This is a genomic window from Priestia sp. YIM B13552 (assembly GCF_042787775.1).
Taxonomy (GTDB): Bacteria; Bacillota; Bacilli; order Bacillales; family Bacillaceae_H; genus Priestia; species Priestia megaterium_E.
Genome location: NZ_JBHZOU010000008.1, coordinates 1 through 57,671 on the forward strand (window position 1 = coordinate 1; position 57,671 = coordinate 57,671).

57 protein-coding genes and 3 pseudogenes (1 of these 60 running past the window's edge) are annotated in these 57,671 nt (G+C 32.5%); 33 read left to right on the plus strand and 27 right to left on the minus strand.

Annotation, left to right across the window (positions count from 1 at the left end; translation table 11 throughout):
• Positions 1–999: TrkH family potassium uptake protein (locus tag ACFX40_RS23490; protein WP_377256490.1), on the plus strand; the 999-nt coding region annotated here is incomplete at its 5' end.
• A 373-nt stretch (positions 1,000–1,372) separates the two neighbouring features.
• Here ACFX40_RS23490 and ACFX40_RS23495 read toward each other — a convergent pair.
• From ACFX40_RS23495 to ACFX40_RS23505, 3 genes and pseudogenes are all read right to left on the minus strand, one after another.
• Complete coding sequence (locus ACFX40_RS23495; RefSeq protein WP_377256493.1) at positions 1,373–1,807, minus strand: hypothetical protein; 435 nt, start codon at positions 1,805–1,807, stop codon at positions 1,373–1,375.
• Positions 1,808–2,159: 352 nt separating this feature from the next.
• A complete protein-coding gene (locus ACFX40_RS23500) occupies positions 2,160–2,612 on the minus strand; it encodes a CBO0543 family protein (RefSeq protein ID WP_377256496.1) in 453 nt (150 codons plus the stop codon).
• A 541-nt stretch (positions 2,613–3,153) separates the two neighbouring features.
• Positions 3,154–3,587, minus strand: a pseudogene (locus ACFX40_RS23505) (GNAT family N-acetyltransferase).
• Between the two features lie 269 nt (positions 3,588–3,856).
• On the opposite strand from ACFX40_RS23505, the gene ACFX40_RS23510 reads away from it, so the two are divergent.
• The 5 genes from ACFX40_RS23510 (at position 3,857) to ACFX40_RS23530 (ending at position 7,775) form a co-directional block, all read left to right on the plus strand.
• Positions 3,857–4,294, plus strand: a complete 438-nt coding sequence (locus tag ACFX40_RS23510) for a MarR family winged helix-turn-helix transcriptional regulator (protein ID WP_098525936.1) — start codon at positions 3,857–3,859, stop codon at positions 4,292–4,294.
• Positions 4,295–4,343: 49 nt separating this feature from the next.
• Entirely contained in the window at positions 4,344–4,991 is a 648-nt protein-coding gene (locus tag ACFX40_RS23515) for an SDR family NAD(P)-dependent oxidoreductase (protein WP_377256499.1), read from the plus strand.
• 48 nt (positions 4,992–5,039) lie between these two features.
• The gene (locus ACFX40_RS23520) at positions 5,040–5,567 is read left to right on the plus strand and encodes an NAD(P)H-dependent oxidoreductase (protein WP_377256502.1); all 528 of its coding nucleotides are present in this window, start codon (positions 5,040–5,042) and stop codon (positions 5,565–5,567) included.
• Between the two features lie 252 nt (positions 5,568–5,819).
• Positions 5,820–6,530, plus strand: coding sequence for an SDR family NAD(P)-dependent oxidoreductase (locus ACFX40_RS23525; protein ID WP_377256505.1), 711 nt, complete (start codon positions 5,820–5,822; stop codon positions 6,528–6,530).
• Positions 6,531–6,770: 240 nt separating this feature from the next.
• A complete protein-coding gene (locus ACFX40_RS23530; protein ID WP_377256508.1) occupies positions 6,771–7,775 on the plus strand; it encodes a DUF3231 family protein in 1,005 nt (334 codons plus the stop codon).
• Between the two features lie 197 nt (positions 7,776–7,972).
• Here the strand turns inward: ACFX40_RS23530 and ACFX40_RS23535 are convergent, their stop codons facing one another.
• Positions 7,973–8,107, minus strand: a complete 135-nt coding sequence (locus ACFX40_RS23535; protein WP_141425901.1) for an anti-repressor SinI family protein — start codon at positions 8,105–8,107, stop codon at positions 7,973–7,975.
• Between the two features lie 99 nt (positions 8,108–8,206).
• Here ACFX40_RS23535 and ACFX40_RS23540 point away from each other — a divergent pair, with 99 nt between their 5' ends.
• The 3 genes from ACFX40_RS23540 to ACFX40_RS23550 all read left to right on the plus strand — a co-directional run bounded on the left by ACFX40_RS23540 (position 8,207) and on the right by ACFX40_RS23550 (position 9,366).
• Positions 8,207–8,368 carry a hypothetical protein gene (locus tag ACFX40_RS23540; protein ID WP_263034728.1) on the plus strand — a complete coding sequence of 54 codons (162 nt, stop codon included), beginning with the start codon at positions 8,207–8,209 and terminating at the stop codon, positions 8,366–8,368.
• 126 nt (positions 8,369–8,494) lie between these two features.
• On the plus strand, positions 8,495–8,827 hold the full coding sequence (locus tag ACFX40_RS23545) for a hypothetical protein (RefSeq protein ID WP_144636270.1): 333 nt from the start codon (positions 8,495–8,497) through the stop codon (positions 8,825–8,827).
• Between the two features lie 134 nt (positions 8,828–8,961).
• The gene (locus tag ACFX40_RS23550) at positions 8,962–9,366 is read left to right on the plus strand and encodes an NUDIX hydrolase (RefSeq protein ID WP_377256511.1); all 405 of its coding nucleotides are present in this window, start codon (positions 8,962–8,964) and stop codon (positions 9,364–9,366) included.
• A 732-nt stretch (positions 9,367–10,098) separates the two neighbouring features.
• Here ACFX40_RS23550 and ACFX40_RS23555 read toward each other — a convergent pair.
• Both ACFX40_RS23555 and ACFX40_RS23560 read right to left on the minus strand, forming a co-directional pair.
• Positions 10,099–10,239 carry a hypothetical protein gene (locus tag ACFX40_RS23555; RefSeq protein WP_180231596.1) on the minus strand — a complete coding sequence of 47 codons (141 nt, stop codon included), beginning with the start codon at positions 10,237–10,239 and terminating at the stop codon, positions 10,099–10,101.
• An 852-nt stretch (positions 10,240–11,091) separates the two neighbouring features.
• On the minus strand, positions 11,092–11,667 hold the full coding sequence (locus ACFX40_RS23560) for an LOG family protein (RefSeq protein ID WP_098804887.1): 576 nt from the start codon (positions 11,665–11,667) through the stop codon (positions 11,092–11,094).
• Positions 11,668–12,157: 490 nt separating this feature from the next.
• On the opposite strand from ACFX40_RS23560, the gene ACFX40_RS23565 reads away from it, so the two are divergent.
• The gene (locus ACFX40_RS23565) at positions 12,158–12,961 is read left to right on the plus strand and encodes a ParB N-terminal domain-containing protein (protein ID WP_377256515.1); all 804 of its coding nucleotides are present in this window, start codon (positions 12,158–12,160) and stop codon (positions 12,959–12,961) included.
• Between the two features lie 80 nt (positions 12,962–13,041).
• On the opposite strand, the gene ACFX40_RS23570 is transcribed toward ACFX40_RS23565, so the two are convergent.
• Entirely contained in the window at positions 13,042–13,899 is an 858-nt protein-coding gene (locus ACFX40_RS23570; protein ID WP_098804885.1) for an FAD synthetase family protein, read from the minus strand.
• Positions 13,900–13,942: 43 nt separating this feature from the next.
• Complete coding sequence (locus ACFX40_RS23575; protein ID WP_098804884.1) at positions 13,943–14,386, minus strand: DMT family transporter; 444 nt, start codon at positions 14,384–14,386, stop codon at positions 13,943–13,945.
• Positions 14,387–14,873: 487 nt separating this feature from the next.
• Here ACFX40_RS23575 and ACFX40_RS23580 point away from each other — a divergent pair, with 487 nt between their 5' ends.
• From ACFX40_RS23580 to pyrE, 5 genes are read left to right on the plus strand one after another with little or no spacing between them, the layout of a single operon-like run.
• Positions 14,874–16,328, plus strand: a complete 1,455-nt coding sequence (locus ACFX40_RS23580; protein ID WP_098804883.1) for a 4-hydroxyphenylacetate 3-hydroxylase family protein — start codon at positions 14,874–14,876, stop codon at positions 16,326–16,328.
• The gene (locus ACFX40_RS23585) at positions 16,285–16,662 is read left to right on the plus strand and encodes an NUDIX hydrolase (protein WP_377256519.1); all 378 of its coding nucleotides are present in this window, start codon (positions 16,285–16,287) and stop codon (positions 16,660–16,662) included. Before ACFX40_RS23580 ends, ACFX40_RS23585 begins: the two co-directional genes overlap by 44 nt.
• Before the next feature lie 11 nt (positions 16,663–16,673).
• Positions 16,674–17,870, plus strand: a complete 1,197-nt coding sequence (locus tag ACFX40_RS23590; protein WP_377256522.1) for a M24 family metallopeptidase — start codon at positions 16,674–16,676, stop codon at positions 17,868–17,870.
• 7 nt (positions 17,871–17,877) lie between these two features.
• Positions 17,878–18,900, plus strand: a complete 1,023-nt coding sequence (locus ACFX40_RS23595) for a PLP-dependent cysteine synthase family protein (RefSeq protein WP_098804880.1) — start codon at positions 17,878–17,880, stop codon at positions 18,898–18,900.
• A 37-nt stretch (positions 18,901–18,937) separates the two neighbouring features.
• A complete protein-coding gene (pyrE, locus tag ACFX40_RS23600; RefSeq protein ID WP_098804879.1) occupies positions 18,938–19,606 on the plus strand; it encodes an orotate phosphoribosyltransferase in 669 nt (222 codons plus the stop codon).
• A 35-nt stretch (positions 19,607–19,641) separates the two neighbouring features.
• On the opposite strand, the gene ACFX40_RS23605 is transcribed toward pyrE, so the two are convergent.
• Positions 19,642–20,733, minus strand: coding sequence for a quinone-dependent dihydroorotate dehydrogenase (locus ACFX40_RS23605; RefSeq protein WP_377256525.1), 1,092 nt, complete (start codon positions 20,731–20,733; stop codon positions 19,642–19,644).
• Between the two features lie 610 nt (positions 20,734–21,343).
• Positions 21,344–21,892 carry a 2'-5' RNA ligase family protein gene (locus ACFX40_RS23610; RefSeq protein WP_377256528.1) on the minus strand — a complete coding sequence of 183 codons (549 nt, stop codon included), beginning with the start codon at positions 21,890–21,892 and terminating at the stop codon, positions 21,344–21,346.
• 506 nt (positions 21,893–22,398) lie between these two features.
• On the opposite strand from ACFX40_RS23610, the gene ACFX40_RS23615 reads away from it, so the two are divergent.
• Positions 22,399–22,581, plus strand: a complete 183-nt coding sequence (locus tag ACFX40_RS23615; RefSeq protein ID WP_028410102.1) for a hypothetical protein — start codon at positions 22,399–22,401, stop codon at positions 22,579–22,581.
• 633 nt (positions 22,582–23,214) lie between these two features.
• Here ACFX40_RS23615 and ACFX40_RS23620 read toward each other — a convergent pair.
• The 5 genes and pseudogenes from ACFX40_RS23620 to ACFX40_RS23640 all read right to left on the minus strand — a co-directional run bounded on the left by ACFX40_RS23620 (position 23,215) and on the right by ACFX40_RS23640 (position 29,817).
• Positions 23,215–24,315, minus strand: a complete 1,101-nt coding sequence (locus tag ACFX40_RS23620) for a GerAB/ArcD/ProY family transporter (protein WP_377256532.1) — start codon at positions 24,313–24,315, stop codon at positions 23,215–23,217.
• A gap of 212 nt (positions 24,316–24,527) precedes the next feature.
• Positions 24,528–25,640 carry a GerAB/ArcD/ProY family transporter gene (locus ACFX40_RS23625; protein ID WP_221841418.1) on the minus strand — a complete coding sequence of 371 codons (1,113 nt, stop codon included), beginning with the start codon at positions 25,638–25,640 and terminating at the stop codon, positions 24,528–24,530.
• Between the two features lie 208 nt (positions 25,641–25,848).
• Positions 25,849–26,957, minus strand: a pseudogene (locus ACFX40_RS23630) (GerAB/ArcD/ProY family transporter).
• Positions 26,958–26,978: 21 nt separating this feature from the next.
• A complete protein-coding gene (locus ACFX40_RS23635; protein ID WP_377256536.1) occupies positions 26,979–28,205 on the minus strand; it encodes a Ger(x)C family spore germination protein in 1,227 nt (408 codons plus the stop codon).
• Positions 28,195–29,817: a spore germination protein gene (locus ACFX40_RS23640; RefSeq protein ID WP_377256539.1), complete on the minus strand. Its 1,623-nt coding sequence runs from the start codon at positions 29,815–29,817 to the stop codon at positions 28,195–28,197. Before ACFX40_RS23640 ends, ACFX40_RS23635 begins: the two co-directional genes overlap by 11 nt.
• A gap of 132 nt (positions 29,818–29,949) precedes the next feature.
• Here ACFX40_RS23640 and ACFX40_RS23645 point away from each other — a divergent pair, with 132 nt between their 5' ends.
• Entirely contained in the window at positions 29,950–30,174 is a 225-nt protein-coding gene (locus ACFX40_RS23645; RefSeq protein WP_377256542.1) for a YczF family membrane protein, read from the plus strand.
• Positions 30,175–30,261: 87 nt separating this feature from the next.
• Here the strand turns inward: ACFX40_RS23645 and ACFX40_RS23650 are convergent, their stop codons facing one another.
• Entirely contained in the window at positions 30,262–31,038 is a 777-nt protein-coding gene (locus tag ACFX40_RS23650; protein WP_322551905.1) for a DUF4046 domain-containing protein, read from the minus strand.
• A gap of 839 nt (positions 31,039–31,877) precedes the next feature.
• Between ACFX40_RS23650 and ACFX40_RS23655 the strand changes: the two genes are divergently transcribed.
• Positions 31,878–32,090 (plus strand): hypothetical protein, encoded by a 213-nt coding sequence (locus tag ACFX40_RS23655; protein WP_377239074.1) that lies wholly within the window; start codon positions 31,878–31,880, stop codon positions 32,088–32,090.
• A gap of 105 nt (positions 32,091–32,195) precedes the next feature.
• Positions 32,196–32,480: an AbrB/MazE/SpoVT family DNA-binding domain-containing protein gene (locus ACFX40_RS23660; RefSeq protein WP_221816161.1), complete on the plus strand. Its 285-nt coding sequence runs from the start codon at positions 32,196–32,198 to the stop codon at positions 32,478–32,480.
• Positions 32,481–32,503: 23 nt separating this feature from the next.
• Here ACFX40_RS23660 and ACFX40_RS23665 read toward each other — a convergent pair whose 3' ends face one another.
• From ACFX40_RS23665 to ACFX40_RS23690, 6 genes are all read right to left on the minus strand, one after another.
• Entirely contained in the window at positions 32,504–33,148 is a 645-nt protein-coding gene (locus ACFX40_RS23665; protein WP_377256545.1) for a hypothetical protein, read from the minus strand.
• A 468-nt stretch (positions 33,149–33,616) separates the two neighbouring features.
• Entirely contained in the window at positions 33,617–34,519 is a 903-nt protein-coding gene (locus tag ACFX40_RS23670) for an Rpn family recombination-promoting nuclease/putative transposase (protein ID WP_377239072.1), read from the minus strand.
• 325 nt (positions 34,520–34,844) lie between these two features.
• Positions 34,845–35,219, minus strand: coding sequence for a hypothetical protein (locus ACFX40_RS23675; protein WP_025751496.1), 375 nt, complete (start codon positions 35,217–35,219; stop codon positions 34,845–34,847).
• Positions 35,220–35,236: 17 nt separating this feature from the next.
• Positions 35,237–36,418, minus strand: a complete 1,182-nt coding sequence (locus tag ACFX40_RS23680; RefSeq protein WP_377256548.1) for an Alp7A family actin-like protein — start codon at positions 36,416–36,418, stop codon at positions 35,237–35,239.
• Positions 36,419–36,804: 386 nt separating this feature from the next.
• Positions 36,805–37,737 carry an alpha/beta hydrolase gene (locus ACFX40_RS23685; RefSeq protein WP_377239070.1) on the minus strand — a complete coding sequence of 311 codons (933 nt, stop codon included), beginning with the start codon at positions 37,735–37,737 and terminating at the stop codon, positions 36,805–36,807.
• Between the two features lie 362 nt (positions 37,738–38,099).
• Positions 38,100–38,315: a hypothetical protein gene (locus ACFX40_RS23690; protein WP_377239068.1), complete on the minus strand. Its 216-nt coding sequence runs from the start codon at positions 38,313–38,315 to the stop codon at positions 38,100–38,102.
• Positions 38,316–38,508: 193 nt separating this feature from the next.
• Here ACFX40_RS23690 and ACFX40_RS23695 point away from each other — a divergent pair, with 193 nt between their 5' ends.
• Positions 38,509–39,060 (plus strand): YhcN/YlaJ family sporulation lipoprotein, encoded by a 552-nt coding sequence (locus tag ACFX40_RS23695; RefSeq protein WP_377239067.1) that lies wholly within the window; start codon positions 38,509–38,511, stop codon positions 39,058–39,060.
• Between the two features lie 225 nt (positions 39,061–39,285).
• A complete protein-coding gene (locus ACFX40_RS23700) occupies positions 39,286–39,831 on the plus strand; it encodes an undecaprenyl-diphosphatase (protein WP_377256551.1) in 546 nt (181 codons plus the stop codon).
• Between the two features lie 224 nt (positions 39,832–40,055).
• On the opposite strand, the gene ACFX40_RS23705 is transcribed toward ACFX40_RS23700, so the two are convergent.
• Entirely contained in the window at positions 40,056–40,862 is an 807-nt protein-coding gene (locus ACFX40_RS23705) for an alpha/beta fold hydrolase (RefSeq protein ID WP_377239065.1), read from the minus strand.
• Between the two features lie 474 nt (positions 40,863–41,336).
• On the opposite strand from ACFX40_RS23705, the pseudogene ACFX40_RS23710 reads away from it, so the two are divergent.
• From ACFX40_RS23710 to ACFX40_RS23725, 4 genes and pseudogenes are all read left to right on the plus strand, one after another.
• Positions 41,337–41,904, plus strand: a pseudogene (locus tag ACFX40_RS23710) (YitT family protein).
• Between the two features lie 284 nt (positions 41,905–42,188).
• Positions 42,189–42,482, plus strand: a complete 294-nt coding sequence (locus tag ACFX40_RS23715; protein WP_377239063.1) for a hypothetical protein — start codon at positions 42,189–42,191, stop codon at positions 42,480–42,482.
• A gap of 807 nt (positions 42,483–43,289) precedes the next feature.
• Positions 43,290–43,811, plus strand: coding sequence for a PadR family transcriptional regulator (locus ACFX40_RS23720; protein ID WP_377239061.1), 522 nt, complete (start codon positions 43,290–43,292; stop codon positions 43,809–43,811).
• Between the two features lie 3 nt (positions 43,812–43,814).
• Entirely contained in the window at positions 43,815–45,524 is a 1,710-nt protein-coding gene (locus ACFX40_RS23725; protein ID WP_377256751.1) for an MFS transporter, read from the plus strand.
• 196 nt (positions 45,525–45,720) lie between these two features.
• Here ACFX40_RS23725 and ACFX40_RS23730 read toward each other — a convergent pair whose 3' ends face one another.
• The gene (locus ACFX40_RS23730) at positions 45,721–46,566 is read right to left on the minus strand and encodes an isocitrate lyase/PEP mutase family protein (RefSeq protein WP_377256554.1); all 846 of its coding nucleotides are present in this window, start codon (positions 46,564–46,566) and stop codon (positions 45,721–45,723) included.
• 95 nt (positions 46,567–46,661) lie between these two features.
• Complete coding sequence (locus ACFX40_RS23735) at positions 46,662–47,138, minus strand: DinB family protein (protein ID WP_377256557.1); 477 nt, start codon at positions 47,136–47,138, stop codon at positions 46,662–46,664.
• A gap of 160 nt (positions 47,139–47,298) precedes the next feature.
• Between ACFX40_RS23735 and ACFX40_RS23740 the strand changes: the two genes are divergently transcribed.
• From ACFX40_RS23740 to ACFX40_RS23750, 3 genes are all read left to right on the plus strand, one after another.
• A complete protein-coding gene (locus ACFX40_RS23740) occupies positions 47,299–48,210 on the plus strand; it encodes a DNA-3-methyladenine glycosylase family protein (protein ID WP_377256560.1) in 912 nt (303 codons plus the stop codon).
• Between the two features lie 332 nt (positions 48,211–48,542).
• Positions 48,543–49,649, plus strand: coding sequence for a HesA/MoeB/ThiF family protein (locus ACFX40_RS23745; protein WP_377256563.1), 1,107 nt, complete (start codon positions 48,543–48,545; stop codon positions 49,647–49,649).
• A 20-nt stretch (positions 49,650–49,669) separates the two neighbouring features.
• On the plus strand, positions 49,670–50,905 hold the full coding sequence (locus ACFX40_RS23750; protein ID WP_377256566.1) for an MFS transporter: 1,236 nt from the start codon (positions 49,670–49,672) through the stop codon (positions 50,903–50,905).
• Positions 50,906–51,371: 466 nt separating this feature from the next.
• Here the strand turns inward: ACFX40_RS23750 and ACFX40_RS23755 are convergent, their stop codons facing one another.
• Positions 51,372–51,860, minus strand: coding sequence for a DinB family protein (locus tag ACFX40_RS23755; protein WP_377239084.1), 489 nt, complete (start codon positions 51,858–51,860; stop codon positions 51,372–51,374).
• Between the two features lie 192 nt (positions 51,861–52,052).
• Between ACFX40_RS23755 and ACFX40_RS23760 the strand changes: the two genes are divergently transcribed.
• The 5 genes from ACFX40_RS23760 to ACFX40_RS23780 all read left to right on the plus strand — a co-directional run bounded on the left by ACFX40_RS23760 (position 52,053) and on the right by ACFX40_RS23780 (position 56,509).
• Complete coding sequence (locus tag ACFX40_RS23760; RefSeq protein WP_377239055.1) at positions 52,053–52,331, plus strand: hypothetical protein; 279 nt, start codon at positions 52,053–52,055, stop codon at positions 52,329–52,331.
• A gap of 142 nt (positions 52,332–52,473) precedes the next feature.
• Positions 52,474–52,848, plus strand: coding sequence for a DUF5412 family protein (locus tag ACFX40_RS23765; protein WP_377256569.1), 375 nt, complete (start codon positions 52,474–52,476; stop codon positions 52,846–52,848).
• 281 nt (positions 52,849–53,129) lie between these two features.
• A complete protein-coding gene (locus ACFX40_RS23770; RefSeq protein ID WP_377239125.1) occupies positions 53,130–53,543 on the plus strand; it encodes a lactococcin 972 family bacteriocin in 414 nt (137 codons plus the stop codon).
• A gap of 109 nt (positions 53,544–53,652) precedes the next feature.
• Complete coding sequence (locus ACFX40_RS23775) at positions 53,653–55,860, plus strand: DUF1430 domain-containing protein (protein WP_377256572.1); 2,208 nt, start codon at positions 53,653–53,655, stop codon at positions 55,858–55,860.
• Positions 55,861–55,867: 7 nt separating this feature from the next.
• Positions 55,868–56,509 (plus strand): putative bacteriocin export ABC transporter, encoded by a 642-nt coding sequence (locus ACFX40_RS23780; RefSeq protein WP_377239121.1) that lies wholly within the window; start codon positions 55,868–55,870, stop codon positions 56,507–56,509.
• A 499-nt stretch (positions 56,510–57,008) separates the two neighbouring features.
• On the opposite strand, the gene ACFX40_RS23785 is transcribed toward ACFX40_RS23780, so the two are convergent.
• Positions 57,009–57,671, minus strand: the 3' portion of a protein-coding gene (locus ACFX40_RS23785) for a hypothetical protein (protein ID WP_377256575.1). It continues 462 nt past the right edge of the window; only the last 663 of its 1,125 coding nucleotides appear in the window; its start codon lies beyond the right edge, outside the window; the stop codon is at positions 57,009–57,011.

Consider the following 57,671-nt stretch of genomic DNA (forward strand, 5'->3'; position numbering starts at 1 on the left):
TCTCTAAATGCTTTTTCGCTACAAGGCGTTATTGCATTAGTCCAACGTGTTGTGCTAATTACATTGGCTGTGGAAGGCATTGGAGCCCTTATCTTAGCTATTCGTTGGTCTCAAGAAATGAGCTGGGGAAAGGCTATTTATTATGGAATATTTCATTCTATATCTGCTTTTAACAATGCAGGATTTGGTTTGGAACCAGATAATTTAAGTAAGTGGGTAGGAGATCCAACCGTAAATATTATGATTACGTTACTTTTCATAATAGGAGGAACTGGATTTTTTGTCATTGCAGATATTCTTCAGAAGCGAAACATAAGGAAGTTTTCTCTTCACACTAAAATTGTATTAGTTTCAACGATTGCACTAAATGTGGTGAGCACACTCATTATTTTCGCCTTAGAATATCATAACCCTCATACTTTGGGTGAATTAAGCATGAGTGATAAATGGTGGGCAGCTTACTTTCAGGGTGTAGTTCCTCGTACTGCTGGTTTTAATACCTTGGATATTGGGGCGCTCACATTACCTTCAAAAGTGTATATGATGGGTCTTATGTTTATTGGAGCAGCCCCAGGTTCAACAGGGGGTGGAATTAAAATAACTACGTTCGTCTTAATATTGTTTGCTTTATGGTCAGTATTGACAAATAAAGAAGAGATTAATGTTTTTAGACGTCGCATTCCTAAATCGCTTGTTTATAGAGCTTTTTCTATTGCTACTTCTGGGATTATTTTTGTTTCTATTATTTTCTTTCTACTCACAATCACAGAAAAAGGTGTAGATATGTCTACCCTTTTGTTTGAAACGTTCTCAGCTTCTGGAACAGTGGGATTAAGTGCTAACTTTACAGGCGATTTAAGTCCTGTCGGACGAATTCTCATTACGATTATGATGTTTATTGGCAGAGTGGGTCCTCTTACGATTGGTTTTGTGCTTGCGATTCGTTCAAATAAACAATCTAAAATTCGATATGCAGAAGAAAAGATTCTAATTGGTTAAAAAATCAACATATTCACGGTTATAGGCACAAGTAGTCTAAAACATGAATATCTTCTTCCATTATAAACAAATTACTCAAGAAGGATCAGATGAAGATCCTCCATTACTTACAGCAATAGAGCGTAGAAAAAGCTACTGATTAGGTCACAGTAGCTTTTTCGCTTTTTAATGAGCATGAATGAGTTTTTCTTTAGTTGAACATTCTATTTAAGAAACTCTTCAATACTTACTCTAATATATAAAGGTGGATTTACTACACATGAATTATAAATTATACAAGGTCTTTATTGTATACTTCATTGCTTTGATCGGTCCCTTTGCTATTCTCTTTCTTACAAATCATTTAATTCGAGCAACTCGTAGAAAGCAGGGCTTATTTTTTTAAAACTTGATGTTTTACCAAACTTCGATAATAACCATAAATAATAATATATGCTATTAAATAACTAATAAAAGTTCCAATAATATTCCAAGTATTAAAATACTCTACTTTTTCAAAGATTAAACCAATGCCTTCAAAACCTGTAGTGAAAAGAGTAAAACAAATTAAAAGCAGAAAGGTATTAACCCTCTTTTTCATTTTAAAATAAACTAAAAAAGAAGCTAGAACAGGATAGAAACCCATATTTAAAGGAAGTGCAGATAAACTTCGGTTTCTAAAAATTGGTTCAAACTGCCAAAAATAATTAGTCCCCCACTCATTTAGTATAAAGGCTACTGCCATTCCTATTGGTGCAATTAAAAGGACAATTATAGATTCCTTTTTGTATAAGATAAATCCAAAAAACCAAGGTACAATAAATCCCATAATAATATTTACTAGTATTTCCTCTCTTCTCCTCTCACTAAGACAACTTTTTAATAGGATTGTCCAAAACTTAGGAATGTATATCTTATGAAGAAGAAAACTAATGATTAGACACTAAGAGTCTTTTCTCCTTTCTACACATAAGTTCTTACTATCTTGAGCAAACTACTCAAGACACCGTGAGGTATCTACGAAAATTCTTTAGCAATAGAGCAGAAAAAACCTACCTTTTTTAACTGGGAAGAGGTAGGTTTTTTTGCTTTTTAAGATGAATAGGATATACAGCCTTAGTTACCAAAAAGCCTGTTTTTGTGCCTTTCTTCCTTATGAAGGTTTTTAGGGAGGAAAATTATCATTTACTAGTCATTATTTTTCTTACCAATTTCAAATTACCTACAAGAATAAGAAAAATGATTGGGTATACTAGAGCCGAATATATTAATTTCCAGCCATTATAATAAAAAAAGTCTGTATTAACTACGAACCATTCAAATACAACAGAAAAAAGTGTCCAACTTAAAATGTAAAGTACTTTTCTACCTAAACCTTTGTTGAACGGGTAAAAATTTAAAAACAAAAAACTGATAGAGGGAAAATACATAATAACTGCTAAAAGCGTTAACCACTGAAACCCTTTTTGAAGATAACCATACAAATTGTAATGCAGATCTAACACTAAATCTGTTGTTACCCCATAAGCATAGGCAAAAACACATGTAGCATATATTTCAATAGGAACTAATCTTTTAGGTGCGAAAAATGCTATTAAATTAAAAACTAGAAAGCACAGAAAGACATACATCATTATTAGACTTCCACCTTTGGTTACTAAATAAATTGGATACAATTAGTATGTCTATTTATTAAATTAAAATGTATATTAGCCAACAACGAATAAGTTTTCACATCGGAAACAAACTACTCACAATGGATAGATTCCTTCCTAGCTAGGTTTATACAGTTTTACTCCATTACACCTAACAAACTACCTCTCCACCTTTTTAACCGACTAAGGGGTAGTTTGTTTTTTTATGGACAAGAAGTCATAACATTTTAAAACAGGCATATGATTTATAAAGTCCTCACGTGCTTGTGAATTGAACTAGTAGATAACCCTTGAATATATTGATTCATGGGTTATTTGCTTTTTATATGAATCAAAACATCGTAACCAGAGCAAACTACACAAGACGCCGTGAGGCATCAGCGAAAATCCTTACTGTAATAGAGCAGAAAAAACCTACCTCTTTTGATTGGGAAGAGATAGGTTTTTTTCTGTTTTTAAGGTGTATAAGATATACATTCTTAGTTAACATAAGCATTTATCGGTAGAAAAAGTGCTTGAATTAATTTAAGTACTTTACAAATAGAACCTTATCTTGATTAGATTTATTCCCTTGTTCAATTTCAAAACCCATTTTAGTATGATAAGCAATTGAAGCTTTATTCACAGGAGAAGTCACACAACGAACAATATGGCGGCTATTTTGTTTAATTACATCGAAAAATCGATTATATAATTGTTTCCCAATACCTTTTCTCCTGTACTCCGGATGGATTCCAACAAAGTGGATATATGCTTCATTCGAATAAGAGTGAGATAAGAATCCAATTAAAAATCCTATGATTTCACCTTCTTCTTCAACAATAAAGCTAGTATTTTTAAAATGATCAAAAAAAGCTTTGGCAACAAGTCAGACATTTGTCTTCCATTCCACCAGTCGTTAATTAACGGAGATATTACATAATAGGCTGATCCTTTTACTAAACGAACTGTCATTGTGATCTCTCCCTAATTTATTTGTAAATTCACTTAAATTAATGCTATCACAGGAAGAAAATGTTATGTTGTTCTTTCTTATTCTTACTGATGAATGCTAATACGAAAAGTAAATAGAATATACAAAATCAGTTTATATAATGTTCTTTCCGGAAAACAAAAAAAGAACCCTTATACTGTTTAGCATAAAAGAAAGAAACATGATTTAATTGACTTTAACATTATTTCGTGTTAATTTGTATATGCAAATGAAGAAAAGGAATGATTACATGAATAATGAAGAAGAACAAGTATTAATACATTGTCTTTACTTTACAGCTAGCCGGTTTGCTCGTAACATTACAAAATTAGCTGAAAAAACATTCGATTTTGGTGATGTCGCTCCTTCATATCTCTATATGATTATGATTGTAAAGTTTCATCCAGAAATCACACAGAAAGAATTATGTCAGAAGTTATCTATTGCGCCTTCCACAAGTACAAGGTTTATTGATAAACTTGAAAAATTAAAACTAGTCACTAAAAAAATGGATGGGAAGCAGACGCTGATTTCTTTAACGGATGAAGGAGAAGAAGTTTATCACCAGTTTCGGGTTTCTTTAAAAGAATTGTTTACCAGTTATTCCAAAGTGTTAGGACACGAATTTAGTAAAGATTTAAGTAAAATGCTTCATGAAGCGAGCAATAAGTTAGAGAAAGATTTGTAATTTTTTTACCCCTTCATTTGCATATACAAATGTGTCAGGAGGCTTAGTTATGCCAGAAAAGATATTACTAATTATTGGTGCTGATCCAGGGATTAGCTTAAATACAGCAAGGAAATTTGGGAAAGAAGGCTTTAAAGTGGCACTGATTTCCCGCAGCATGGAGTCATTACAGAAATATGAAAATGAACTTAGAAATGATGGAATCGTAGCAAAAGGATTTTCAGGGGATGTCTCCTCAGTAGAATCTTTAAAAACAGCCATCGATAAGGTAATTAAAACTTATGGGAAAATTGATGCACTTTTATACAATGCGGCTTCAGGAAGACCAGGCAAACCAACAACATTGAGCACTGATCAATTAGTGGAAGATTTTAAAATCAGTGTAGCTGGAGCTCTTACTAGTGTTCAAGAAGTGATTCCCTATATGCAAAATGGAACCATTTTGTTAACAGGTGGGGGATTAGCTCTTTACCCATATGCTGACTACTCTTCATTAGCGATTGGAAAAGCAGGTATTCGTAATTTAGCATATAGCTTGAATCAAGAACTTAGCCCAAAAGGAATTTATGTTGGAACGTTAACTATCAAAGGTTTTGTTCAAGAAGGAACTTATTTCTCATCTAAAAATATTGCTGAAACCTTCTATCATATGTATAAAAACCGAGAAGATGTAGAAGTTACTTTTGAAGAAAGGTAAAAATTTTTAATAAAACATTTGTATATACAAATATAAAGGAGCCTAATTATGAAAAAAACTTTAGTTATTGTTGCACACCCCAATTTAACCACTTCAGTCATTAACAAGACATGGAAAGATCGACTAATTCAAGAAACCGATATTACTGTTCATGATTTATATGCCACATATCCAAACGGTAATATTGATGTTGCTTATGAACAACAGTTGCTCCTTGAACACGAACGAATTGTTTTTCAATTCCCATTCTACTGGTATAGCAGTCCTTCTTTGTTAAAAGAGTGGCAGGATGTTGTTCTTACTTACGGTTGGGCATATGGGTCTGAAGGAACGAAACTGCGTGGAAAAGAGTTTATGTTAGCCATTTCCACAGGCGGACCTGAAGAAGCATACCAAGCTGGTGGATACAATCTTTTCAGCATGAGCGAATTAACCAAACCATTCCAAGCAACATCTAACTTGACCGGTATGCGGTTCTTGCCTACTTTTACAAAGCAGGGAGTACGTGTCTTAACGGACGAACAAGTTCGCGAAAGTGCTGAGGAGTTGGTGCGTCACCTGCAACTTAACTATTAGGAGAATAGAATCCTTGTTGAAGAATATTTTACAACTCACCAACAACGGGTCGTCTTAAAATGGAGAAGACAATATCAAAAACATCAGCAGTTTTGATGCTGAAATTGCTACGATAAGATCGATATTAAAACATAAGTATAAAGTTTTTTGCGTTTACCCTAAAAATTTTTAAAAAAACTTGACCTCAACTTAGGTTGAGATTGTATCTTTTTATTAATTTGTAATTAAAATAAACATTGGAGGAAATAAAAGATGACAAAATTCGCTTTTGTAACAGGTGCTAATAAAGGTATTGGGTATGAAATTGTCCGTCAATTAGCAGAAAAAAATTATCATGTATTTTTGGGTGCTCGTAATACAGAATTAGGACAGAAAGCTGTACAATCTTTAGGGTTTTCGAATATTTCGTTTGTTCAAGTCGATATTTCGGACACACAATCCATTCAAAACTCAAAAAATAAGATCCTTGAAGTAACGGATCACTTAGATCTGTTAATAAATAATGCAGGGATTGCACTAGATTTTAATATTTTACCTACTGAATTAAAGGTAGAAACGCTGCGTGAAGAATTTGATGTTAACTTCTTTGGAACATTTCAAATGATCCAAACCTTTTTACCCCTACTAAAAAAATCTCAGGGTGGAAAAATAGTAAACGTCACAACCGATATGGCTTCCCAAACCATGTTTGACAATGGTGAAGTTCATCCACTAAATATACTGGGCTATAATTCATCAAAAACCGCCGTGAATTCGTTAACACTAGCCTTTGGTAAAGAATTTGGTACAAACGGTCCTGAAATTTTAGGTGTGACACCTGGTTTTACTACTACTGACCTTAATGGAAATGCTCCAGGTGGCAAAACAACTGCGGAAGGTGCACAAATCATTGTTACACACGCCTTGAGCGAAAAAAACTATAACGGTAAAATTCTTGATAAAAATGGAATTATTCCGTGGTAAACACTATAGGTGAAATACTATGAACTATACTATTGGACAAATTACAAAAATGAATCATTTATCCATTTCTCAATTACGTTACTATGATAAGTGGCTTTTTATGATTTTAAGCTGTATATGATTTAAATCTTTAATTAACATAATCGACGTTGTACCAAATTACATGCTAAAAACCTTTTTTGTTAAGAAAAAATTCATATCCATTAATAAATTAGTAAATATTATCCATGAGGTGATCATATGGATAAGAATAAGTTAAAACTCACATCTTCCGAAATAGGGACGCTATGGGGAGAGTATGTAAACGGAACAATGACAGATGTAGTAAATCGATATATGTTCTCTATTATTGAGGATGAGTCAATAAAGGCCGTTTTTGAAGATGCTATCAAGACTTCCGCAAAACAAAAGAAACAAATTATAGCTTTTATAGAAAATGAAGGGTTTCCAGTACCAATTGGATTTACTGAGTCTGACCTCAATAAAGGTACCCAAAGATTATTCACTGATATATTCTGCTTGAATTATTTACATATCATGACGTTACATGGCTTGCTAGGACATACAACCTCATTAGGTGTTTCTGTCAGAGAAGACTTACGTTACTTCTACGATTCATGTGATAATGATGCAAAAAGGATGTATCATCAAACGATTGACTTATTACTTGAAAAAGGGGAGTTTCAGAGGGACCCTTATTTTTATCCTGCTAAGAACCCTGAATATATTTCTAGCCAGGATTTTTCGGATGGTTTTTTTGGAAAAGGAAGACGCTTAACAGCACTAGAAATCATAAGTATTTCTTTCAACCTTAAAAAGAGCGTTATGGCTAAAACTCTTTCTATTGGATTTAGTCAGGTCTCTCAATTAAAAGAAGTAAGGAAATTTTTAGAGGATTCGGAGAAAACAGCTGATAATCAAATACAATCCTTTTCAAAAATAATGCACGCAGATAATTTACCAGTTCCAAAATCATGGGAGACAGAAGTAACAACTTCAACAGACGCTCCTTTTTCTGATAAATTAATGATGTATCATATTGGTTTCTTATTCCAAGCTGCACAAGCGTATCATGGGACAGGTTTAGCATCAGCCATGCGAACAGATCTTGTAGCTGCTTATGAAGGCGTTATTCTAAAGAATTTAATGGTAACGAAAAAATGGTTTAATATTATGGTGAAAAATAAATGGTTAGAACAGCCACCACTTGCTCCTAATAGAAAAGAATTTGCAAAAGAAAAATGATAAAGAAATGAATACAAACAAATCTATTCAGCAAACTAATCAAGATGCAATAGAGCATCAACTGAACATCTATATTTTAACGACTAGAAAAAACTACCTCTTTTTTCCCGATGGTGGTTTTTTCCCTTTTTAAGCTGTATAAAGTCTACAAACTTAGTTAACATAGAGTACTTTATAAGCCCAAAAAAAGGCCTGAGTCATTTAGAAACGGGTCCTTTTTGATTTGAGTATATAAATTCTTTTACTTCTACAATTGAGAGACCTAATTGATAAGCTTCTTTCATAAGACTTATCCATTCCTGATCAAGCCTACTATCTTCTTTTCTTAGCACTCACGATTCCTCCAACTTTCCTAATCGGAATTAATTAGGCTCTAACATTTAATAACAAGCCATTAGGAATTGATACTATTAAATAAAGAAGTAGAAGAGATGGCTAAACAACGAATTGAAATCCATAAAAAGCGAGTGAAGTTATCTGAAGAGTTGGAAAGTAACTGGGATAATAAAGAACTTCAAGATAGAATCATCGAGTTAGAGGAAGAAAGGCAAAAACTCAAGAAAAAAATTGAAGATTTACAGGCTAACTTTTAAGCATCCTTTCAGGGTGCTTTTTTAGAGGGGTTCCAGAAAGATATATGTTATACAGTAGAAAAGAGGTGACCTGTTAACCTTTGGCGAATTAAGGAGAGGAAACAAATAGAGAAGGAGGACTTAATAGTGAAAGAATTAGTCATTAATGATGTTGTATTTGATGTAAAATACCTTACTACGTCTACAGCCAGCAAAGAAGAAGTGGGACTTGAAAAAAGAATTATTAATAATGGAAAAATGACTAAGGGAAGAGATCAAATTAAGTTTTCATTTTCTGTTTTGGGTAAACAAGATTATCAATTATATGATACCTTTTTTGAGAATACTCATTATACTGTTGTGATCCCTGAAACGAGTGAAAGATTTATAACTCATAGTGTTTCGCATAGTACATTTTATCAAGGAGCTGAAGTAACAGATAACACAGAAGTGGTATTTAAAGTTACACTTACCAAATAAAGTGATTACCTATGTTTAAGCTCACGCTATAACATTTTTTAAAGAACTTGCTTAAGATTAAAATCCAGTTTGATTAAGTTCTATTTATTAGAAACACCTGTATGCCTACAATGTTTTTCTAAGGGGAGATCTCAGTGAGTAAGTGTAGTGGTTTTGCAATAATTTGCTTAAATAATAAAGATGAATTATTAATGGTCTCCCAAGAGAAACCCAACACACCAAAGCGTTGGTCTGTTCCTTCTGGTGCTATTGAAGACTATGAAAGGCTTGAAGATTGTTGTGTTCGAGAAATGTGGAATCAAACAGGTTATCAAGTAGAGATAGTAAAAAAGATACAAGAGAATAGGGCAACTACCTATAATGTTGAAGTTCACATGACCTATTTTGAAGTTAAGGTATTAGCTGGAGAGAAGAAAGTTCAGATCGTAGACTCATATTGCTGGCAACCAATATCTAAAATTAATCATTTGAACATGTTATTTGAAGATGAACGTGAGGTTGTACTAAATTATATAAAAAAGAGAAAACAGTTCATTTAATCTTGCTCAAGTATATTGTTTTACCTCTATACACATGTACGGAGATTCGTTGTCTTTTGGAACAACTACAAAAATATATAGAGGGGAGGTCAAATAATTGATTAATACAACCATTAATTCAATGAGAATTGTCATGAATACTACTATGAGGAATAACTTAATCTTTATAAATCATTACCTCAAATCGAGGGACATTTTTTATCTAGATCTAAGACACCATAAAAAATCCCCTCCATTGTAGGGAGAATAGGTTGCTTTCTTTTATTTGTCTACTATGGAGGGAACATCCCCTCTTTTAAAATATTGTTTTTATAGCTAGGTACACTGCAACAATCGATGCAACGACTATAAGTTCATATTTGTCGTCATGTAGAGTAAATGTTAAAACTATACACTTTATAAGTTAGTTTATATATTTACTCATATACATAAAGTTAATTAATTATTTATTTGCAATAAGAGTCATATAATTTAAAGGTTATCAAATATAAATCTTTATAAGATTTATATTTGATAATTGTCTCTTTAATAATTTCTTATAAAGAAAGTAAAAGATAGAGTAGCAAATGATAAGAAGTAAAAATAGTAGTTTTCCTAACGACAGTTAATATTTAAAAGAAACACTAATAGGCGACCCATTCCTTCTATTGAGAAAGACTAAGTCACCTACACAATTTTTCTATTCATTATTAGTTATCCTTTCAGTTTTTCATATTTCTCAATTTTCTCAATTTATTGATTTACATGTTCCTGTTCTAACTGATTTACTACATCCTCCTGACATTCATTGATAAATAGATAAGTAAGGTATGAATGTAAGTCAAATCGTTCTTCGTTAATAAACGTAGAGAAAACCTGTCTATATTCGCTCAATAGTTTGACCTCCTTTATGCAAGTTCTTATTTTTCATTATTACCCAACTAGCAATCTCTTATACATACAAATTAATAAAGTATTTTATATGATAAGCTATCTTTATCTTGTACTGGCCCCGCCTACGCCACATACAATGACAGCCACGCTTGCTATCCAACCTAATTCTTATTATATATGTAATCGCTTACAAATTAAATTTAAAAAATTGAATATTCTGATTTTATAATGATATTAGGAAAATCATGAAAAGTTCTTATAAATAGCTACAAAAATTAAAGAATTAGAACGAGACTTTATATGTTAAAGTATTGGACCAAAATCAAATTAGCTTTCCGCAAAAGTATACCTTTTTAGATTGGAGAGACTACGATAAACTGGACATTAAATTAAGAGAAAAAGGTGATTCGGTTCATGGGTAGGAAAGTTTCACAAAAAAGGGCTATCTCAAAGATGAGATAGCCTTTTTTGTAGAACATGGTGATCTTAGATTAAATGACTTATGTAGATTAAGTTGTTCGTTTATTATTATACTACATCTTGTCTGACAAGTCGACATATTACTGTGAGTTCTCTGAAAAATGAAAACAAGTAGCATCCTTTTCTACTTAACATAATGTACTTATAGGAAGAAACTCGTCACAATATCATAAAACTTGCTGAATAAAAGGTTAGTCTCATTAGAAAATATTTCTTAAGTATCTATATGTCAACAACAATTTAAATTTAAATCGTTGTTGACAAACAAAACTTATTTTATGCTGATACTTAAATTTAATATAGTTTTTTATTTAAAGAAGTATCGTCTTAAAAATATAATGAGGGATGAGATTTTGAGATTTGATTATATATTTAAGAGTTTTTACTGTAAGTTTTCACTGTAGGTGGTTCATATGCATAAAATTGTTGAATGAGATTTCCAGGTAATGTGTCAACGAGGGTCATTGTACGATACTTCTCTTGTAAAAATTCCTCTTGAGTCATATGGTTGAAAAGGGAGATAAGGTGGTCATAATAGTGGTTAATGTTTAACAAGCCACAAGGTTTTGTATGTAATCCAATTTGGGACCATGTAAATACTTCAAAAAATTCTTCTAGTGTACCTGGCCCCCCTGGTAATGCAATAAATCCATCTGCTAATTCTGCCATTTTAGCTTTTCTCTCATGCATAGAATTAACTACAATAAGTTCTGTTAAATTGGGGTGTGAGATTTCACGATCTTCTAACATTTTCGGTATAACGCCAATTACTTGACCCCCTTCTTCTAATACAGTATTAGCTAATTTCCCCATAATACCAACACTTGCTCCTCCATATACAAGTGTAATACCTCGTTTAACTAATTCTTTTCCTAATTGAATGGCTCCATCTTTGTAAATTTCCGAAGCTCCATTACTTGAGCCACAAAAAACTGCTAATCTTTTCATAAAATTATCCTCCATTTTTAATTAAAATATAAACCCTATCTATTATAAAAAATATTCTAATAAAAAAAAAGAATATTAGATACTTATTATGTAAAATGAAGGAACTTTATTATAAAAAAGAATACTTCTCAATTAGCTTGTACAGAGTAAAAGATATAGGAAATGAAACTAACGAAATAATCAGATATATTTTTATAGATTTAATTTTAAAAATTAATTTCCAATATTGTGCGTAATCTTATTAAAAACAGTAATATAAACCCATATTTAACCTAATGAAAATATATACTTTTTATGGTTATTTTTTCCTTATTACAGTCTGAATATCTACTCTAATATGGAAAAAATATAAATATATAGTTATATTGTATAAAAATAGATAACCCTTTAATATGGAACTGGTTTAGCTTTCCTATCTTTAAATGATAGGAAATATTTACAATTTATTCCTTAATATGAAATCTAAATTTATAGTCAAGAGGGTGAATATATGTTTACAACTGAAAAAGAAAAACTTGGAGTATTTAATGATTTAGAAGCAGTACCAATAAACAATCTCTTTTTTCATGAAGACTATGATGAAAGTCGACTTGAAAATATAAAAGAAAGTATATTAGCTAAAGGAATGCTTTTAAACCCTCCTCTAGCTCTAAAAGTAAGTGAGAATAAATATTTAATATTAGATGGTGCTCATAGAACACTTGCTTTAAAATCATTAGGATGTAATTATATGATTATTCAAAAGGTAGATGAGGAGAATTTTCACAGATTAACTGTAGAGTCATGGGCCCATAAAGTATTGAGAAAAGAACTTTTCAAATCTTTCGAATCAAAAATACCATTAGAGCTAATATCTTCTTATGATAACGACATACTTAGTATAGAAGTCTACAATGAAAATGGGACAAAAAAATACTATAGAGTAAAAGATTATAATCGGCTCTCTCCCTTCAAGAAATATAACTATTGGAGAGAAATTGTAAACTCATACAAGGATAGCAATTTATATGAACGTTTAGTGCCAAATGAAGAAAAAGTACATAATAAGAGTTTTATGGTAGTTAACTTTCCTGCACTTACTATTGAGGACCTAAAAGAATTATGTGAAGAAGGAATCTTACTGCCAGCAGGAGTAACAAGGTGTCTTTTTCAAGGAAGAATTCTAAATTTAAAATTACCTCTGCATTTTTTAATGGAAGCAGAAATTAATAATTTAGCTTTAAACAATCTATATAGTGACTGGTTAAATCACCTTAGGTTCTATCAAGAATCTGTTCATGTGTTAGATATATAAGAAAATTAAATTATAGTAGTATTAATAAAGAAAAAGCGATACTTTTCTTTATTAATACTACTTTTTTGTGATTATTTCTTTTACATCAGGGCTTTGGAAAATAATTTTACATTATTTGATTTTTTCTTCAGAAACCTTACTGTTGTTAGCACAGCTGGCTCCATTAAAGAGATATCTTGTATTAAATTAACTTTAAATAACCTTTGAAGTTCGTTTCGAATTGTAATTGAGCTTACATATTCTTTTTTATTAATTATTATCTCAACTTCATATACTCCCGGTTTGGGCATAATATACTTCTCATTAATATCTAGGAATACATTGTTATTATTAAGATCATAAGATATGTATAACATACCCTCTATTTCATAATAAGACCCCAGGTAGCTAGGAATTAATTCAACATCTCCTTCATCAGCAATAATCTTCTTTATGAGAGTAGAGCTAACCTTTTCACTCTCAAAATCTTTTCGTGAAATGACTGTAGTTTTAAAAAAGGATGAATAATTTGATTTTTTTAAAGAATCTACATTCCCTTGTGCCCTATAGCCAAATGTAAAATCAAAACCTACGACTATGTCTATTGCATTTATACCTAAGATGTATCGTTCAATAAAATTCCTAGGTGATAACGAAGCAAACTGTTTAGTGAAATCTATAATAAATACTTTATCTAAGCCCATACAGTTCAGTTTTTTTAATTTTATGGGTAGAGGTGTTAAATACTTCCTTGCTTTTTCATTGCTTATTATCTCATTAGGATGTGGATGAAAAGTCATTAATGTAGCTTCAATCTTTTTATGCCTAGCTATATTTTTTGCCTCCTCAATTAATAATTGATGCCCTAAGTGTATACCATCAAAGAATCCTAAGGTCATTGCATGAGGAGAAAAAGTTCTTTTCATTTGATCTATATTTGATAGATAAATAACTTCCAATATAACACGCCCCTTGTATACAGTTTAAAGTTAATAATTTCTTTTAAAATTTTTGAACTAGTATGACTCCACCAATAATTAAAACGGTACCAATAACTCTAGGAATTGTTAAAACATGTACAGGAACATGAATTAAACCAAAATGATCAATTAGAATAGAAGCCACTACCTGACCAGCTAAAACTAGGCTAACTGTTGTAGCTGCGCCTATTCTAGGGATAAGAATTATAGTAGCTAATACATAGAAAGCTCCTAGTAATCCTCCTGTCCAAACCCACCATGGGCTTTCTGTAATTGCTTTATTAAATTTAAATCCATCTCTAACAAATATGGAAGTTAACATTAAAGTAATAGTTCCTACTAGAAAAGAGATTGTAGCTGCTAAAAATGGGGAACCTAAGGCCTGTCTAAGTTGTGCATTGATACTAAATTGAAACGGTAGTGCGATACCTGCTAAAAAAGCAAAAATAATAAGAATGATTAACAAATAAATTCTCTCCTTACATAATTTAATCATCAAAATTATAGAAGATAAGAGGTAGAATTTGAAGGACATAAAGACTTCAATATTTTTCGTAAATTGGAAATTAAATAGGTATTTAGATATAAATGTAAATTTTTTTCTAAATGTAAGCGCAAACAGTAAATATACCTAAATGTCATCAATAGTTAGTTACTATATAATTTATTTTTTTTTGATATTAGATATATCCGTCAAAACATTAGTTATAATCAATATTTTCAATTAATTAATTGTCCCTCACTACAAAAGAATGACTAAGGTGCTTTTTATAAAAAACCTTAACTTGAAATTGAAATGGATATTTTAACCAACTTTTGTACTGGTATAGAAGAACCTTTTGATAAAGTAGTATGTTCGTTAAGATGTTTAGGGATTGAAAAAGCTAGCTGGAAATTTTTTGTTTGTTTGATTTGATCTAATAATTGTATACGATTTTAGAGGGGGTATATTAATGAGTAATTATCGGGAAAGAATTCAAAAAATTAAATCTGTCTATTTAAATGGAGATAAAATAGATGATTTAGCACAAGAATCTGCTTTTCAAGGGGCTATTGATTGTATAGATCAATATTATGAATTACAGGAATCAAATCCAGAAGTACATACCTTTATTAACGAAAATGGTAGGAAGGCTCCTATGAGTATGTTAATACCAAGATCAATAGAAGATTTAAAAGCAAAACGATCTTCTTATAAAGAGGTTTCTGATTTATCCTTTGGAATGCTAGGTAGGACTCCTGATTTTATGAATGCAGGATTAGCTGCTCTTTCTGCCCATTCAGAAGTATTAGGTTCAGGTAACTATACCGATTATAGTGCCAACGCAAAAGCTTACTATAATTACGTAAGAGATCATAACTTATTTGTAGGACATGCGGCAATTAATCCACAAATTGATCGATCTGTAAGCTTAGGTCAACAAACAAATAATTTTGCAGGAGTTCACGTTGTTAGCCACGACTCGTCAGGAATTGTAGTAACCGGAGCAAAAATGATTGTAACTCTAGCCCCAATTTCTGATGAAATCCTTATTTTTAATATGCCTGGTTTAAAAACTGGAGATGAAGATTATGCACTAGCATTTGCTCTACCTGTAGATACCCCAGGTGTTAAAATGGTCTGCAGAAAAACTACAGTTAAAGAATCAATGAGTGTATTTGATCATCCTCTAGCTAATAAATTTGATGAAATTGATGCCTATTTACTTTTAGAAGAAGTATTTGTTCCGTGGGATAGAGTTTTGGTATTTAGAGATGTAGAAATGTCCAATAAGTTTTACGACAAGACATATATCAGACATCATACAGGTCATCAAGGAATAGTTAGAGCAGTTTCTAAAGCCGAAATGCTCACAGGTACAGCTATTAAATTAGCAAAAATGTTGAAATTAGACCAATTTATTAATGTTCAAGAAAAGCTAGGTGAACTGACCTCATCCTTAGAACTGTTAAAGGCAAGTATTATTCTTAGTGAAGAAGAGGCAACTGTTTCCGAAAAAGGAATAATAACACCAAGTATTAATGCTATACAAGCAATTAGATATAATTTTCCAACAATGTATGAAAAGATGGTGAAGCATATTCAATCTCTTGCAGCTGGTTCAATGCTAGCTAGCCCTCATTATAATGATTTTATGACGGGGAATAAAGATGCGTTAAATATTTCATTATCCACTGGGGAAACAAGCGCGGTAGAAAGAACTAAATTATTAAATTTAGCATGGGATATTTCAGGAGATAGTTTTGGGCAGCGACAATTGGTATATGAACGCTATCATGCTGGTGATCCAATGCGTATCGCAGCAAATCATTACTTATCATATGATAAGACTACTATGTTAGAAATGGTGGAAGATGCTTTAAATGAAGAAGTTAATAAAGTGCGCATGCCTAGTAAAACAACATGAAAATAAATTGTTATTAGTTAGAGTAAGAAACAATAAACATTGGTATTTACCAGGTGGAAAGATAGAAGAGTTTGAGTTAGCTGAAGATGCTTTAAAAAGGGAGCTATCAGAAGAATTAAATATAGATCTACTTGATAAAACCATTAAATATCTATGCACGGTTACCGATCAGGCTTATGGAGAGGATGCTTTAGTAGAGCTAGTGTGTTTTACAGCAGATTGGAAAGGGAGTATTTACCCCTCTGCTGAAATTAGTGAAGCTGAATGGATAGATATAACGAATGAGCATTTATTAGCTCCTGCAGTAATAAAGCTAGTAAAACAACATCTTTAAGGGAGAATAATATGTTTTATAATGTAGAGCTTCTTGTGGAAAAAATGAAAAGTTATGAAATAAGTGCTGTTATTTCATCTACAAAAGAAAATATACGTTATTTTACAGGGTTTGAACCTGTTATAAAAACGTTAAATCCTTACAATGGGCAATGTTATACCGTAATTACTTTAGAACAACCTGATGTAGTACATATAGTACATTCTATTGGGGAAGTTGATCAAATATTAGATGCAAGGACTAATATTGGACATGTCTTTACGTACGGAACATTTTATAGAGAACATGGAAATTTAAAAACCCTTAGTCCAGAAGAAGAAAGATTAAATAAATTGTCAGATATAAGTGAGAGTTATTCAAACGGACAAGAAGCACTCGTTGGTTTATTAAAATCACTTAGGCTAGAAGGATCTAGAATAGGGATTGATGAGGAAGGAATAAAGCCTATTCATCTTTCACACCTTAGGGAGCAATTCGGCAAAAGTGAATTTAAGCCTTGTTCTAATATTATAAGAGCTGTAAGAGCAATAAAAACAGAACAAGAAATAAACTCTCTAGCTTATTCAGCAAGATGTATAGAAAATGCAATCGATGCAGTTGCTGAAAATATATATGAAGGCATAAGTGAAGTAGAAATCGCTAACATCTTCAAGGTATCTATTGCTCAACAAGATGCACTACCTGTATTGCCTATGATAAAGGTAGGAAGGCACGCAATAGGAGGGCAAAGGCGTCAAAGTCAAGATATAAAGCTAAAAGCTGGGGACTTAATTTGGTTCGACTGTGACATTGTTAGTAATGGTTATTGGGCAGATATTGCACGCGTTCTAAGTTTTAAACATTTAAAACCTGAATATAAAAAATTTGATGCCCTCTATAAAGGTCAATTGCTTTCCATGGAAGAAATTAAACCTGGAATGAAAGGAAAAGAAGTATTTGATTTAACAATGAATGCAGTTCATGATTTAGGATTCCCTGAATATAGACGTCACCATGTTGGACATGGTATAGGCCTTGAACCATATGAGTTACCTATATTAGCACCAAATAGTGAAGACATTGTTCAGGAAGGAATGGTACTTTCTGTAGAAACTCCTTATTATGAATTTGGATTAGGTGCATTACACATAGAAGATCCAGTACTTATTTCAGAAAAAGGAAATACAGTCTTAACGCGGAAAAACGGAAACATCAAAATAGTGGGGTGAGTATTCAATGATTGCTAAGAACATTGCTGAATGTATAGGAAATACACCCGTAGTGGAATTAAAAGATAATTTAATCCCAGATGGGAAAAGATTGTATTTGAAACTTGATTATTTTAATCCAAACTTTAGTGTTAAAGATCGTACAGCGATTGGATTAGTAAAGGCAGCATTAAAAGATGGGAAATTAAAACCAGGTGGCACATTAATTGAATCTACCTCAGGTAACTTAGGTAAGTCACTTTCTATGTTAGGTGCCGTATATGGCTTTAATGTAATCATTGTAGTAGACCCGAAAATTAGTCAAAGTCTTCTTAAATGGTATAAGGCATACGGAGCAAAGGTTGAAATGGTACGAGATAAAGATGAGAACGGTGGATATCAAAGAACTAGAATAAATAGAGTAAAAGAATTAGTGCAAGAAAATGTAGGAGCTTATTGGCCGAATCAATATGATAACCCCGATAATCCTGCCTATCATTATCTCAATACAGCTAAAGAAATTACTGCTCTTCCAATAGATTCGGTTGTTGGTGCCGTTAGTACAGGTGGTCATTTATGTGGAATAGGTAAGGCTATCAAGGATAAAAAATCGTCTATTAAAGTCATTGCTTCAGATGTAGAAGGATCAGCTGTATTTAGAAATTCATTTACTCCTTATCTGATTAACGGTGTAGGGCTTGGGTGGAGAAGTAAAAATACTGATATATCTGTTCTTGATGATATATATATTTCAAGTGATCAGGAAGCAATCTCTATGTGTCATTTACTTGCTAAAGAACATGGAATTATGATTGGAGGTTCAGGAGGGTTAGTTGTTTCCTCAGCTTTATCCTGGTTGCATAATAGTAATTCGGAATCCGCAGTAGCTATAATTCCAGATACAGGAATAAATTATTTAGACCAGTTTTATGATGAAGATTGGTTAAACTCAAAAGCAATTACTCTTTTGAATAGAGAGCGCCTAAATGAAGAAATTAAGCATAAAAAACCAGATAGTGTACTTCAGGTAAGAGAAAAGGTGAATATTTAATTTCATTATGTATATTTTAAAGGAGGATTGGCAGTAAATGAATTCAAATAGTAGAGAGTTTGTAGATTTTATATTTAATGAGCAAATTATAAAATTTGGAGAATTCAAATTAAAATCAGGTAGAATCAGTCCCTACTTTTTTAATTTTGGATCATTTGATGATTCTCTAAAATTAGCTTCTTTAGGCAAGTTTTATTCTCAAAGCATTATTGATAATAATATAGATTTTGATGTGATTTTTGGACCAGCCTATAAAGGAATTCCTATTTCCTTAGCGACTGCTATGGCACATTTCTACAAAAGAGATACAAACCTTCCTTATGCTTTTAATCGAAAGGAAAAAAAGAATTATGGCGAAGGCGGTAGTATTATAGGTACACCTTTAAAGGGGAAAAAAGTATTAGCAGTAGACGATGTTATTACTTCTGGAAGAACGATAAGAGAAACCAAAGAAATTGTAGAAAGTGAAGGTGGAATTTTATCAGGGTTTTTAGTTGCTCTTGATAGAGAAGAAAAAACATCTGAAAATTCACGATTAACTGCACTACAAGAAGCTTCCGAAATGTATGATGTCCGTATATATGCAGTAGCTACAATATCAAATGTTTTGGATTATATTAATTCTTCGCACGGTATTAATCATCCGTATTACAATAAAATCAGTCAATACATGGATTTATATGGATTAAACAAATCATATAGCTAAATAAAAAAGGGAGTATAAGATACTCCCTTTTTTATTTAATTGTTATGTTGGGAGCCAATGACTTCCTGTATTGAAGAATAGCTTTCATTTTCTAAAATATTAAGCAATTCGTTGTTAATATACTTGGCTATGGATGGTCCTCGATAAATCATTCCGGTATAAACCTGAACCATATTGGCACCAGCAGTTAGCTTTTCAAAGGCATCTTTACCAGTAAATATACCCCCACTTCCAATGATAGGTATTTTGCCTTTAGTCTGTTTATAAACTCGATGAATTAAATCTGTGGATCTTTTTGCTAGGGGTTTACCACTAAGCCCACCTATTTGGTGTTTATGAATCGATGTTAATCCCTCTCTTAAAATAGTTGTATTACTAACTATAAGCCCGTCTATGCCCACCACTAATGCAATATCAACAGCTTGTTCAAGCTGATCTAATGTTAAATCAGGAGCTACCTTTAAAATAATAGGTCGAAACTTCCCTGTGTTTTTAAGTAAGTTGTTTCTTGTATTTAAGATTTTTTCTAAAAAAGGTTTTAGATTGTTTGTATGTTGTAAATCACGTAGGTTTTTAGTATTGGGAGAACTTATGTTAATAACAAAGTAATCTCCATAAAGATATAATAAGTCTAAGCTTTTCGTATAATCTGAAGCTGCATCTACATTCGAAGTATCTTTATTTTTTCCTAGATTAATGCCGATAGGGGTCTGGGGTTTTGGTAATTTTTCAAAGTTTTCTTTAACTTTATGTATTCCATGACTATTAAATCCCATACGATTAATTAATCCATTATCTTCTGGTAAGCGATAAAGTCTAGGTAACGTATTTCCAGGTTGTGGAACCGGCGTAACTGATCCAATCTCCACGGATCCAAAGCCTAGGGCAGATAGACCTGGGTATACTTCAGCATGTTTGTCAAACCCAGCTGCTAAACCAACAGGATTTAAAAAATCCAATCCCCAGTACGAGGATTTAAGTTTAGGGTCGTTAGTTGTCATCTTTTTATTATACTGTTCTCTTACAAAAGAATTTGATTGCATTATTTTCAGAGCCCTAATACTTAAATTATGTGCTCTTTCTGGATCTACATTAAATAGCATTGGACGGATAGTAGAATAAACCATTAGATAATCTCACTTTCTATGTGATCTGTATTTTCTGGATAAGATTTCAGATTGAATTACATTAAAATAAAATGTCTTAATCAATCTATAAGTAATTAGAAAATCACTTCCTAAGATTATATCAAAAAATTATTCTATAAAATCCCTAAATTGTAAAATTATAAAAAATGAGACTAAGGAAATAATACTAAATTGTATCCAAATCTTTTTTATGTAATTTATCTAGATATATAAGACTAACTTAAGAGGTTTTATTTTTCACTTAGAAAATCAGTGCTAATATTTATAAGAATGAGTTTTTTTAAAAGTAGTAATTTTTTATATTTGTTTAAAAGAACATTTAGGAAGGTGCAATTTATTAGGAGCTAGAAGCCCTCGATAAGAGAGTTTTTGAACAAGCTATTGTCAATAACTTGCCTTATAGAAACTAACATAAATATCTTCTATATTTTAGTGGGTTAAGATACATCGCAGTCAGCTAACCTATTATTTAGATTTGAGTCAATAACCTGGATACAAAGAAGCTATTGACTCTATTCCTTTAACGTTTTGAAACAGAATTAAATTCAACGTCCGTATAAGTATACGTTTATAGTTAACATAAAACATTTTATAGGCACCCATTTAATTTAACCTTATAAAGCAAATGGTCCTTTATTTTATTATTGGATACTTCAAGAGAACAGACTGATAGAGTATCAATTATAAATTCTTCATCTAGTTTGATTGCAAGTAATTTCTTCATCTCTGCTTCCGTTATAGAAGATCTAGTACATAAAGTGACATGTGGTTTAAACGGAAATTCACTTTTAAAAAAACGTATATTTGAATGTGCTATCTTTCTATGCAAGTCATAAAATGGAGTTTCATTTTTAAATGAAAAGAAGAATATATTCGTGGAAGGAAATCTCGTTACTTCTAAAAATGAGGTTCTTATTGGCTTTATCTTTAAAGCTATATTATCTAGAGTACTATATACTACACTTGGTTCTTGAGCAGGATCAAGTACTCCTACTCCACTAGATCCAGCAATAGTAACATCTGCAGGGAGAGCCATTTGAAATGAATCTTTAAATGTCCTTTTAATAGTCATAACTTGTTCAGAAATTTGCATGGGTAGCTCTAATACAATGTATGTATCATATTTAAAATTCTTCATAACACACTTCCTTTTTAATCCATTTTATCGAAAAATGTACTTTTATTCAGCTTGTATATTTCATACATTTGTAGTTAACATAATGTCTCTTTCCGGAAGACACGAAAAAGAGAACCCTGTGCGCCACTTGGGTTCAGCTAAGAGTCCCTTTTCCGGAGTATACATCTTTTTATACATTGTTGATATGACTACATTCTTTGGATAGTTGAAAGAAACGAGAATGTATAAAAAGCGCTCCTTTTATACATATGTTAACCCCTATAAAAAATAGCCTATATGCGAAAAATAAGATGAAAATAGCTTATTCCATACATCAAATATGTATGAGCTCTACTAAAAGCAGCCGAAATAATCACGGTTGCTCTTTTTTTGCCTAAAATCGTGTTGCTAGCGAACTCATACGTAAAATTAAAAGTCTTTTCGTGAGTAGTTGTATTAGTAATTTCCTCATACTACCTCTTATTTTCTTCAACACAAATCAAATAATACGTTTAGGAGGTGTTTTTGTGCCAGAACACAGTTTCAATAAAACACATAATAATAACAATCATAGCAATAGTTATGATACAAACGGTGGAAGTATCCAACCAGTAGATGTACCCCAATCTGTCGGAAATAAAATTCCTGCTGAAAACGATGGACTAACTGGAAAAGTAAATGCAAACCTCGGATACCATCCAAAAAAATAGCACGAAAAAACCGCCCTACAAAAGTAAGGCGGTTCTCCGATAAGTTTTATCTTACAAAACTAAAACCATGTAGAATCTTTATATTTTGGAGATTATACCATTTAACAAAAAAAAGAGCAACCCTAAAGTTACTCTTTTTCTCAGCAAAAACTAAAACAAAATGTGTGCATTGGTGCTCAAGGAGTGTTCAATAAAGTATAAGTTCAGGAATAATAAGAGCTTCATCATAGATAAAAATAGACCATTTTACCATGTTGTTGCAGATAAAATTCATTATGATGCCTGACTTTTTTAGATAGCGAGCTTTTCTTAAGTCATTAATATAAGTGATAACTGTATTTTGTATAAATAATCAAGTTTTAAAGAAGAAAGCTCCGTTATGAATCAACAAGCCCTGAAACTGTTAATTATCTATTTTTTTAATTTAAAGTACGCATATGCACTCAACATGATAGCTACCATCATTATACAAGTAAGAGGAAACAGGATAGTATTAACAAAATGATCATAAAACCAACTATACAGAAAAATCACCTCAAATAGTTTAAATTCACATTGATAAGCACTAGTTTAGAAGGATTCACGGATTGTAAGAGTTATTTCCTCCTCAGAAAAACCAAGCAAATGAACCTGTTACTCGCTCTGCTTCTTTCTATTTTTCAAGAAAGCAACAAGAAGCAGCAGAAGAGGAATAATCGCAGAGAGGGGCATATACAAAACAAACATCTCTATCCCCAATCCTTCATGGAGGTGTTCTTGAAAATTGCTAGAAATCGTCATTGACATAAATAGAATCATAAGCCCTATAGGATATGAAAGTCGTGAAGGTGATTTAATCTTAAATAAGTTGGCCGTTCCTATGACAGCCGCATAAAGCAACACACTTATCTTAAAGAAGCCACCGGTAACTAAAGCAATCATAAAAAACACATCAAGACGTTCTAAAAAGTCAGCTACTTGGATGCTTTGTATGGTGCTAAGAAGAGGAAATTGGGAACGTTCAGTCAAATCAACCCCAAGTACACTAATGTTAATCAGCATGGCAATAGTCAAGTTGATGCCAGCTAATCCTGATGCACATAACATGGTTACTTTGGCTTTCTTTGGGTTTTTTAAATACGGTAAAATCATTGTAAACACAATCGCTTCACTAAAAGGAAAATACAAAATTTGAGTAAAAACAACTTTCAAGGGTGGGAATATCCCTTCTTCAAGTACTGGTTGTAAGTTCGTAATATCGATTAATCCCGAACATACAATCAGAATAAAGCCAGTGATGGCTAGGATATACATGATGATAAAAAAGATTTCTCCGGATCGTGCTATTACTTCGATACCTTTGCGAACTGTATAAATAATAACAAGAATCAATAAAGCATTCGCAATAAACAAAGGGGTATCAGGATAGGCAAAGGTTAACAACATCTCGCCGATATCACGCAGAACCCTTGCTACATTATAGATAAAATAAAAGATATAAAGAAAGGCCAGTACGCTTCCTATGGCTTTACCTAAGATTTTTTGCATGTACTCTGTAGGTAAAATATCTGGATAGTACGAGTAAAGTTTATTATAGACTAGAAACAGAACAAAACTGAATACGGTTCCAAGCAGAATTGCAAGCCAAGAGTCCTGTTTTGCGTCCATAGCAATAGGTAACAATAAAGTAGTACCCAGCTCAAACAAAACCATTAGGATAAAAAGCTGACTGGCACTAATTTTAGCTTTCTCCATTCAATCCGCCTTCCCTTTCAACTGTATTTAAGGAAATGTTTTAATTTTTTGGATTATCCTTTACTGCTTTCACCACTTCTGATTTTTCGACCGTTATGTAATAAATACTAGTTTTACTTTAAGGTTAATTCTAGGCTAAAAGTATTCTTTCTACGGATAAGAACTTTACTGGGGAATTTAACAAGGATGACAATATTCCATATGAAAATTAGCTAGTTAAATTTGTTTTTCCCATGCTTCTTCCTATTTTTAAAGAAAGCTACAAGAAGAAGCAAAGGAGGAATGACCGTAAGAAGAGGGATATGTAGAACCAGCATTGCCACCTTTAGTCCTTCATGGTTATGTTCTTGAACATTACTCGCAATGGTAATAGATAAAAAGAGAATGGTTAGCCCTAAAGGATACGATAACCGTGAAGGTGATTTAACCTTGAATAAACTAGCAGTTCCTACGACAGCTGCATAAAATAGCACACAAATTTTAAAGAAAATCGTGATGATTAATGCGAGCATAAAAAATACATCAAGACGTTCTAAAAAATTAGCTACTTGGATGCTCTCAATTGTACTAAGAAGTGGGTATTGGGAACGTTCAGTTAAATCAACCCCGAGTACACAGACATTAATAAGCATGGTAATAATTAAATTGATTCCACTTAATCCTGTTGCGCATAACATAGTTACCTTTGCTTTCTTGGGGTTGTCTAAATAGGGTAAAATCATCGTAAATACAATGACTTCTGTAAATGGAAAATACAACGTTTGAGTAAATACCACTTTTAGGACAGGGAATAAACCTTCTTCCAAAATAGGTTGTAAATTTTTTATCTCGATTAATCCAGAAGATACAATTAAGATAAAACCAGCAACCGCAAGAACATACATAAAAATAAAAAGCAGTTCTCCTGATCGAGCTATGACCTCAATTCCTTTTCTAATGGTATAAATAATGACAAGCATTAATAATGCATTGGCGATGAATAAAGGTGTGTCCGGATAGGCAAAGGTTAACAGCATCTCACCAAAATCGCGTAGAACCCTTGAGGCGTCATACATAAAATAAAGAATGTAAACAAAAGCCAGTACGGTTCCAAGTACTTTCCCGAGAATCCTTTGCAGATACTCTGTAGGCAAAAGATCGGGATAATAGGTATAAAGCTTGTGGTAGATTAACAATAGAACGAAACTGAATACCATTCCAAGCAGAATCGCAAGCCACGCATCTTGTTTTGCATCTATTGCAAGAGGTACCAATAAAGCACTACCCAGTTCGAATAGAACCATTAAGATAAAGAGCTGACTAGAACTAATTTTAGCTTTCTCCATGCAATTGGAACCTCCTTTTTGTTTTTATTTAAAGCAACCTTTTGTCTTCTTGAATCTTTTTTTAACGTTTTCATCACTTGCTATTTTTGAACATTATGTAGTAGATTGCTTTAAGGTTAACTCTAGACTAAAAAGATTCTTTCTACTGGTAAGTACCTTACTAAGGAATATAACGATAACGAAAATGTTCTATATGAAAATTAGTTCATCAAATGTGTTTACCCTGATGCTTCTTCTTGTTTTTTATGAAAGCTACAAAAAGAAGGATAGGAGGAATTATTGTGAACAGAGGAATATGTAGAACAACTTTGGCTACATGTAATCCTTCATGAAGGTGTTCTTGGAAATTACTCGCGATTGTGATAGATAAAAATAAAATAACGATACCTAAAGGATACGAAGCCTTGAAGGTGATTTAACTTTAAATAAGTTAGCTGTCCCTATGGTGGCCGCATAAAATAATACGGTAATTTTAAAAAAAATCCCAATCACCATAGCAAGCATAAAAAATACATCCAGTCGTTCTAGAAAATCAGCTACTTGGATGCTTGCTACTGTACTAAGAAGAGGAAATTGCGAACGTGCAGTCAGGTTAACGCCAAGCATACTAATATTGATGAGCATCGTAATAACCAAATTGATTCCACTTAATCCCGTGGCACATAGCATGGTCACCTTTGCCTTCTTAGGATTATTTAAATATGGCAAAATCATCGTAAATACGATAGCTTCGGTAAACGGAAAATATAAAGTTTCAGACACTGCAACCTTTACAGATGGTAAAAAGCCATCTTCCAAAACAGGTTGTAAATTTTTAAACTCAATTAAACCAGAAGAAATGATTAAAATAAACCCAGCAACCGCAAGAACATACATAAAAATAAAAAGCAGTTCTCCTGATCGAGCTATGACTTCAATTCCTTTTCTGACTGTATAAACAATGACAAGCATTAATAATGCATTGGCGATGAATAAAGGCGTATCAGGATAGGCAAAAGTCAACAACATTTCACCAAAATCACGTAGAACTCTTGAGGCATCATACATAAAATAAAGAATGTAAACAAAAGCCAGTACGGTACCTAGTACTTTACCTAAGATTTTTTGCATATATTCTGTGGGTAAGAGGTTGGGATAATAGGTATAAAGTTTATGGTAAACTAAAAACAAAACGAAACTGCCTAACATTCCCAATAGAATCGCAAGCCATGCATCCTGTTTGGCTCTGATGGCAAGAGGTACCAGTAAAGCACTCCCCAGCTCAAATAAAACCATTAGAATAAAGAGCTGATTGGCACTAATTTTTGCTTTCTCCATTTAACTGGCACCTCCTTTTCCTTATTTTTGATTCTCTTTTACTCCTGAAAGAAATGACTTGTTTCGTAAGCCAGCGCGACGTACATAGGCTTCCACTGTAATATCTACATCTAACTTCGGAAAGTACACATCATTCCATTCCATTTTCATTTTCTTAAATTGATTTGGTCTAGTACGGTGAACTACTTCTCCAAATCCCAAAATATCCGTTTTGTTTTTTTGGGCACGTTCAATAGCTGTCTTTAGCTCTTTTTTAATTTCTTTCCTCACGGATTGTTCGATTTTTGTAATGACCTTTGGATTGGTGATATCAACAGGTACCTCCATGTCACCGATATCTCCTTCAACACGTGTATGAACAGAAATATGAGGTTTGCCATTCTTCACTTGAGCAGACACACTTGTTTTTTGTCGTACAGTTTGATAAGCAATAGCTTCTTTCTTTCCTGCCCAATCAATATTAATATCCGTTCCTTGGATTTTATCAAGAATCCATACCGTTCCTCTTGCTGGTTTTCCATACAACCAATCTACTAGCTTTCCCTGTTTTAAGACAGCAATTCCAGAAGCACGAAGCGTTGCTTCGGGTGCACTTTCCTGAAGGTTATCCAGCTTTTGTGCTTGCTGGGGATTTCCATCTAGACGAAATCCTGATACGACAGTTCCTCTTCCAGGAGATTCAAGGCTCTTCATCACCTCTTGAAGCGATGTTTTTACATTCTCTCCCCATTTTCTTTCCGTAAATTCTAAGGTTTTCAGCACTTTATTCGCTGGAATCTTATCAACCGGCGTTAACGTTTTCACTAGATCAGCTGCGGACGAATGGTTGGCAATCACGAGGGTGGAAGTATTTCGAAATTCTGGATCTCGATCAAACGCATCAATTAATGTATCAAGCCCTTCTTCTTTAGCCAATTTTTCACCAACCACGACCAAGTTTGTATGAGCATAATACAATCGTCGAGAAATTCTGCCCGAAGCCCGTCTACTTGCTTCGACTACATTGTCTCCTGAAGCTGAATAAATGGTAATAGGAGGGCTTTGAGTACCGCCTCCCCCTCCTTGTATACCAGCCACATTCCCTGGATTAATAATTTGGAGCGTTATGTGATATCTTCCATCTTTTGTTTTATCGACGCCCAGAGCTGCCACGATAGCAAGGTCAGTTAACTCTTTTTTACTCCAACAACTGGTGAGCAAGATGGTTACCGTCATCATCAATAAAAGAAAAACTCCTTTACGCTTCATTGTTGTCACCTTCTTCAAAATCACGATTCACCATACCACGAGATGCAGGGGGGTGCGGGTTTTGATTTGATCCTTCTCGAACCGTGTTAGCAGTAATTAATCGCGGTCTTTGTCTCAGTGTCCACCACGGTAATCTTATAACGGTATCTCCATTGTTTACAGGGATGAAGGGAGCAAATGGAGCCATATAAGGTACCCCAAACGAACGTAAACTGCATAAATGTACAACCATCATTAAAAGGCATAAAATGATGCCATAGAAACCAAATGTTGCTGCGCCAATCATAAACAAAAACCGAATTAAGCGAGCTGAAATCGCCATATCAAAAGAAGGTGTGGCAAAACTGGCAATGGCTGTGATCGATACAATGATAACCATTGCTGGTGACACAATACTTGCTTGAACGGCTGCTTGACCAATTACAAGGGCCCCGACAATGGATACGGCTGAACCAATAGCTTTAGGTAAACGTATCCCTGCTTCTCGTAAGATTTCAAAGGTTAGCTCCATAAGAAGGGCTTCCACAAATGCTGGAAAAGGAACAGCTTCCCTCTGTGCCGCAATTGCTACAATGAGCGTGGTTGGTACCATTTCCTGATGGAAGGTTGTTACCGCGACATAGGTAGCAGGCGCGATTAACGAAATCATAAACATAAAAATACGTAAAAGACGAATTGAGGTTGCAATGTCAAAACGCGCATAATAATCTTCAGCCGATTGGAAGAATTGCATGAACAAAGCAGGTGCAATCAGTACAAAGGGGGTTCCATCCACAAATATAGCAATCCGCCCTTCTAGTAGGTTTCCTGCTACAACGTCAGGTCTCTCCGTGTTGTACATAGTTGGAAAAGGGGTGAATGTTTGATCCTCTATTAGTTGTTCAATATAACCTGATTCCAAAATGCTATCGATATCAATTCGCTTCAATCGCTGACGAATTTCTTTAACGACTTTATCATTGGCAATGCCATGTATGTACATAAATGTCACATCTGTCTTTGTTACGCGTCCTACTTTTAAAGACTCCATCCATAAATCAGGGGTTTTAATGATGCGGCGTACCATAGCTGTATTGGTCCCAAGAGACTCGGTAAAGGCCCCTTTTGGTCCTCGCACCACCATTTGAGTAGTAGATTCCGCGATGGAACGTTTTTCTCCACCTTTGGTGCTAGCACTCAGTGCTTGTTTTACTCCATCCACTAGGATAAGAGTATCTCCTGCCATTAAAGATGCAAATAAATCATCCAAGCTAGTGATGGAGGATATGTTTCCAATTGTCATTATATCTTTAGAAAGGAGGTCTATCGCATTGTGCGGATTTAATTCTTCTTTATGATCATCCTTCATCATAGATTGCAGTAGATAATCTTGAATCGACTGATTGTCTACAATTCCTTCTACATAGACAATCGCTGTTTTTATGTCGGAAGCCCCTCCCATTTTTATCTCACGAATAACGACATCTGAACTATTTCCGGTTTTCTGCTTAATCATGTTAAGATTGCCCGATAATGAAACTTGTATTTGTTCTATTGGTTGATCAGTAGTTTGATTCTCGTCATCTTGTGCTGATTTCTTTTTTTGTTTGCTATCTTTAAAAAACGAAGGCATAGATTTAAGCACCCTTCTTTAAATTTTTATTAATTTAACCATATAGAAACTTTTTATGTAAAAATTAACAATAAATATTTATGTATCATCATAGAAGAAAAAGAAAAACCTATTAAATGGAGCGTGATTGATATGAAAATCATAGGTATTAGCCTTTTAATGATGGGATGCTTAATGGGATTTTCTTTAGGCATTGATATTCTTCAAGGATTTGATGTTTCTCAGGCGTTGTACAACGCCTTGAGTCCTTTTCGAGTAATGGAAGTTGCCGAATTATTTGTGCTCTTTTTTCTTCTTTTTCTTTTTTTTGCTGAATCTGCATATCTTTTTATAAAGAAGAAGAATCAAAGCAAGTAACTGCATACTTATAAATCGCTTTTTGAAAAAAGGAAATGGAAATAATAGAGATGTAGTTCAGGCTATTCGTTTCAATTGGTTCTTTTATTAATCAAGATTCACATAAGATAATTCATTGTCTATATTCATTAACTGGTTTTTTATCCACTCCTTCACATTGTTCATTCTGGAATCAAACGCCATTTGAAAGAGACCAGTTAACTGAAAATCGGTGAAATGACTTCCTTTTAATTTGAGAAAAGCCTCCTCATAAGAAGAGAAATGAAGCTGTCTGAATAAAAAATCGACCATTGCCTCCCGAACGTATTCTTCATTTTTCCAACAATTCATGGGAACATGAGCAAATTGCCAAGGTTTAAAGACTCCAGGATAAACAGCCTCTACTACTTGAAAAGGGGATTGGCCGAACAGGGAAAAGACACCTCTCAGGCTATGTTGACTAAAAAAGTGAATATTAACCTGAATAGGAATCTCTTTAAGAGGGATTTTTAGTTTTTCCTCTATTACGTACTTTACTGCTTCAATAGCTCGTTTTCTTCCTTCGTCTCCATCCCAATATTTATCAGGAACTTGTTGAAACTGCCAAGCTTTAAATCTTCCTGGATAAGCGTTATCAATGACTTCGTAATAATTCCATTCATAAAGCATAGCAGGTGGTTTAAGACGGTTAGACCATAAAGTGCCTGCCGTTACCTGTAGAGGAATCTCGTGAATAGGAATCGATAATCGTTGCTCAAGTAGATAGCATGTCATATAGCGCATATATTTTTTTCCTTCATTACCTACAAAGAAATAGTTAGGAAAACGTTTTCTTTTCTTTTCTAGAACATCTTGATAAATATCGATGACTTGTTCTCTATTCACTATCCAAAGCCCCTTTTGAGAAAGTATATTTGTTTATTATTATGTATAATAATGGGATTTATATACGGATGGAGCTGAATCTGATAAGATACATAATGAAAAGAAAAGCTACTGATCCTTTATCAGTAGCTTTTCTTTTCATTATGTAAATAGGGATAGGGGAATTGATAAAGGAAAAATAATATACCTGTGCATATTAATTCTTGAAACCAAACTCCAACAAGTTCGCCATCCTTTCTAAGCTACGATTTTTTTGTGTTTAAAACAAAAATGTAATCGCTTTCCACTTTGGATTGTTGTAAAATAAAAAAGGCATGTTAATTGGAGATTTTTCGAAATGTCATCTTAACTCATTGAGCCTATTCCCACATAACAGCACAAGGGAATAGGTTTTTTAATGCAATTATAGATATAATATTTAAACCCAAATTTGAAATAGGATTATTTGTATAAATTTAACAATAACACAAAATATACCGTTCATAAAAGTATACCTTTACGGACTTTTTGTTTTTTTATATGAAACCTATCACTTTTATAGTTCGTTTTAGTTTAAAAACAAATTACGAACGTCTTCATAAGTGTATACACTTTTATGAACGTTCAATTATGTATTCCTATAAAAGTTGTATAAGGTTGGCGAGTGTATATAGCTATAGATTGGAAGGAGTTCGTTTAGAGGAGAATTAAAATAAAAAGCAGCATTCTCATGCGTAAATGGCATTGAAATGCTACTTTTCCCTTCAGATATAGGTATATACCTATACATTTTCTTTTACAATTCACCATATTAAACCTTATTATGGAATTAAACTCAAAATAAGGTGGGAGATGCTTGTATGAGAGCTAAGATTGAGAAAGCGAACCATGTAGTGATGTTTGAAACAGCTGGTGAGTTTTATGCACATGAAGTGACTCAAGGTCCTAAAGTGGGTTTCTTTGCTTGCCCCTCTTGTGGAGTGAAAGTTTATCATAAACAAGATCATTTCTTTTCCCGTGAACATGCAAATACTTGTACTTACGTACAAGAGCAATCTAAGAAAAAGTTCTAATACTTGTCTCCAAAAGCTTAGTTTATAAGAATTACATTGGTTAATTTATACATTTATAGTATAATATCGGAGTTACACTTGTGAACATATAAAAGGAGAGTTAGGATGAAAGGACTAAGTACATTAAGAAAGATAGATGCCTTGGGACGTATAGTGCTTCCCATTGAACTAAGAAAAGGAATGGATATAGCTAAAGGCGATTCAGTAGAAATCTTATTGGAAGATGATCATATAGAAATAAAAAAATACGAAGAATATAACAAATGTGTGATTACAGGCGAGATAACGCCTCAAAACCGCAGATATGCAAATAACATGGTTTTAAGTCCGTTAGGCGCAAAAATTTTATTTAACGAAATAAAAGATAAGCAAAAAACCTTTGAATCGTAAATTCAAAGGTTTTTTAGATGAAACTATTTTTTATGCTGTATACTTTCTAACCAGTTTTGGACAGAAGACCCTAAGCTGGTTGCTCCTACCTTTAATTCATCCATAATATAAGAAATTAAATTGTGTAAACTGTACTCTTCTTTATAAGGGTTATTTTTATTAATAAATTTTAATACCTCTTTTAACTCTTTTATTCTTCCCTGATCCAATTCTTCTTCTAAATGCCGAGTCATGTAGTCATCAACAAAATCAGAATTCCTTATGCTCGCTTCAATTAAAAAAGATGCTGCTAATGCAGGAGGACAATCTAAAGCATAAGCTAAGCGTTTCAAAATATCATACGTTTCTCCATGTCCATCTTTTAAACGCGTAGAGACACGCTCTTTCTCAATATTTTTGTATAGGTGTCTAATTGGCTCTTTGGACATATCCCCCATATACACAGTGCTGCCAAAGCTAAATCCTCTTCTAAAATAATTTGATAGGTAATCCATTACTTTTGAAGAAGCAAGGCCTGATATACAAATTGATTCAACTACATTTTTTACAGGTGTATTTGTAATGTAAGACAATCGATAAACACATTCTTTAAGATCAATTGGAAGAGATGGTTTTACATCTCGTTTTTTGTCACTTCGAATTTTTCTTTTCTTCTCTTCTATTCTCACATAATCACTCCTAAAATCTAAAATTATCTCTAGGACAATGACTTTTTGTACATACCTAAAACATGTATATGGCAGGGGAGGGAGGAGCATGTATATTTTTTTGAGATAGTGGAAAAAACTTATAATACTAGAACATGAGAGGAGTCTTTTGTATGAAAATGACGAAAGAAGAAGCACAAGAAATCGCAAAAAAAATAAAAGAAAACTCTAATAAGTACGGATTACCTGTGAAAAAAAAGAAAAATGCTAGTGCAACTTAAAAGAGGGTATATAAGAACTGGCCTTCCATTTAATAAAAAATAAAAGACTTATATTTTCCTACTATAGTACGCTACGTGATAAGGATACAAGAAATATAAGCAAACTTAATTAAAATAAACTTCAAATTAGATAAGTTGATAATGAAGAAATTAAAAAAGAGACTGCCTAATAAATTAATTTATTAGGCAGTCTCTTTTCAAAATATGATCATTGGTGACGAAATTTATCAATTTCTTCTGGTGTAAGGTTTGTAAATTCAGCGATTGTTTGGGTATCTAAACCCTTTTGGATCATACTTAAGGCCACCTTTATGATACCTTTCTTTTCGCCTATTTCTTCACCTATTTGTTTTCCTTTTTCTTCTCCAAGTTTTTCAGCTCTTCTTAAAGCTGACTTTTCATCTAATAATGCTTTTCTTCGTGCTTCATATGCTAATAGCACTTCCGGATCTTGGCTAACACGTTCCCACTCGTCCATCGCTTTCTTCAATACTTGATCTTCTTGCATCGCAATCTCCTCCAATACCTGAGTGATTTCTTCATCTTCGGATGCTTCAAGTAATAATAACCATCGCACAAGTTGATCTTCCCGTGGATCTACCTCTCTGTTACGCCATTTTATTAATAACTTAGGTAGCTCCATAAAGTGAATTTCCAGCATATCCGTTAGGAGTAATTTCTGCTCTCGCTCATATAACTGAAAGGTAGAGTGATAATCATGAATATGAGATAAATAACGGAAGTTCACAATGTTAATGGTAATCGTTTTACAAAGCTCTCCGTAGTCCATGCCTTCTTTCATTTGACTACTGTACATTTTAGACCAGTAATAGAGTGTTCGTTTTTCCATGTCATGTTTGTTATTAAGCTGAATTTCAATATTAACACGGCTTCCATCCTCTAACTGTGCGTGTACATCTAAAATAGAGCGTTTATCTTCTTGATTTTCTTTATTGAAATGCGGATCTAATAACTGCACCGTCTGAATTTTTTTATCATCTGGAAAACGGAGTGCTGCGTTCAAAAAAGCAGCTAAAATAGATTCATTTCCATGTGTGCCAAATAGTGATTTAAATGCAAAGTCGACACGCAAATCTAATCGTTTTGTCATAATATCCTCCATCATTTCCATGTTTGTTATTAGTATACCATGACTATACCGATTCCTTCTATCTAACACTCTAGGAGCAAATTGAGTATCAATACGGTATTTGTCACACCACTTATTAATGTTCTTGATACAAAGAAGTATGAAGGGGTGCTTAAAACAAATAGAAGTACTGGGTCTGATTTCTATTACCAATAAATAAACTCCTTATTCACATCATTCTTTTAGTCTGAGCACGTTCTCTGTAAATATGAAAATGGAAACACCTTAAAAATCAATAAACCACCGAAAGCAAAAAAGCCACTAGGATACCTAGTGGCTTAGTGTTTTAAAAATCACTATATTCTTCGAGATCATCGTCGTCTAAAGAACCAGATACTTGCTCTAAATCTGCAATCTTACCTTCTTTTAAGGTTTGGCTTTCTGAAGGCTTGTCTTCTAACTCCTCTTGCTTACCTACAAAACCATTAGCTTTAGCTAATTGCTTTAATTCCTGCAGTTCTGAATTGATATGTTCGAGAAGCTCTTCTGTTCTATGTGCTGATTCTACTTGGTTGGTAGATGCACGATGAAGGTCGCGAACAATTAAAGATGAAATATAGTCCCCTAATTTTCGAGACTTTGCATATTTTGCGAGTATGTCATAGACTTCATCACTTAACTGATTGGTTTTAATCGTAAAGGCGTTCTGACGCTCTGTCATGGTTATCACCTACGCTGTTAGGATTTAACGGCTTTCTTCTCAGCTTGTTTCTTTTGAAGGTAACCGATGCTTCGAATTTCTAAGCCGAATAAGTTCAAGTGACGGCTATCTTCTGGTACTTTATGATATTTCTCTGTACGTTCTTCGCCGATCTTTTCACTCATACTTGTCATGATGGCTACTTCTAGTGTCGGAGCAACACCGCCACTATATACGTATTTACGAATTTTATTTGCTGGTGGTGGGGCCACATCATTTAACTTCGCTAGTAAAATCTCTACATATTCTTTTAGAGAAGATGTAATTTGAGCTGTTAAATCAATAGATTCACCCGTATTTTCATTCTTTAACTCAAATTTTTGTTTGCTGTAGTTATCTAAAATAAATTGATCAAATGCACGTAAATCGGTAAACAACTCTGGGAATTTCTCTTTGCGTAACTTATCAATGTGTGCTAGGTATGGAATACCTTCAATACTTTGGAATGATTCGCGACTGTTTGCAGCTTTTAATCCTTCAGGTAAAATCACAACATCAATGGATCCTCCACCAATATCGACCATCACGGTTTCACATTCTACATATTCATTAGCATCTTCACGGTCTTGAAGCGTTAAGTCTTTCTTTAATGCAAAGCGTGCAATTTCACCTTCTTTTAAGCATGCACTTTCTTCTACAGAAACTTTTATTTCTTTTTCGAAACCTGGCGTATGAATACGGAAAGCATGGTCACCTAAGAAGCGAGTTGCCATTGCTTTTTGCACTTCACCAAATGTGCTTTCTTTTTTTAGCAACCAGATTGGTAACATCGTAGAGAAATAGTCAATCTCGATGCTATTATCCTTTTGATCTTTCGCATGCAATGCATGGTAATATGCAATAGCAGCTAAAAATGTTACATAAGGAATATGGCTTGTAATTTTGTTATGTAAACGATTGATGTGGTTGTTAGCAAGTTGTTGGCTTGCTGCAATATCACCCACTAAGAAATAACGTTCTTTCTCTTCGTCACCAATGGTCGTAGATAGTAAGATACGCTTCTTAAATTCTTCTGGTGCTGTCACAGCATCAGTAAAGAATGAATCAGCAGCGTCTTTTTGGAGTTCTACTACGTTGGTTGGAAAGTCAAATAGGTATCCATCAATAATATTCATATCGACTGAGTTACCACAATCCTTGTTAAAACGTGAAATTTTCATCTCTATACACCTCATTTTTAAGTTGAACTTCTGTTGAACTAATTATACAAGAAGAAGAGTGGAATTTCAATCATTTAGTTCAACTTAGTTATCTTCAAAAACTTACATATATCAACAATTATTTTTATTTAGTTGAACTTATTTTGGTATTGGAAAAACAGTCACATTTTAGAGGAATGGATGATTAGGGTTTCTCTTTTAATCATAAAATTTAATCTGAATACTTTAAATACTAAGACACACACTGTCTGTAAAGGTATACTTTTACGGACAAGATATTTAAATCTATTACAAGATGTTAGAGTAATTATTATAGATAACAAAATAAAAACCCTAAATTTCCAAAAATACACATATATTACACCGATTGTTCTCGGAATCATCGTTTACACATCATTTGTTAAGTAGCGATGGATAGAAGAAAACACTTTATCTCTTATCAGCTCTTCTTCATTTAATAAATGATGTTTTCCGTTTTCTATAAGTTCAACCTCTATATTTGGAAACTTCTTTAGTAAGAAACCAACATTATATCTCCAATCCACTGTTGTGTCCTTTTTTCCTTGGAGGATGAGAACAGGGACAGAACTGGGATACCCCTTCTTAATCAATTCATTCCATCTTATCAATGCTTCTACCCAACTGAGAGGGACCTGATCATTCTGCAACGGATCATTCTTCACAAAACGCAAAAACTTTGCATCTGATGAATTGTTTCGAAGTATCCTTCTCAAATTCCTGGTGAACGTTTTTAAGGGCTTTATCAAAATGGTGATTGCATTCCAGCGATAAGGCCGAACGAGGGGCGAGACAAGCACTGCTTTTCGAATCTGAGACGTTTCAGGGTTATTCAATATATAATCAACTGCAGCAGCAGCGCCCGTACTATGAGCCACGATATAGACAGGCAGAGAGCTTGAAGACAGGTGTCTACGCACGACTTCTCGAATACTTTCTGTATAGAGAGAAAACTCCGAAATGGCTCCCCGTTCTCCTGTTGACAATCCATGTCCCGGTAAATCAAATGTCAACACATGAAACCCTTGTTGAATCAAGAAACGAATGACAGTACTTAGTACTCCAGCATGATCATAATAACCGTGAAGAAGAAGAATATGAGCTTTTACCGGTAAGGGACGAAAAGATTGGATAAACAGCCGTTCATGGATAAACGATTCAAACCCGTAACGATACATTATGTTCTCTGTTGGGAGATTGTAAAACTCACTGTAACGTTTGATGTTTTCATTCATGGGGCGTGAATTGTATGTAAAGCGAAAATGCTGATCATTTTGAATATTTTTAATAAATTGTTTCATATTCGACCTCTGTGTCTCCGTAATTTATTTATATCATTTAATAATGAAAATGAAGAACCAAAAGAAAAATTTATGGTGCAAAGATTGGATTGGTTTAAAAAAGATATATGGATTTTCACTGAAATCTAGTCTTATGCAGCTAGTTAATAGATGAGCTTCGCTTGATTAACAATATATCGATTAATAATAGGTTGTACTCATATGTTGTAAATAGAAGATGGTCATATCACTTCTATGTAATTAAGTCTTCGGTGTTTATTTTTTGATCATTAAAAGCTTTATGCAGTAAAAACTGCATAAAGCTTTTAATGATCAACGGTAACTCAATTGCTATACAAAACATACTATTGTAAATGCAGTTTTTATTGCTTGGATAAACCGTTTTTCATCTGGTTTCTACTGGTCATTGTTTGCATAGCTGGTGCCCCTGTTTTATTTCCATTTCCTCTTATTATCCAAATCACTAAAGTCCCAATTCCTATGCTTAAAAGTGACAATAGCATGCCTCTGTTATTATTTTTCTTCCCAAATAGGCCACTAACATTAAATAAAGAAGTTAGCTGCTGTACATTATTCATTATGCAAATCCCTCTTTGATAAGTGTTTGAAAGAAAGCTCTCTTTCAACACTTTTATTTTTTGCCAATGCTACGTATATATACTGGGAAAATGATGCTGTCCTCACATATGTTTTCAAATTATTTCCTGTGATTATTTAAAAAACAATGTAAACCTTAATACATATATGATTATTAGAAGGAGTGAAAAAGGAATGAAGACAAAAAAATATGTACTGGGACTCTTATCAGCTATTTTATCAGTAGGTTTTCTTTTTGGTTGTAATGATAAAAAAGATGAAGCTGAGCCTGATCCAACTGAAGAACCGTCTGAACAAAAAGCTCAAAATAATCGTGATAACAATGATCTACGAGACGTGGGATTTCAACCCGACGGTGTTCAAAATAATAATGTAGATAATAATGATCAGACACGATTAGAGGTAGCTGATCAAGCTGCGGATCGTATTGCTAAGTTAAATGAAGTAGGCACTGCGAATGTGATTGTTACAAACCGAAATGCATACGTGGCTGTTGTTTTAAAGAATGAAGCAAACGGAGAAGTAACCGACCCTTTAAAAAAGAAAATTTCAGATCAAGTAAAAGCTACAGATCGAGATATTCGAAATGTGTATGTGTCATCCGATCCTGATTTCGTAAATCGTATGGAGGGGTACGGAAACCGAATTAATGAAGATGCGACAAGAAATGGTCTATTTGAAGACTTTACTGAAACCGTTCGAAGAGTCTTTCCTAACAATCGTTAAATAAAAATAATGAGATATAACAAAGCAATTTTTTATGTTTTAAAAAGAGAGGCCTCCTTATAGATTAAGGAGGTTTCATCTATGCTTCTGTCTCTATTATAAGAGATGACTTAATAGTAGTTATTTTTTGGTTCCTTTTGGCTATCATAGGAACATTGATCAGGTAATGGGTTCTACATTAGGAGAGAAAAGTATGCCTATCTAAAAATGAAGGAGAAAATCAGAATGGATTATAAAATATTCAGGATAATCAATCAGCTTGCTGGTCGCTATTCTGTATTAGATATGCTGATGATATTGATTTCAAATAAGGTACGTTATCTATTCGCTTTTGTATTAATGTTGATGTGGTTTCGAGGCTATTCACAAAGAAAAGTGACTGTATATGCCGTCATATCTGCGACCTTTACGTTGTTGACCAACGTGTTAATTCAATGTTTTTATTTTAAACCTCGTCCATTTATGAAGCGCCGTGTCGGCATACTTATTCCTTCAAAGATGAACTCCGCATTTTTGAGTAAACATACGCTGCTTGCAACTGCTGTATCCACTTCTATTTTACTACATGAACGTGTCATTGGGGCAGTTATGTGGGGGGTGTCCTTATTAACAGGATTCTCAAGGATTTGGGTAGGGCATCATTATCCCTCTGATATTATCCGAAGCCTCTTTGTTGGTAGTTTGACAAGTATTATCGTTGAGAAATTTTTTGGTTCTCTAAAAATAATGAACCGAAAAACCCAAAAGTCGTATGCTCCATTACGTAAATGAAGCATTTTCAATAGCTAATGATGGTAGTCTCGATTCTGTACTTGCTTTAACGATTAGTTAAAGCAGTTGCTATAGGCTTCTACTAATAACGATAAGATAAAGCGCTTAAGGAAAAATTCCCTAAGCGTCTCATTTTCATTTGTAAAATATGTATTTAGGCTGATGAGCTAAACAATCTTATCGATCTCCTGTAGTTTATCATCGAGTTTTATACAAATCAGATTTTAAGAATATTCATTGCTTAAGTCTTTTTTTGTTTTATAACTGGATTTATTTAAGACAAATCCTGTAATTAGCTCATTAAATTGAACCCACTTTTTTGTAGGCAGTTGATGACCCTGTTGTGGTAAAACGAAGAATTCAGCATGCTTACATTTATTTTTATACTCTTTCATATAGTAGGTAGTCCAATCCTTTTTCCCACCATATATAAACAACAAAGGCATAGTTAAATGATGAAGTTTGTCTAAACAGTTATAGTGTAATGAATGATTATAATACTGATACCATGATTCTTGATCTGCTTTTTTCATATAACTAACTAGGCTCTTTCTTAGTGTCTTGTCCCGAGTATGACTTATAGAAAGACTTTTTATTAATATATTTAGGTGTTCTTTCACCATATACATTCCTATTTTATGTAATAGTTGTCCAGGTATATCTCTTACTATAGGGTAAGTTCCTGAGAAAACTAATAATTCGATTCTATCGGGATGATAAATAGCCAGCTCTTGAGCAATTAGACAGCCAGCAGAATAACCACATATAATAGCCTTGTCTAAATGCAACGCATCCATAAAACGCAATACTTCGTTTGCATAGAAGGAAATTGATACAGTTTGTTCAGCTCTAGGACTTCGTCCATGACCACTTAAATCTGGAAAGATGACTCTCATATGCTTGGACAAATCGTATTGGTAATGGAAGACTTTATTTCCCATGCCAGGTGGATGAATAAAGATGACTGGCATACCCTGTCCACGCTCTTCATAATACAAGTATTTATTCGTGTCTATTTCAATAAAAGGCATGATTATTTCTCACTCCAAAATCAATTAATAATTACTTTTTAGTTAAGATTAATCTAGTTTATGAAAACCAAGATCTTCTTTCATCTTACATTTAACTCAATATAATTAACTATTTGTTCTGTATTGTTTAAAATCAAAGAGCTTTTTTATTATTTATTATGAGGTTATTATAGTGAGGCTATACAGACTAAAAAGGGGGGATTTTAGAATTGTTAATAAGATTTCTGATAATGCTGATTATGTGAAATAAACATATATACGATACACAGCTTAAAAAGCAGAAAAATTCCCATAGGTTAGAAGGGAGTTTTCTGCTTTTTAGGAGTTTACTATAGTATTATGATTTATCCATCTTGAGTAGTTTGTTTAAAAGATAAACTTTTATTCATTTACATAAAGAGAAAAAACATTCATGACAGGGAGCTAAAGCTTATACATATAGTAAGAGATAAATTAATTAAAAAGGTGATTATTATGTTTCGAAAAATACCGGTTGTTCTTGTCGGAAGCTTATTGTTAAGTGTGGGAATTAATGGATTTTTAGTTCCTCATTATTTGTTAGATGGAGGAACAATTGGAATTGCTCTCATCCTTCACTATTATTTTGAATTTCCTACAGGTGTGATGATTATTATTTTGGGTTTTCCATTATGTTGGTTTGCTTGGGTTTATGAAAGAACTTATTTTTATAATAGTTTTTATGGGTTAATTATTTCTTCTTTATTGATTGATTGATTGGCTAGAGCCTCTTAAAGACCAGTTTCAACTTTCTGTTTTTCCTAGTGTAATCTTTGGAGGAATATGTATTGGGACGGGAGTTGGTCTTATGCTTCGATACGAGACAAGTACTGGAGGAACAGATTTACTAGCACAACTTATATCAAAAGCTTTTTCCTTAAACATTGGGATGGTTATTTTAATTATAGATGGTTTTATCATAACAGCAGCTCTTCCTTTATTAGGACCTAAAACGTTTCTTTTTTCATGTTCGACAATTTTTATAGGTGGAATGACGACTTCGTTAATTACAAAAAAGGAATAATTCGGATTATAAAGTTAGTATTTTCTATCCTCCGTTTTTTGCCCCTCCCTTTCTACAACCTTCAATCGCTTTATAAGTTCATGTTAACTATTTTGACTTATAAACCTAAAATCCTTCTAAAAATGGCCTTCTTTTAGAGTGATCTAAAATACATAAACCTTTTCGTGAAAATTAAGGAATGCTGCTATGACATTTGTTTGATTATAAATTGAATACCATATCTCTTTCTAAATCATACTATATAAGTACATTTGTATTTATATGAAAATCAGGAGGGTCTATTAATGAGCAATGGTAATACACCGGCAATTGGATTCATTTACAACGGTGAATTTTACGAGATACTTATAAATAAGAAGTCCACAACATTTAAGGAAAACATTAGCCCCCAGGAATCTAGATTACCTACGAAGTTAAACTTTCCTGGTGAAGACGAAAAAAAATTAGTTTTTGTTTCCTATAATTCCACCGGAAATGGTCAGACACCAATAATACTTGAGAAATCTAATCAATTACCAGAAAACGCTATAAAAATGCTATTAGAATACAGTATTGATTCATCTAGACCTTTCTTATAAAGGAAACTGAATGTGGAATCTGTTTTCAAAAAATATAGCATAATTATCCATAAGGACTATTTTTATAGGAACTAACATATTATATAATGCAGACTTTTTATGCATTCACCTTCCACTGGGGGTATCGAGAAAACGTAGTCATATCAAGGATGTATAAAAGAGAAAAAGAGAACTTCTTCGAAACCTTGGGGCGTAAGGGTTCTCTTTTTTCGTGTCTTCCGGAAAGAGGCATTATGTTAACTAAGGTTGTATACGATATACAGCTTAAAAACAGAAAAACCACTGGGCCTAATCAGTGGCTTTTTCTATCCTCGTAAGGAATGGAGAGCTATTTTATGATGCCTCACGGCGTCTTGTATAGTTTGCTTAAATTATCAGTAACTTATGTAATAAAAAGAAAAAACTACTGAACAGGGATCAGTAGTCTTCTCATGAAGCATGTTGTGAACTCAAGAAAGTAGTGAGGATTTCCAATTAGAAACTTCACAGCTTCTTAGATAGTTTGCTCAATATGTAAAAAAATAATTATTATTAAAAAGAGAAAAAACAATCCCTGGGAGTTGGATTGTTTTTTCTCAAGGAAAGATCAGGCTGATAGTTCCTTGTTGTATTTTATGTTTCTCACTTTGTGTTATGACTACCTATAAAAATCCATTATGTTAACTAACTTTGTATATGATATTCATTAAATAATAAGATTTTTTACCTAATTTTTCTATAATAAAAAATATATGTTTGATTTTCATATTAATATTGTTTATATTAATATTATATATATAAACAATATTAATATGAAGGTGGATAAAAATGAACATACAAAATGTTATCTTAGGCTTTTTAGTCGAAAAACCGATGAGTGGGTATGATATTAAACAAATGATGGAAAATTCTGTTTCCTACTTTTTTGATGCTTCTTACGGAGCAATTTATCCAGCGCTTCGAAGAATGGAAAAAGATATGCTGATTGAAAAGGAGGTTATTCAACAAGAAGGAAAACCTAATAAAAATCTATATGTCATTACTCCAAAAGGAGAGGAAGCATTCCATAGCTATATGAATAGTCCGTTAAACCCTACGTTAATCCGATCAGATTTGCTAATACGCATATTTTTTGGACAATATACTAGCTACGATAAAATAAAAGAATGGCTGAATATAGAGAAACAAAAGGCACAAGCACAATTAAATAATTTAACATTGTTTAATGAGAAATACCCTAATATGGAACGTCATAAGAAAATTACACTTCTTTATGGGATTGATGAGGCAAGATTTACCCTAGAATGGATAGAAAAAGAATTACACCAGTTAACGAGTGTAGGTAAATAAATGATGCAGAAAAAAAGCCAAACAAAAGTTTTGTTATTAATGTGTTTAGGGATCTTTATCTGTATGATTGATTCTACAATAATGAATATTACCTTGCCTGCCATCCAAGAAGACTTACATACTACATTGGAAACGAGTTCTTGGATGCTTAATGTCTATACCATGACTATTGCAGTACTTGCCATACCAATGGCAAGGTTTGCTGATATGTTTGGGCGAAACAAGTTTTATTTGCTGGGATTAATAGTATTCGGATTTGGTTCTTTATTATGTGGCTTATCGTTTTCTGCAAACTTCCTAATTGTAGCTAGATTTATTCAAAGTGTAGGGGCAGCTATTCTTATTCCACTCAGTATGGTTATCGGAGTAGGGATAATGCCAATAGAGAAAAGAATGGTTTCGCTAACTTTATTAGGCGCAACGCAAGGTTTATCCACCGCATTAGGGCCAACGGTGGGTGGAATTATTACAGAAAAATTGAACTGGCATTGGGTATTTTACGTGAATATACCGGTGTGTGTTATCGGTGTTATTGCTTGTATCTCCTTACTTCCCTTAAAACAAGAAAAGAAAGTTGAAGCTAGGGTTGATTGGGGAGGATTAATTCTTTCAACTATTGCACTATTCACAGCAACCTTAGTGTTAATTAAAGGAAACTCTTGGGGATGGACTAGCAAAGGGGCCTTAATTTGCTATTCAATTAGTATTATTTCGCTCATTTTATTTATTTTATTAGAAAAAAGAGTACAAGATCCTATGATTAATTTGACCCTCTTCAAAGACCACCAATTTCTAGGATCTGTACTGGTTGTCTCAGCAGGATATGTTTTTTTAATAGGAGTAATGGTATTATTGCCACAATTTTTGACAAGGTTTCAAGGAAAAACTGAATTAGAGGCTGCCCTGCTTGTTACACCTGTATCAGGAGCTATCTTTCTCTTTTCACAGTTAGCAGGTTTATTGGTTAAAAAAATAGGTTTTATTGTTCCTGTTATTCTAGGTTTTATCATTATGGGAGGTGCTTACTACCTTCTAGAGAGTCTAAATATTAATAGTACATCATCTGAGATTATTATGTTGTGTACATTATTAGGAATTGGATTTAGCTTTATAATTGCCACAGCTACAATAGCGAGCACTTCCTCATTTGAAGGCGAGTTATTAACGGCTTCACAAGGCGTATTCTCTATGCTTCGACAAGTTGGTGTTGTTTTAGCAGTCGCTATTTTTGTAGGGGGATTAACAAATAAAATTGATCAAAATCAAGATAAAGTAATTAAGTATGCTACAACTCAACTAAGTCAACTTAATATAAAAGAAGCTGAAAAAACTAAGGTTTTACTACATACAAAGGATGTTTTTCATTCTGATAAAAAGCAGGTTGAAGAAAATAATCAACTTTCTGAAAAGCAAATAGACAGGATGGTTGAAGAGAAGTCAGAACATATATTAAAAGAGATGCCTTCCGATAAGAGAGAGGTAGCCAAACCATTAATATATAAACAGGTATATGAGCAGGTAACAAAACAACAAACAGAAATAGAAAAATACTCAAAAATAGTCAATCAATATGGAACGACTAAAATTGCTGGTAGTTTTAGTGACTTGTATAAATCTACAGCTCCCTTCGTGTTTATTTGTACCTTTTTAGGATTTACATTTAGAAAAGAAAAAAAGAAAAAATTAGTCACAGGCGAACTAAAAATAAATTAATCTGATACTTATTTTTCAACATGTAATGATAAATTATGGACGAAAAGCCCTAAACAAAGGGCTTTTTTAATCGTAATTTCCGATAAATAGTTTTATGGTAACTGTTTAAATATAGTTCAAATAGCAAAAGAACTACTGTATATTTAAGTAGTCCTATCAGCTCTATAAAGGCAAGCTAAATATAATTTGATAAATTCTATTTAGGAGTCCCAATTAGTTCTGTTATCGCATTATAACTCATATTATCATTCATTAATCGTTGAAAATTATTATCATAAAGGATATCTTCAGTAATTCTTTGTAATAATGTAGCAGTTGCTCTAAAGGGGGCGGATCCAGTACTTATTCTTTCAATACCAACTTGCGATAATATATTAATAGAAGGCAAGTTTGGCCCAGACAAAAGATTAATGGGACAAGATAGTTCTTGTCGAACTTTTTTAATGGATTCCATGTCATATAGTCCAGGAATAAAAATACAATCTGCTCCAGCCTTTTGATATGCTTTTCCCCTATTAATGGCTTCTTGAAGTCTTAGATCAGGATCTCCTGTATTTAACCAATACAAATCAGTGCGCGCATTAATAAATAATGGGGCTTTTAGCGATTTAGATAGTAATCTAATTTCAGATATTTTTTCTACTTGCAACGAAACATCTAAAATAGGACTATCTAAATCTCCTGTCCCATCTTCTAGGTTTATACCAATTCCTCCTGCTAAAATGATTTCCCTTACATTATCTACCACTTCATTAGTAGACTTTCCATATCCGGACTCTAGGTCTACACTGACAGGGATATTGACTGAATTAATAATTCTCTTAACAGCTCCTAACATTTGTTCAAAAGGAATTTTTTCACCATCAGTATAGCCTAAAGACATTGCTATACCAGCACTGGTCGTTGCAATAGATGGAAACCCATTTTTCTCAAAAATTTTAGCACTAATAACATCCCAAGCATTGGGCAAAACAAAAGTATAGGGTCTTTTGTGAAGTTGTTGAAACGTTTGAAATTTAAGTAATTGCTTTTCATTATTCACAATGGTTCTTCCCCCTTTAAATAAACAACTTTATGGCTTTGTATGAGCTTTCTTTAGAGCAGAGGAAAATAAAACAACAGGAGATTATCAGAAAATTAATCCCATATTATAGGACGTTTAACTTTTGCAGTTCTTAAGTAATCTAAAAGTTGTCCTGTATGTACTGATTCATGATATGCAACTCGTAACAACATGTCCCCTAACTCTCGAATATATCCCATCTCTGAACGGTCTATTTTTATCTCAGTTAGTTGCTTTTCATTAAGGAGTCCTAAAAACCCTATAAATTTTTCCCTATATGGTTGAGCAAACTTTAATGCTTCTTCAACAGAACTAAATGTTTTTAGCTTATAAGGATTATGCTCCTCTGTTAGAGAAAGGTTAAGGGGTTTTTCTAACATTTGATGATAGAGGTATTCTCCTTCAAGAACATGATGTATCATCTCCCTACATGACATTGCTTCTGGATCAGGGCGCCAGTCTAACCTATCTTGAGGTATTGACATCCATACTTCTATACTTCGACGTCTCACTTCTTCAAAATTTAGTAAAATAAAATTCATCGCATTCATTTTTGCTCACTCCTTTAATTTTACTATAAATATAACATATCCAAAGTATTACAATGAAAAATATGGATAGTTTTATAAATATTATCTGTTTATTTAAATTAATCATTAATTTTTTAAGAAAGCCTGTTAATATAGATTTATTAAAAATCAGGAGGAACTTATGAGACAAAAAATAATTAGAATTAATAAACCAAACATATATAATTTTGATCTAATTTTAAGATACATAAAAAACTCGCCCTCCTTTGTAATCGAGAAGGTTATTGAAAACACATATTGTAGAGCTTTTGTAATAGGGGGAAGAATGTACCTAGTATTAGTTAGGGACGAAGGAATCGATAGTAAGTACTTGGAAGTTAAAGTTATTGGTGAAGAAGTTAAAAATAGTCATGTTCAACTAGTAAAGGAGAAAATTATCACAATATTTTGTCTGGAACAAGATATAGACAAATCTCAAAAGTTTATAGCCAATGAATCTAAGATAGGAAAATTAATAAAAATGTACGAAGGGTTTAGACCTGTTTTATTAGGAAGTGTCTACGAATCCACTATATGGGCAATCATCGGTCAACAAATTAGTGCAAAAGTTGCTCACGGGATTAAAAAGAGTTTATTAGAAAAAACAGGTGCTAAAATAACAATTAATAATTGTAAATATTATACAGATTTATGCCCCCATAAGGTGATGGAGTTAAATATAAACCAACTTCGTGACCTAAAGCTAAGTCAAAGAAAAGCTGAATATATTCATGAAATAACTAAAGCCATTATAAATGGGGAGTTAGACTTAAGTTGCTTATATTTATTGGACCGTGACGAGGGTTGTAGCTATTTAATGCAACATAGAGGAATAGGAAAATGGACGGCAGAGTCAATACTAATGAGAGGTATAGGGCGTCAAGACATTCTACCTGCAGGAGATTTAATTATACGTAAAGTGGTAGGAGAGATGTATGAGTATGATGAGTTATTAACGGAATCACAAGTTAGAAGAATATCTACTCAATGGAAAACTTCGGAAACCTGGATTACTCATCTATGCTGGTTTTATATGCAAGAAAAAATATTATAAAAGGAATATTTACAGGTTTAAAATAAACGAAAAAAAGGATGATTGACCTGTTTTTGTTTGAATTTTGTAAAAATTAGGTTTATTTGTTGAAAATACCTTTTTAATGAAATATTATGAATATATCTTTTAAGAAATGGAGGTGTTAGTTATGAAAGTAAAAGTTAAAAAAACAACTAATAAAGCTGCTGTATTAAACGGTATTCCAGGCTAAAACGTTTTAATTATGTGAACTACTTACTTATTGTTTAAACTTCAAGTCTGTAAATATAGGGAGCTATCATATGATAGTTCCCTATTTCAATAATTAAGAGAAATGGAGTGAGGTGTAGGAAATGAAACCTAAGTTCAAAGAGACAATCCCTGTATTTTTTATTAATGATGAAATTCATATTGGTGAAGAAGATGGAGTAGCAGGAGTTATTGAAGATCCTAGTGGAAGTATTAAGTATTTAATTTCTCTTATCAACGGAAAAAATTCTATAGAAGAAATAATACATTTAGTTCAAGAAAAGTATCCAAACATAAAAGAAAATGAGGTATTAGAAGGGATAAACGCATTAGATACAGAGAAATATTTAGAAGATAATTCTTTAAATCCTCAATCTATAAGAGATTATGAACTCGAAAGATATAAAGCAAACCTTAATTATTTTTCGCTTTTTACGTCTTTAGAGGACAACAAGTACAGTGTGCAAGAAACTATTATAAACACTAAGGTTGCTTTGCTCGGAATTGGAGGATTGGGTAGCCAAATACTATATCATCTATCTGCATTAGGTTTTCATAACATTAATGCATTAGATTTTGACACTTTGGAATTAAGCAATTTTAACAGGCAATTGTTATATTCTGAAAAAGATATTAATAAATTAAAAACGGAACTAGCAAAGGAAAGAATATCGAGCTTTAATCCAAATGTTAATTTAAATGTTACTAATAAGCGTATAGAATGTGCTGAAGATGTAATGAAACATATTGAAGGCAGTGATTATGTAATTTGTGTGGCCGATAAACCAACCCTTCATATACAGGATTGGGTAAATGAAGCTGTAGTGAAGTTAGGAAAGCCGTTGGTTTCCGGCGGAGTCCTAAACACAAGGGGCAGATTTTATTCTATGTTACCTGGAAAAACTGGGTGTGTAGAGTGCCACAAACGAACCATAATAGAAAGTGATGTTATTGTTAATAAGCAACTTGATAGCATGCATCAAATAAATTTTCAAAGAAATAATGCTGCGATTAGCCCAAATGTAGCTATGTTAGCTGGTGCTATTGTAAATGAATTTTTAGGGTTGGTAACAGGTATTCAAACTCCAACATCATTAGGGAAAATGATGGAATTAAATTTCCTTACATATCAAACTTACCCTATTTCAGAGTGGAATAAGAAAGAGGATTGTCCAGTTTGCCATTCCGCACCTGTAACAGTAGGTAAATAATAATTATGGGAGGATAAATATTGAAATCTTATGAAGTATTAAAGAATAGAGATTTTTTATGCTTATTTTTAAGTGCCACAACAAGTAAGTTGGGCACGTCTTTTTTTCAAATCGCATTGCCTTTATTAGTATATGATTTGACTAAATCACCAAGTTTAATGGCATTAACATTTGTTTTAGAAATTACGCCTCAAGTATTATTTAGTTTGTTAGGCGGAGCCTTAGCTGATCGCATAAGTAAGAAATACATTTTATTAATAGGTGATATTTTATCAGCCATTTTAATTATTATCATACCTCTTGCAGCTTCAATAAACGTTTTAGATATATGGATTGTATATGTGGTAGCTTTTTTAATATCAGCTGTCAGTGCATTTTATCATCCAAGTTTTGAATCAGTCATACCAGAAATTTTAGAAGGTGAAAATTTAATACAAGGTAACTCTTTATTCAAGTTATCAGAGACAATTACAACCTTTGCAGGCCCCTCAATAGCAGGTATTTTAATTGCTTTGGTTGGAACTCATAACTTATTATATTTTAATTTTTTCACGTATTTTCTTTCTGGAATATTCATTAGCTTAATAACTAAGAAATATAAAAGCCAGAATCCAGTTAATAGTTCTATAATGAATTCGATAGCTGAAGGAGTTAAATACGTTATAAATACTAAAAAGATTTTGATAGGAACTATTCTCATATTCTTGATTAATGTGGGTTATGGCGCTATGGAAGCTTTATTTATGTTTCATCTAAAGGATAATTTACATTTGTCGGCACAGTATATTGGTTTAATATTTTCCCTACAAACCTTAGGTTCATTTGTAGCAATCTATGCTGCAAATAAACTAAATAAATTACCGCGAGGAAATATAATTATCTATTGTGGAGTGATAATAGGTTTAGGACAAGCTATCCTTACTTTTTCAAACACTGCAGTTATTTTGTTGATATTATGTAGAATTGTAATTGTCGGTGCTGTAACATTATTGGCGATTAATTGGTTTACCCTTAGGCAAGAGATTGTACCATCAGCCTTATTGGGAAGAGTAATTAGCTCAACTCGTATGTTAGCTTTTTTAGCTTTACCGATTAGTGGAATGTTAGCAGGTGTAGCAGCCGAATATATTAGCGTCTCTTTAATTTTTATTTCAGCAGGTATCCTTACGATTGTGGCGTCTTTAATCGGTATTAAAACCTCTCTATTTGAGACCCAACAATCTATAGATCAACCTATTAATAGTAGCAACAAGTAGATAAGTACTTGAGTTGACTTGAAATATATTCATATTTATTGTATTCTTCTATAAGAACTTCATACTTGGAGTTTAAACAATAAGTAAGAACCCCTTTAGCATATAGTTAATAGGGGTTTTTAATTTTTAATCTAAATGTGTGTCTGAAATACAAGCAAAAATCTTTTTTATTATCGTTCTCTTCGCTTTTTCAAATGGAATTTTGAAGTTTAAATAATAAAAAACCTCTAGGATATTTACCTTAGAGGTTTTTTGTATCGAAAACACGTTTTATGGAAACTAAAAAAGACAAATCAGTGGGGTATATTACACAAATCTTTAGTTTAGTTGGGTAGGAAGACATTCTTAAGAATGTCTTCCTACCTCAACTAGTGTAAATTATTGTATATACTAGAAGATGCCGAAATTTGAAATCTCATATTCGCTTAATTACAAGCCATGAGTTTTATCAATAAAATTCATTAACTTAATTTTTCGGCAATGTATGACTAAGTTCTTTACCAATAAGATTAGCTGAAACTGGTTTCTTTCCTATTTCCCTAGCCCATACCGATAATTGTCCAATATGGTGTATTTCGTGAGCAATCATATGACGCATAACTTCTCCCCAAGTCTCAGTTACTATACTTCCATCTGGTTGTGGATCATAAAGAATATTCTTTTCTTTTTCTGCATTCCAAGACCTAACAAACTCTCTTACCTCAAACTGAAAGTTTGTATCTAGCTGGCGAACTTTTTCTAAGCTTTGATAGTTCTCAAAACTCTCCTGGAAATCATCCTTTCCCTGAAGAACGCGAACCCAACTCCACTCTACATCAACAATGTGAAAGAGAGTATGTAATATTCCTCCTACTCCTCCTGTTCGTTTCCGAAGCAATTCCTCTAGTGGAATATTCTCACACCATTGATACCACTCTTCTCTAACCAACCAGTTATAATGAAACATAGTTTGCAAACTAATTCCTCCGTTTACTGTATTTTTCACTTTGTCTCTTTTTTAATGGGGGTATTAATTAGTTCGAGAAATATTTATAGATACCTGTCTCATTGGAATAAGACAAGGTAATACATAGAGTCGTATAGACTGTTTTGTTCCTACAAAATCCCTTATGGTAACTTTAATAAGTACTTAGGAAAGGTGAAATCAATGTTTGAAAGTCAGCCAACTAAACAAGATTTGATAAACAAATTGGAAAACGTTCTTAAAGGAAATATGTCTAGAGAACAATTTAATCAATGGTCCTATAAATGGGTTCAAAACCTAGAGAGTAGAGATAGGCTTTCTTATGATGAAGATCAACTACATGAATACCTTATTTTTTTATTATGTATTGATTTAGAAATTGAACCAAATATATATTTTCATGAAGATATGGAACTAAAAGAATGGGTTAAAAAAATAACACTAGGTATTCCATTAACTTAATATAGTTATTTCAATGATTGCCCATAATCCGTTTTATGGTAACTAGATCTGTATACTATATCATGCTCTTTAAACTCAATTCTGATATATAATCAGATAAGAATAGAACTATAATTTAGTATGCCTAGATAGGAGTTGAAAATTGAAAAACCGATATATAGTGTGTTTAGGTGCATTAAGTGCTTTTATAATTATAGGATTCATTTGGTGGTTTCTTTTTGCACCTGGCTATCTACAATTTGCTCCAAAGGGAGAAGATATTTCTCAAAGTGCATCACCTAACGGCGATTACATAGTGAAAATTTACCGTTCAAGTGGTGGAGTGACTACACCTTTTGCTATTAGAGGAGAAGTGATTTCTACAAAGAAGATTTTTAATAAAAGAAAAAATATCTATTGGAATTATCCTCAAGAAACTGCCAAAGTTAAATGGGTAAATAACAAAACAGTTAATATTAGTGGCCATATATTAAACGTTAAAAAAGATACATTTAATGCTAATGATGTAGATAATTAAGTTCTATTTTTAAACAATAAAAAGCTCTTATCAAAGAGCTTTTTGTTGTTTAATTACCAATAGGCTACATTATGGTAGCTAAAAGTGTATACTTTTACAAACTAGATGGAGTGGATAGAGATGGTACGATAAACTCTCTAACTTTTTGGGTTCAGTTCAGTATCAAGGGCTTTTTCATTGTGTGAGAATTAATAGTTTAATATTTACTTATTTGGTATAAATATGGTATCATCATTTTGTGTTTAAAATTAATGAAAAATAAGGAATAAGAGGTATTTTTTATGATCAAAAAACGTATTTTAGGTATATCTTTAATTGGAATGATTGCTCTAACAACTGGGGGACAATCATTAGCTGCAAGTTCAGAAGTTGACCATGGAGAAGAGAATTTAAATAACGTAGCAGCATCCACACCAAATAGCACCACTGTTACAGCTCTTTCTACTGAAAAAGTTGGAGGAGGCACATGGAATCGTGGATGGGGTTTCGCTGATTATGGTAAGAAGAAGAAAGCTTGGTCAAACTATAAACATTCCAAAAAAATTCATAAATCTTCAAGTCAAGTAGGTCCTTACTATGATACAAGCGACTGGACTGCTAAAGGTAAAACATCAACTTCTAGCTCAAAAGGCGGTCTACTAGAGGATGCTCACGCATGGTATGATACTATTACTGAAGATTCTAAGAAAAAATAGTAGAAACGAAGGTTTTATATGGAGTGATAAGTATAAAACACCATGAATTTTTAATAAATCATGGTGTTTTTATATATTATTTTTTACTAATTAAAGGAGTTTGTTAATCTTGAAAAAATTTTTAGTGTTGTTTTTTGCACTAGTATCCATTTTTTCTTTCTTAATTACTTATACACAAATAGAACATACACAAATAGAAAATATGGAGAATATCGAAAAAAATATTGCTAGAGAGTTTACTATACCTAAAAACATGGTAACAGCAACCCCAGAAACTTTATATCCAATATTATTAGAAACAGCCAAAGAATATAATATCAATGTTTTTAGGCCAAGTATTAATTATAATTCAGATGATAAAGTAGAACTAATTAAATACATATTATTAACTAATGAAACACACTTTTATGATGCTTTCAAATTAAAAAATGGAGATTTTTTAAATCCCTCGAAAACTCAAAGAGGAGATTTCTTCCTTTCAAATGTGAACACAACTAGTAAGAAACAGACGGGTGAAATTTTAAATTTTGGTAACAACAGCAATGTTATGATAAAAACCCTAAAAGACTCATACAAGTATTTGCCTATAGAAGGTCAATACTTTGCTGAAGCTCCTGACAAACAGACCTTTAAAACCTTTTTGAATAGCTTTGTTCTTAAAATAAATAAAAAGTATAATCAATCTTTGAGCATCGATGATTTTACTAAAAGTAATCATAGTAGTAAAAATAACACTAGTTCAGGACTAATGTATTTAACATATATTTACTATATAGTTATTTTAATAATATTACTCTTTTTAATTTACTATATATTCAATGAATCCAAAAGGGTTGGAATTATGAAAATCCATGGAATCAGTGATATAAAAATATGGTCTATACTTATTGGGAAATTAATAACTGTTTTCTTTAGTATATTAACTATTGTCCTGGTAATAATTGCTCTTTTTATAGAAAATACTATGTGGGAGTTTATTTATAAAGTAGCAATTTATCAAATGAAAACCTATATCATTATTATATTAATTTCACTTATTTCTTACATATTTATCTCTAAAATGAAAATTAATGAAGCAATAAAAAATAAAAAAAATACTAATGAAATATTTATATTGAATGTATTACTCAAAATAATTTGTTCAATTATACTAATATCTTTTGGGTTTGTAATGTTGAATCAGTATAATACCATAAAAATAAAACAAGAGAATATGAAAAACTGGACACATAGTAAAGATTATGGAATATTTTATCCATTGTATGTAGGACACGACCAAGAAGATATAGCAAATGGGCAACGTAAAAATACTGAACAAATAAATGGTCCTTTGTATCATACACTTAATAATATGGGAGCTATTTTAATTAATGCCACTGCTTATGAGGCAGACAATCTACGTTTAAATAGCGATTATAAAGGGATAAATTCTGTTAAAGTTAATAATAACTATCTACAAGAGTTTCCAGTTTACGATGTTAATAATATTCCTATTAAAGTTTCTGAAAATGAGACAACGTGGGTGCTTCTTGTTCCAGAAAAATATCGAATGAAAAGTAAAGAAATCCTTAAATTTTTTAAACAGGATAGAAGAGATTTTAAAGATGCTGAAGAAGAGTTTTGGAATAAAAAACTTCCTAAAGATATTAAAAAACAAAAAATAAAAATTATTTGGACAAAAAATAAGCAAGATATCTTTAGTTTTAATCCAGAAGTATTTAAATATCAAAATAATATGATTAAAGATCCTATTATACAAGTAATAACAGAGAATAATAGCCTAAATATGGATAAAAGCTCCATACTGGGTAATGGGAGTTCGGATCCTCTAAAGATAAAGTTAATAAGAAGAGATTCAGATGCAACTTATCAAAAATTAGAACCACAGTTAAAAAAATTAAAACTAGATGATAACTTAAGACACTTAATAACCGTTGATCAATATTCATTACAAGAAATTCACGATTTACAAAAACAAATGAATACAGTTTTGATAGTAATTTCAGGTATGTTGGCTGGACTATTAATTATAAATATTCAGACTGTAATTGTTTCTTTTAACAAAAATCATCAGAAATACACTGTAAATAGACTATTTGGAATAAGCTTTATTAAAACGTACAGACCTTATCTATTATTACTTTTAGTATCTTGGGTGATTCAAGTAATAGTTTGTCTTATGATGAATAAAGGATTTGATGTCGATTTGTTAATAATTGCTTCAATACTTATATTTTTAGAGCTAATATGCTCAATTTTCACCATCATAATTATAGAAAAACGAAGTATAATAAAGTATTTAAAAGGAGGGTTCTAATCTCATTATGGAGACCTTATGTAACCTTGTAAGTGTAAATAAGAGCTATAATAAAAAACTTGTATTGAATTCTATAGATTTAAAAGTATACAAAGGGGAAATGGTAGCTATTACAGGCAAAAGTGGATCAGGAAAAACTACACTTTTAAATATTATAGGTATGCTCGAAAAGCCGAGTAATGGAGAGGTTCAGTTATTTGAACAAGATATTTCTTCTATTAGCGCTATTGAGAGAGCTCAAATCCTCCGGACAAAAGTTTCATATTTATTTCAAAACTATGCTTTAGTTGAAAATGCTGATATTAATTACAATTTAGAAATTCCATTAATCTATTCGAAAAAAACTAAAAAAGAAAAGAAAAAAATGAAAATAGAAGCACTTAATAAAGTAGGGTTAGATATTGCTCTAAACCAAAAGGTACATGAACTATCTGGAGGAGAGCAACAAAGAGTAGCTATAGCAAGATTATTTTTAAAGTCCTGTGATTTAGTTTTGGCTGACGAACCCACAGGATCACTTGATTCTACTAATAGAGATGAAATTATAAAACTTTTAAAAATCCTTAATGAACAAGGAAAGACAATTATTATCGTTACTCACGACGAGTTTGTAGTTAAAGAATGTAAGAGGTCCATTGAATTATCATGACTGAATGAACTGATTATTGATTGCAAGGTAATTATAAAAGTTATCCTCTCGATTAATTGGACTTGCTTCTGTGACAATTGATGCTTCAACTTATTTTTATATTTAAAAAAGACTACACCCAAGAGATGTAGTCTTTTTTGTAGAAGTACGTTAACTATAATATTATCTTTGATATAAGTCTTTTGGCTTATTTTTCTACTCATAATAGTTATTTTACTAACTAGGTTTTAGGAATAGAATATTATACCAAAACTAATAAACGACTGATGTACTAACTATATATTAGGTAATTTGTATTTTCTAGTCAAAGGCTATATTTATTCGCGCAGTAAATTTTGGCCGATAGAATTATTCTTTGTCTGTAAAAGTATACTTTTTACGAATAATTTTAATAAAGTAATGGAAAGAGAAACAAATAAAAGAGGCTCCTTTTGAAAAAAGGAGCCTCTTTTATTTACTTGACAGACACTAAAATTCTAGTAAACCCTATAATAATAATTTATCTATCTGGGACAGTTGTTGTAATAACACCAGTCCCATGAGTAGAGCCATAACTTACATGAAGAGAGTGACTAGTTTTAATTGCAAAACTACCTGATGTATTAGTCACACGTAAACCCGGTTTAGTTACAAACGGATTTTGCATATAATCGGAAGTGTGAGTCCATATCCATCTACCATATTTATTAGCTGTAGAAGATACATTATTTGTTATGACTGAACCTACTGAAAACGACCAAGGATTACTTGGAACTATACCAGAAAGATTAACGGATACATTGTAGCCAGCATCATCAAAGGGTCCATATGATACAAGTTTTTCTGCACCATAGTTAACGTCATTGCGAGTTATTAATTGATTAATTCTAAAATGTTTCGATTCATATTCATTAAATGAATCAATATCCCATACTGATCCTGTTTTTCCATTTATATTTGCCGACGAAGATTTTCTTAATAAATGTACTGTTGACGTATATGTACCTGCTTGAAGATGAGTAATAGGCTGATAGAATTTAAAAGAATACGTTTTATAATAGCCACCTTTTGGTTGAGAGGCCACTGCCATCGTACTTAAAGAATTAGAAGAAGATTTTGATGACTCACTAGTATTATCTCGTTCTAATTGATTAATAAAATTTTCAGAACCATTTTTAATTTC

Excerpts from the sequence above, each read along its gene's own strand:
- ACFX40_RS23495 (WP_377256493.1), bottom strand. The coding sequence starts at position 1,807 with ATGGGATTTATTGTACCTTGGTTTTTTGGATTTATCTTATACAAAAAG.
- ACFX40_RS23500 (WP_377256496.1), bottom strand. The coding sequence starts at position 2,612 with ATGATGTATGTCTTTCTGTGCTTTCTAGTTTTTAATTTAATAGCATTT.
- ACFX40_RS23510 (WP_098525936.1), top strand. The coding sequence starts at position 3,857 with ATGAATAATGAAGAAGAACAAGTATTAATACATTGTCTTTACTTTACA.
- ACFX40_RS23515 (WP_377256499.1), top strand. The coding sequence starts at position 4,344 with ATGCCAGAAAAGATATTACTAATTATTGGTGCTGATCCAGGGATTAGC.
- ACFX40_RS23520 (WP_377256502.1), top strand. The coding sequence starts at position 5,040 with ATGAAAAAAACTTTAGTTATTGTTGCACACCCCAATTTAACCACTTCA.
- ACFX40_RS23525 (WP_377256505.1), top strand. The coding sequence starts at position 5,820 with ATGACAAAATTCGCTTTTGTAACAGGTGCTAATAAAGGTATTGGGTAT.
- ACFX40_RS23530 (WP_377256508.1), top strand. The coding sequence starts at position 6,771 with ATGGATAAGAATAAGTTAAAACTCACATCTTCCGAAATAGGGACGCTA.
- ACFX40_RS23540 (WP_263034728.1), top strand. The coding sequence starts at position 8,207 with ATGGCTAAACAACGAATTGAAATCCATAAAAAGCGAGTGAAGTTATCT.
- ACFX40_RS23560 (WP_098804887.1), bottom strand. The coding sequence starts at position 11,667 with ATGAAAAGATTAGCAGTTTTTTGTGGCTCAAGTAATGGAGCTTCGGAA.
- ACFX40_RS23565 (WP_377256515.1), top strand. The coding sequence starts at position 12,158 with ATGTTTACAACTGAAAAAGAAAAACTTGGAGTATTTAATGATTTAGAA.
- ACFX40_RS23580 (WP_098804883.1), top strand. The coding sequence starts at position 14,874 with ATGAGTAATTATCGGGAAAGAATTCAAAAAATTAAATCTGTCTATTTA.
- ACFX40_RS23585 (WP_377256519.1), top strand. The coding sequence starts at position 16,285 with ATGAAGAAGTTAATAAAGTGCGCATGCCTAGTAAAACAACATGAAAAT.
- ACFX40_RS23590 (WP_377256522.1), top strand. The coding sequence starts at position 16,674 with ATGTTTTATAATGTAGAGCTTCTTGTGGAAAAAATGAAAAGTTATGAA.
- ACFX40_RS23595 (WP_098804880.1), top strand. The coding sequence starts at position 17,878 with ATGATTGCTAAGAACATTGCTGAATGTATAGGAAATACACCCGTAGTG.
- pyrE (WP_098804879.1), top strand. The coding sequence starts at position 18,938 with ATGAATTCAAATAGTAGAGAGTTTGTAGATTTTATATTTAATGAGCAA.
- ACFX40_RS23605 (WP_377256525.1), bottom strand. The coding sequence starts at position 20,733 with ATGGTTTATTCTACTATCCGTCCAATGCTATTTAATGTAGATCCAGAA.
- ACFX40_RS23610 (WP_377256528.1), bottom strand. The coding sequence starts at position 21,892 with ATGAAGAATTTTAAATATGATACATACATTGTATTAGAGCTACCCATG.
- ACFX40_RS23620 (WP_377256532.1), bottom strand. The coding sequence starts at position 24,315 with ATGGAGAAAGCTAAAATTAGTGCCAGTCAGCTTTTTATCCTAATGGTT.
- ACFX40_RS23625 (WP_221841418.1), bottom strand. The coding sequence starts at position 25,640 with ATGGAGAAAGCTAAAATTAGTTCTAGTCAGCTCTTTATCTTAATGGTT.
- ACFX40_RS23635 (WP_377256536.1), bottom strand. The coding sequence starts at position 28,205 with ATGAAGCGTAAAGGAGTTTTTCTTTTATTGATGATGACGGTAACCATC.
- ACFX40_RS23640 (WP_377256539.1), bottom strand. The coding sequence starts at position 29,817 with ATGCCTTCGTTTTTTAAAGATAGCAAACAAAAAAAGAAATCAGCACAA.
- ACFX40_RS23645 (WP_377256542.1), top strand. The coding sequence starts at position 29,950 with ATGAAAATCATAGGTATTAGCCTTTTAATGATGGGATGCTTAATGGGA.
- ACFX40_RS23655 (WP_377239074.1), top strand. The coding sequence starts at position 31,878 with ATGAGAGCTAAGATTGAGAAAGCGAACCATGTAGTGATGTTTGAAACA.
- ACFX40_RS23660 (WP_221816161.1), top strand. The coding sequence starts at position 32,196 with ATGAAAGGACTAAGTACATTAAGAAAGATAGATGCCTTGGGACGTATA.
- ACFX40_RS23670 (WP_377239072.1), bottom strand. The coding sequence starts at position 34,519 with ATGACAAAACGATTAGATTTGCGTGTCGACTTTGCATTTAAATCACTA.
- ACFX40_RS23675 (WP_025751496.1), bottom strand. The coding sequence starts at position 35,219 with ATGACAGAGCGTCAGAACGCCTTTACGATTAAAACCAATCAGTTAAGT.
- ACFX40_RS23680 (WP_377256548.1), bottom strand. The coding sequence starts at position 36,418 with ATGAAAATTTCACGTTTTAACAAGGATTGTGGTAACTCAGTCGATATG.
- ACFX40_RS23685 (WP_377239070.1), bottom strand. The coding sequence starts at position 37,737 with ATGAAACAATTTATTAAAAATATTCAAAATGATCAGCATTTTCGCTTT.
- ACFX40_RS23690 (WP_377239068.1), bottom strand. The coding sequence starts at position 38,315 with ATGAATAATGTACAGCAGCTAACTTCTTTATTTAATGTTAGTGGCCTA.
- ACFX40_RS23695 (WP_377239067.1), top strand. The coding sequence starts at position 38,509 with ATGAAGACAAAAAAATATGTACTGGGACTCTTATCAGCTATTTTATCA.
- ACFX40_RS23700 (WP_377256551.1), top strand. The coding sequence starts at position 39,286 with ATGGATTATAAAATATTCAGGATAATCAATCAGCTTGCTGGTCGCTAT.
- ACFX40_RS23705 (WP_377239065.1), bottom strand. The coding sequence starts at position 40,862 with ATGCCTTTTATTGAAATAGACACGAATAAATACTTGTATTATGAAGAG.
- ACFX40_RS23715 (WP_377239063.1), top strand. The coding sequence starts at position 42,189 with ATGAGCAATGGTAATACACCGGCAATTGGATTCATTTACAACGGTGAA.
- ACFX40_RS23720 (WP_377239061.1), top strand. The coding sequence starts at position 43,290 with ATGAACATACAAAATGTTATCTTAGGCTTTTTAGTCGAAAAACCGATG.
- ACFX40_RS23725 (WP_377256751.1), top strand. The coding sequence starts at position 43,815 with ATGCAGAAAAAAAGCCAAACAAAAGTTTTGTTATTAATGTGTTTAGGG.
- ACFX40_RS23735 (WP_377256557.1), bottom strand. The coding sequence starts at position 47,138 with ATGAATGCGATGAATTTTATTTTACTAAATTTTGAAGAAGTGAGACGT.
- ACFX40_RS23740 (WP_377256560.1), top strand. The coding sequence starts at position 47,299 with ATGAGACAAAAAATAATTAGAATTAATAAACCAAACATATATAATTTT.
- ACFX40_RS23745 (WP_377256563.1), top strand. The coding sequence starts at position 48,543 with ATGAAACCTAAGTTCAAAGAGACAATCCCTGTATTTTTTATTAATGAT.
- ACFX40_RS23760 (WP_377239055.1), top strand. The coding sequence starts at position 52,053 with ATGTTTGAAAGTCAGCCAACTAAACAAGATTTGATAAACAAATTGGAA.
- ACFX40_RS23770 (WP_377239125.1), top strand. The coding sequence starts at position 53,130 with ATGATCAAAAAACGTATTTTAGGTATATCTTTAATTGGAATGATTGCT.
- ACFX40_RS23780 (WP_377239121.1), top strand. The coding sequence starts at position 55,868 with ATGGAGACCTTATGTAACCTTGTAAGTGTAAATAAGAGCTATAATAAA.